Raw genomic sequence first — 56677 nt, 5'->3', positions numbered from 1 at the left:
GCCGTTGCGGCAGTTGAGGCACGTGCCGTCGCACACGTAGAAGGGCGCGATGACGAAGTCTCCGGGACGCACGAGCTCGACCTCGGCGCCGACCGCCTCGACCACTCCGACGAATTCGTGACCGATCCGCCGCGGCGCATCGACCGCCGTGACGCCGCGATAGGGCCACAGGTCCGAGCCGCACACGCATGAGGCGACGACCCGCACGATCGCGTCGCGTCCGGTCGAGAGCTCGGGGTCGGGTACCTCCTCGACGCGGACGTCTCGGGCCGCGTGGATGACAGTGGCGCGCATGGGCTCGATGCTACGCCCGGTTCCGCGCCGAGGTGCCGCGGCCTACGCTCGGGCCATGCGTATGACCGCAGCGTTCCGTGCCCCGCGACGCGCGCCTGCCCTGCAGGTGGCCAAGTCCGCTCTCGCGACGATCGCCGCGTGGCTCGTCGCGGGCTGGCTCGTCGATGGCCCGCCGCCCGTTTTCGCCGCGATCGCGGCGCTGCTCGTCGTGCAGCCGAGCGTCAACCAATCGCTCACCAAGGCGCTGGAGCGCTCGATCGGCGTGATCGCGGGCGTCACGGTCGCGTCGGCTCTGGGAATCCTGCTCGGCGGCTCGACGTGGGTGATCCTCCTGGCGACCGTCGTCGCGCTGCTTCTGGCGTGGGGACTGCGGATGACGGCGGGCACGGCCAACCAGGTGGCGATCAGCGCACTGCTCGTGCTGGCACTCGGTGGGACAAGTCCGGGGTATGCCGTCGAGCGGATCATCGAGACACTGCTCGGAGCGGTCATCGGGATCGTCGTGAACCTCGCGCTCGTGCCTCCGCTCGCCGTCACGCCCGCCCGCGACGCCGTCGAATCGCTCGCCGGCGAGCTCGCCGCATCGCTCGATCGCCTCGCGACGGCTCTCGAGCAGCCGCAGTCGCCGGAGCAGGTCGAAGAGGTGCTCCTGACCGCCCGCCTCCTGCGCCCCATGCGCGACAAGGCGGCCGCCGCGCTCGCCGACGCCTCCGAATCGCTCACGCTCAATCCGCGCCGCACGCGGCACCGCGACGAGCTCGCCGACGCACAGGGGCAACTGGACCGCTTCTCGCCGATCGTGACGCAGACGATCGGCATGACGCGCGCCTTCGCCGATCACCACGACGCATCCGTGCACGAGGAACCCGTCGTGCACGACATCGCGCAGCAGCTGCGGCGCGCCGCCCATGACGTGCAGCTCATCTCGGGAGACCCGGCGCACCTGCCCGCCGACGACCGTGAACCGGCGCTCACGGCACCGCTCACCGTGCGGATGCCGAGCTCCACCCATTGGATGCTGATCGGCTCACTGCTGGAGGATCTTCGGCGCATCCACGAGACGCTGAGTGAGCCCGCTGAACCTACTGCGTGACGTGCACCGTGAAGATGACGTCCTGGATGCCGCCGTCGGAGTTCGACAGCGTGACCTCGGTCTCGCCCTCGGCGAGCGCCGTGATCCCCGGATTGAACGTCGCCGTGGCATCTTCGTGCCCTTCGACGAACTCGGCGACGGCGGGGTCGCCGATCGTCGCGGTGTAGCTGTCGACGGCGAGATCGCCCGTGTCGATGTTGAGCACCTGCCCGACGACGAGGTCGACGGTCGTACCCTCGAGCTCGCCCGCACCCTTCGTGACGGGTGCGATGACGTCTCCTCCGATCGAGCCCGAACACGCGGTGAATGCGAGAGCCGAGACGGCGATCACGCAGGCGGCGGCGATGCGAGTGATTCTCATGCCGTCAGCCTGGCAGTGCGGATACCTCGGCGCCAGGGTGAACTCATGAATCACCCCTGTGGATAAGTACCCCCGGGCACTGCCGGTGCGAATTACGGTGGTCGCGTGTTCACCCGCCTTCGCCCCGTCATCGCTGTGTGCGCCCTCGCGCTCGCTCTCGGCGGCTGCGCCACGTCTCCCCATCCCGCAGAACCTCCGCCCGCCTTCTCGAGCGAAGCCGAAGCGTTCGCCGCCGCCGAAGAGACCTACCGCGCATACGTCGACGCGTTGAACCAGGTGGACCTGAGCGACCCCGCGACCTTCGAGGCGGTGTACGCGTGGACGACGGGGGAAGCGAATGCGAACGAACGCAGATCATTTTCTGAAATGCACGCTGCCGGCCTGACTGTTTCCGGAATCAGTCGCTATGACGCGTTCAATCCGGTCTCGTTCGCAGCCTCTGAAGGCGTCGTGATCGTAGAGCTCTGCATGGATGTTTCGGACGTCGATCTTCTGGACCAGTCGCAGACCTCGGTGGTGCCGGGGTCTCGCCCAGACCTTCAGCCTGCCGTCGTTACGTTTCATCAGAGTGACGCCACAGCGACGGGACTGTGGATCTCCTCAAGCGTCGCAAAGGAGGACGCGTCATGCGGATAGCCCTCGTCACAATCTCCGTCCTAAGCACACTCCTCACCGCCGCCATCCCCGACGGCTGTGGCATGGCGTCGGCTTGGGGCTCTTGCTCCGCCTCGAACTCCGGCACGTCCGTCGAGATCGGTGCATCCACCACTCGGCCGGGTAGCTCCCCCGGACCCTCGACACCCGGCGGCAGCCAGCCCGCGCCCGAACCCACGAGGCCTTCGGCCCCCGAAACCTGCGGTCCCCTCGGCTGCCGCCCGAACTACTCCGTCGTCATGATCCCCGACGTCACGATCGACGACCTCGCCTCGTTCCGTCCCGCGCCGCCCTCGCTGACGGGTGAACCGCTCGGGTTCGCCGTCGTCGGTCTGCCGGCGAACCTCGTGGCGGCGGCATCCGAGCAGCGCATCGCGGGTGAGCTGCTCGGCTGGGACGTCACGGTGCGCTTCGTGCCCGCCGGATTCGAGTTCGACCACGGAGACGGCTCATCGCGCACGTCCACCACCGGCGGTGTCGCGTGGGCCGCGAACGGTGCACCGCAGTTCGCGCCGACGGCGACGAGCCACGTGTACCGCGAGCGCGGCGCCCACACCGTGACGGCGACCGTCCGCTATGCGGCATCCGTCGACTTCGGCACGGGCTCGTGGCGTCCCGTGCCCGGGTACGTCACCGCGACGAGCGCGGGATACGGCGTGCGCGTCGTCGAGGCCACGACGGCCCTCGTCGACCGCACGTGCCGTGAGGGCGCGGCCGGCCCCGGCTGCTGACCGGCCGCGTCGGTGGTGCGTGGCAGGATGACGGCATGTCCGACCGACTCATGCTGCTCGACTCCGCATCGTTGTACTTCCGTGCGTTCTTCGGCGTGCCCGACACCGTCCGCGCGCCCGACGGACAGCCCGTCAACGCCGTGCGCGGGTTCCTGGACATCATCACGAAGCTCGTGACGGCATACGAGCCGACGCACGTCGTCGCGTGCTGGGACGACGACTGGCGGCCGCAGTGGCGGGTCGATCTCATCCCCTCGTACAAGACGCACCGTGTCGCCGAGGTGGTCGCGGGTGCACCCGACGTCGAAGTGGTGCCCGACCCGCTCGAAGCGCAGGTGCCGGTCATCCGCGAGGCGCTCGCGGCGGTCGGCATCGTCGTCGTCGGAGCCGCCGAGCACGAGGCCGACGACGTCATCGGCACCCTCGCGACGCGTGCCGCGATGCCCGTCGACGTCGTCACGGGCGACCGCGATCTGTTTCAGCTCGTCGACGATGCGCGCGGCGTCCGGGTCATCTACACGGCGCGCGGCATGAGCAATCTCGACGTCGTCACCGACGACGTCGTCCTGACGAAGTACGGCGTACGCCCCGACCAGTACGCCGATTTCGCGACGCTGCGCGGCGATGCCTCCGACGGCCTGCCGGGTGTCGCGGGTGTCGGCGACAAGACGGCCGCGAAGCTGCTGCAGGCCCACGGCGACATCGCCGGCGTCATCGCCGCGGCCGACGCGGGCGAGGGCATGTCCGCCGGTCTCCGCGGCAAGCTCGAGGCGGCCCTGCCCTACCTCGCCGTCGCTCCCGCTGTCGTCGGCGTCGTGCGCGACCTGCCCCTCCCCGATGTCGACGCGCGTCTGCGTCCGCTCGGCGAGCAGCAGAAGACGGATGCCGCGGCTCTGGCCGAACGCCGCGGGCTCGGCACGTCGATGCACCGCCTCGTGACGGCGCTCGACGGCGTCTGAACCGCGTCAGCGCAGCGGCGCCGACCGCGCCGTCGCCGCCAGGAGCAGCACGCAGTAGACGACAGACAGCGCCATGCAGACGACGAGGGGCGTGTTCCACCCGCCCGACACGTCGTGCATCCACCCCACGAACGGACCGCCGGCAGCGCCGAGCGCGTAGCCGCCGCCCTGCACGAGGGCGGACATGCCGGCCGCCTCGCGATCGGACCGCGAGACGCCGATGAGCGCCGTGAAGACGACGACGAAGCCGCCCGCGTGCCCCACCGCGCCGATCACGAGCCACAGCCACAGCATCTCGGGAGCGAAAACGAGGCCGATCGTGAGGACGAGCCACGAGGCGCAGATCGTCAGGGCGGGAACGTAGCGCGGCGCGTAGCGGGCCAGCAGCGGCACGATGAACGCACCGGCGATCCCGGCGCCCTGATACAGCGACGCGAGCGCCCCCGCCGCTGACGCACCGAGGCCGAGCTCGTCCGCCGTGAGGGCGGGGAGCCAGGTCGTCAATCCGTAGTAGATGAGGCACTGCGTGCCGAACGCGCCCACGAGCAGCCACGCGATGGGTCGCCGCAGGATGCCGCGTTCGTCGCGGCGACTGCCGACGACGGGCAGCGGTCCCGTGATGGTCTCGGCCAGTTCGGCGGTGCGCTGCTCTTCGGCCGAGCGGGGCGGTGTGCGGTGGGCGGCGGGTTCGCCCGAGAGCCGGTCCACTCCCCCGGTCAGCCGCTGCCGGCGGGCATGTACGGTCCACAGGGCCAACCCGGCGAGCGTGATGGCCGACCACATGAGCAGCGCCCACGACCACCCGACGACGTCGGCCAGCGGCGCGGTGAACAGCGCGGTCACGAGCGATCCGACGTTCGTCGCCGCCGCGTAGGCCGCCGTGACGGTGGCGACCCGCTCGGGCGGAACATCGCGGCGGATGATGACGGGGATCACGATGTTGCCGATCGTGATGGATGCCCCGATGACGACCATGCCCGCGAGCATCCACCCGAATCCGGGGATCGCGCGCACGAATGTGCCGACGAGCACACCCGCGAGCGACGTGAAGAGGGCGATCTCGGCGCCCGTGCGCCGGATGATGATCGCCGCGACCGGGGTGAGCACGGCGAACATGAGCACGGGCAGCGTCGTGAGCAGCCCCGCCGCGGCGGATCCGATGCCGTAGTCGTGCTCGATCTGGCGCAGCACGGGCGTCGGCGCGACGATGGGTCCGCGCAGACTCAGCGCGGCCACGAGCACACCGGCGACGATCAGCCAGGGGATGCCGCGCCTCGCTCGTCCTGCGGCGGGGAACGAGCTCATCCGGCGAGCCTATCCCCGGTCACCGTCGGCGCCGCGTCCATTCGCGCAGCCGATCGAGCGGCCAGGTCGTCACGATGCGGTCGGCGGGGACGCCGGCGCGCTCGGCCCGTTCGGCGCCGTGGTCCAGCAGCGAGAGCTGGCCGGGCGCGTGCGCATCCGAGTCGATCGAGAACAGGCACCCCTCGTCGAGCGCGATCGCGAGCAGGTCGTCGGGTGGGTCCTGCCGTTCGGGTCGCGAGTTGATCTCGACCGCGACACAGTGCTCGGCGCACGCGGCGAAGACGGCACGCGGGTCGAGATCCGACGGCGGCCGCGTGCCGCGCGCCCCCTCGACGAGCCGGCCCGTGACGTGGCCGAGCACGTCGACGTGCGGGTCCGAGACGGCCGCGACGATGCGCCGCGTCATCGGCGCGCGCTCCATCCGCAGCTTCGAATGCACGGATGCCACGACCACGTCGAGTTCGTCGAGCAGATCGGGTTCCTGGTCGAGCGCACCGTCGTCGAGGATGTCGACCTCGATGCCGGACAGCAGCGTGAACCCGCCCCCGCTCAGTCCCGCCACGACCTCGAGCTGGGCACGCAGGCGCTCGGGCGACAGCCCGTTCGCGACGCGCAGCCGCGGCGAGTGGTCGGTCAGCGCAAGGTACTCGTGGCCGAGGCGCCGTGCCGCATCGGCCACGAGGTCGATCGAGGTGAGTCCGTCCGACCAGTCGCTGTGCGCGTGCAGGTCGCCGCGCAGCAGCGGCCGCAGGGTCGACGCGCGCTCGACGCCGGCACGCTCCCGCAGTTCGGCCAGGTACGCCGGCACGTCGCCGGCGAGGGCCTGCTGGATGACCGCGAACGTGGATTCGCCGATGCCTTTGCGGCGCCGCAGGGATGCGGCATCCCGCAGCTCGTCGTCGGTGAGCGTCGCGATCGTGTCGGCCGCAGCACGGAACGCCCGGGACTTGTAGCGCGACGACCGCTCCCGCTCGAGGAGCGTCGCGATCTCGGCAAGGGCGTCGTACGGCCTCATGCGCTCACGCTCCGGCGGCGAACCTCGAGGTCTTGACGACGACGGGGGCGGAGGCCACGCGACGCAGCGCCCAGCCGAACAGGATCGACAGCACGCCCATCCCCATCGCGAACGCTGCGACGCCGAACGAGACGACCGAGGTGAACAGCGAGGCGCGCAGGAACGAGGCGTTCATCATCGTGGCGCGCACGGGGTCGTCCTGCGGCAGCTCGGCGTACGTCTTGCCGCCCGATGCCTCCATGGCGTGGTGCTGGATGATGTCGGCCTGCACGTAGGCCGTCAGCGGTCCCTGCACCGTCTGCCCCTGGAAGGCGGCCGCATCGTCGGGGATCGTGATGTTCTCGGCGCGCAGCTGCGAGGACACCATGATCCACACGACGAGGCCCACGACGATGAGGAGGATTCCGCCCAGGATGCCGAGCACTCCCACCGCCTTGACACCGCCGAGGCTGCGGGCGGGGGGTTCGACGGCTGCTGCCGAATCGCTCATGTGCGTTCTCCTCAGATCGGGGACTTCCGCTTCACGCTAGCGTCGGTCGGCCGATCGGGGGAAGAGGACTCGCGCCTCCCACGAGGGCGCGCGTAGCCTCGACCCACTGGTCGAGCTTCGACGCCGCAGCGCCGCTGTCGATCGCGGCGGCGGCCTCCTCCCGCGCCTCGGCGAGGCGCTCGAGCATCGAGCGCTGCACCTGGGTCGGATCGCGGAAGAGCCGGTACGAGACGATTCCCGCCGCGGCATTGAGCAGGACGATGTCGCGGACCGGACCCGCCTCGCCCCCGATCACGCGGCGCACGACCGCGGCGTTGTGCGCGGGGTCGCCGCCGAGCAGGTCGCCGATGTCGGCGAGCGGGATGCCGAGGTCACGGGGATCGACGTCGTGCTCGTGGATGTCACCGCGGCTGACCTCCCACAGGCGGCTGTGGCCGGTCGTCGTGAGTTCGTCGAGCCCGTCGTCGCCGCGGAAGACGAGCGCCGTCGCGCCGCGCGTGCGGAAGACGCCCGTGATGAGCGGCACCCGGTCGAGCTGCGCGACGCCGACCGCGTTGGCCTCGGCGCGAGCGGGGTTGCACAGGGGCCCCAGGAAGTTGAACACGGTCGGCACGCCGAGCTCGGCCCGCGTCGCGCCCGCGTGGGCGAAGCCGGGATGAAACGCCGAGGCGTACACGAACGCGATGCCGGCGCGCTCGAGGGTCTGCGCGACGGCGTCGGGGCTGAGGGTCAGCTCGATCCCGAGCGCGCCCAGCACATCCGATGACCCCGACGAGGAGCTCGCGGCGCGATTGCCGTGCTTGACGACGGGAATTCCGGATGCCGCGGCGACGACGGCTGCCATCGTCGAGACGTTCACGGTGCCGAAACGATCCCCGCCGGTGCCGACGATGTCGAGGACGCCCGGGTCGACGGGAAGCGGCAGCGCCGCCTCGAGGATCGCGTCGCGGAACCCGACGATCTCGTCGACGGTCTCGCCCTTCGCACGCAGCGCGAGCAGGAATCCGGCGATCTGCGACGGCGTCGCCTCGCCGTTCATGATGCGCCGCATCGCCCAGGTCGATTCCGACACGCTGAGATCACGTCGCTCGAGAAGCGAGGTCAGGATGCCGGGCCACGTGTACAGATCCACCATGGGAAAACAGCCTACCCACCGCGCCAGCCGCATGTCCGCGCGGTAACCGCGCGCATCCTCATGCACTTGACAGCCCGTTCCCGGCGTTCTCTTAGGTAGTCCTAAGTTCACACTCGGGTGACGAGAACCCCGCGGGTGGGAAAATCTCCGCGCGGTTTCGGCAATAATGGGGAGCGTGACGACCACCCCAGCTACGTACTCTCAGGCGATGAGGTCCGTTAAGCGACCCGATCCGGTCGCCGTCGGCACCATCGTGTGGCTCGGCAGCGAGGTGATGTTCTTCGCGGGTCTGTTCGCGATCTACTTCACCCTTCGCAGCACTTCGCCCGAATTGTGGGCCGAACGCTCCGATCTGCTGAACATCCCCTACGCGACCGTGAACACGATCATCCTCGTGCTCTCTTCGGTCACGTGTCAGATGGGGGTGTTCGCGGCCGAGCGCTTCCAGCCCTACTCCACCAAGAAGCGCGGCTGGCTCGGCTGGGGCATGGTGGAGTGGTTCTGGCTGACCTTCATCCTCGGCGCGATCTTCGTGTCCGGTCAGGTGTGGGAGTACGCGCAGCTCGTGTACGAAGGCATGCCGATCTACTCCGACGCGTACGCCTCGGCGTTCTACCTCACGACGGGCTTCCACGCCCTGCACGTGACCGGCGGACTCATCGCGTTCCTCCTCGTCATCGGACGCGCATACGCCGTCAAGACTTTCGGGCGCAAGGAGATGACCACCTCGATCGTCGTGTCGTACTACTGGCACTTCGTCGACGTCGTCTGGATCGCCCTGTTCCTCGTCATCTACTTCCTGAAATAGAGCGGAGCTGAATTTCCCCATGGCACGAGACAAGACGCGCCGCTCGAACGGTCGTCGCAGTCCCTTCGCTGCGGCCGCCGTCGTCGGAATCGGACTGTTGCTGACCGGTGGCCTGTATGCGGGCGCATCCGCTGCGATGGCCGCCACCGACGACACGCGGACCACGACCGTGCTCACGGTCGACGACGGCAAGAAGCTGTTCGACGCCAACTGCGCGACATGCCACGGCCTCGACGTGCAGGGCACGCCGGAAGGTCCGTCGCTCTACGGAGTCGGCGAGCTCGCCGTGCACTTCCAGATGAGCACCGGCCGCATGCCGCTGCAGATGCAGGGGCCGCAGGCGCCGCAGAAGCCCGTGCAGTTCACCGACGCGCAGATCGAGGCGATCGGCGCGTACATCCAGTCGATCGCGCCCGGGCCGAGCTTCCCCAGCGACGACGTGCTCGATGGCGGCGGCAACCTGTCCCAGGGCGGTGACCTGTTCCGCATCAACTGCGCGATGTGCCACAACGTCGCCGGCGCCGGCGGCGCCCTCACCGAGGGCAAGTACGCGCCCGCGCTGCACGAGACCTCGCCGCTCAACATGTACGCGGCCATGGTCACGGGCCCTCAGGCGATGCCGGTCTTCAACGACCTCACGCTCACGGCCGAAGAGAAGCGCGACATCATCTCGTACCTGCTGTATCTGCAGGAGAGCGAGTCGGTCGGCGGCTTCACCCTCGGTTCACTCGGTCCCGTCTCAGAGGGACTCTTCATCTGGATCTTCGGCATCGGCGGTCTGATCGCCATCACCGTGTGGATCACGGCGAAGTCCAACTGATCGACCAGACGACGACATTCAGGCACTAACGAGGAGCAGCATGGCACACGAGGACGATCCGCTCGAGCTGGAGAGGGGCTCTTGGAAGCCCTCCCCCGGGCTCGCTGTCGCGGTCCCCGATCCGGTGCGCAACCCGGAGCTCCCGCCGCACCGCGAGCGGGTGACCGACAAGGACCCGGCCGCGATGAAGCGCGCGGTAAGGACCGTCTACACCCTCTTCTACGTGTCCGTGGCCGCCAGCATCTGGGCAGTCGCGGCGTACATGATCTTCCCGATCGAGAGTGGCCGGTTCATCGACATCCGCCACAACAACCTCTTCATCGGCCTCGGCATCGCGCTCGCGCTGCTGGCGATCGGCGTCGCCGCGATCCACTGGTCGAAGGCGATCATGTCGGACAAGGAGTTCATCGAGCCCCGGCACGCGACACGCGGGCGCGACACGACACGCGAGGCGGCCATCCAGGCCTTCGCCGACGCGAACGAGGAGTCCGGCTTCGGACGCCGCACGATGATCCGCAACTCGCTCATCGCGGCGCTCGTCGCCTCGGTGGCTCCCGGCATCGTGCTGTTCCGCGGGCTGGCACCGCACAACACGCCCGACAACCCGTTCGCGGGCGACCCGGTGCACCTTCTCGAGCACACGATGTGGGCCGAGGGCATGCGCCTCGCCCACGACCCCTCGGGCGAACCGATCCGCGCCGCCGACCTGACGCTCGGCTCGGCCGTGCATGTCATCCCGGAGCCGCTCGCCGAGCTCTCCCACCACGACGGCTACCTCGAAGAGAAGGCGAAGGCCATCGTGCTGCTCATGCGCCTGCTCCCCGAGCAGCTCATCGAGTCCGAGGAGCGCAAGGACTGGTCGTACGACGGCATCGTCGCGTACTCCAAGGTCTGCACGCACGTCGGCTGCCCCGTCGCCCTGTACGAGCAGCAGACGCACCACCTGCTGTGCCCCTGCCACCAGTCGCAGTTCGACGTGACGGATGAGGCCAAGGTCATCTTCGGCCCCGCCGCGCGTGCTCTGCCCCAGCTGCCGATCACGGTCGACGACGAGGGCTACCTCGTCGCACGCAGCGACTTCACCGAACCCGTCGGCCCGAGCTTCTGGGAGCGTCATTGAGCACCGCAACCGTCACCGAGAAGACCCAAGAGCGCGATAAGCCGCTCGGGGGCCGCTTCGTCGGCGCCACGGCGAACTATCTCGACGAGCGCACGAGCCTGTCGGGCATCGTCAAGGAACTCGGCCGCAAGGTCTTCCCCGACCACTGGTCGTTCATGCTCGGCGAGATCGCGCTGTGGAGCTTCGTCGTCGTGCTCCTCTCGGGCACCTTCCTGACGTTCTTCTTCGATGCGTCGATGGCTCCCGTCCACTACCACGGCGCCTATCTGCCGATGCGCGGCCTCGAGATGTCGGCGGCGATGGCCTCGACCCTCGAGATCTCCTTCGACATCCGCGGTGGTCTGCTCGTCCGTCAGATGCACCACTGGGCGGCGCTGGTCTTCGTGGCCGGCATCGGCGTGCACATGCTGCGCGTCTTCTTCACGGGCGCGTTCCGCAAGCCCCGTGAGCTCAACTGGGTCATCGGCTTCGTGCTGTTCGTCCTGGCAATGGGTGAGGGCTTCACGGGCTACTCGCTCCCCGACGACGTGCTCTCCGGCAACGGTCTGCGCATCATCGACGGCATGATCAAGGGCATCCCGCTGATCGGCACGTGGACGTCGTTCCTGCTGTTCGGCGGCGAGTTCCCCGGAACCGAGATCGTCGGACGCCTCTACGCGCTGCACATCCTGCTGCTGCCGGCGATTCTGGTCGCGCTCCTCGCGTTGCACCTCATGCTCATGATCATCAACAAGCACACGCAGTTCGCCGGCCCCGGCCGCACGAACAGCAACGTCGTGGGCTACCCGATGATGCCCGTGTACATGTCCAAGATGGGCGGATTCTTCTTCGTCGTCTTCGGCTTCATCGTGCTGATCGCCTCGCTGTTCTCGATCAACGCGATCTGGGCCTACGGACCGTATGATCCGTCTCCCGTCTCCGCGGGAACGCAGCCCGACTGGTACATCGGCTTCGCCGACGGCGCGCTGCGCCTGGTTCCGCCGCATCTCGAGAGCGTCTTCCTCGACCGCACGTGGTCGTGGAACATCCTGATCCCGCTCGGCGTGCTCGTGGTCTTCATCCTGATCGTCGCGATCTACCCGTTCATCGAGTCGTGGATCACGGGCGACAAGCGCGAGCACCACATCGCCCAGCGCCCGCGCAACGCCGCGACGCGCACCGCGATCGGTGCGGCCGGCGTCACGTTCTACGCCGTGCTGTGGGCGGCTGCCTCGTCGGACATCATCGCGACGCACTTCTGGCTGACGATGGAGGGCGTGATCCACGCTCTGCAGGCGCTGCTGATCCTGGGTCCGATCATCGCCTACTTCGTCACGAAGCGGATCTGCATCGCGCTGCAGCGCAAGGATCGCGAGATCGTGCTGCACGGCTACGAGTCCGGACGCATCGTGCGTCTTCCCGGTGGCGAGTACATCGAGGTCCACCAGCCCGTCGATCAGTACGACCGCTTCAAGCTCGTCGACTACGAGACCTACGAGCCGCTCGTCGTGCGTCCGAATGCACAGGGACGGATCCCGTGGCACGAGAACCTGCGTGCCGGTTTCTCGCGCTGGTTCTTCGAGGACCGCCTCTCCCCCCTCACGCAGACCGAACTCGACGCGGCCGATGCTCACCAGCACCACGAGCTCGACCACATCGCGGACGAAGAGCACGCCGAGATCCAGGGCGCGCATGAGCGCGCGGGTGTCCCGGATGCACCGCACGTGCCGATCGACGACGGTCACAACACCGAGACGGCCAACCGCCCGTCGAACGTCATCATCCCCGAGGACGAGGGACGCGACAAGTAGCGCGGTCCAGTCGCGAAGAGCCCCGGTTGCATCACGCAGCCGGGGCTCTTGCTCTTCCGTGAGCGCCGGGATGCGGCATCCGAGGTCGTGTGCCCGTCCGAAGAGCGGCCCGGTCCACCGCCACACGTCAGGGCGGCATCCGGCGTGTCACGACCCGGCGTCGGGCAGCTCCACCCCCTTGCGCGCAGCCAGTTCGGCGATCTTCTCGGCCTCGTCGATCGAGACCGCGACATACATTCGCAGACCCTCCTCGTCACGACGCAGCAGATACTCGTAGTCGCCATCGGTGAGCAACTCGTCGCCGGCGCCGTAGAAGTGCCACCGGACCCTCAGTCTGGTGATCGCGGCGGTCAGGTCCACGCGTTCGAGCAGCGTGTGCTCCACGCGCTTCAGTCCGAGCTGTCGATACAGCGGATAGGACTGCTCCAGGCCCTGCGCCATCTCCTCACGCGAGGAGACCGTGCCCACGAACGGGTCGCTCAGGATCGTGCCCGGCACGCCCCACAGGGCCACACTCCGCGCCACGTCGTAGGTGCCGAGTCCGTCTTGGTAGTCGTTGAGGAACGACTCGATCTCCCGGTCGCTGACCGCCATGGGCGTCAGGGTAGCAAGACCCGTTCTTCCACGGTTGCGGCACTATCGCCGAGCCGTGGAGCGGCGTGCGTCCGCAGGCCGACCGGTGGGGCAGCGACGACGTGGATCCGGCGCCGACAGGGACGCAGCGCCGCCCGGGCGTCCCACCACAGCGAAGCGGCCGGCATCCGGATCGAGATCCAGGATGCCGGCCGCTATGAGCCGCGAGCGGGTCAGCGCGCGAAGTGACCGCGGTAGTACTCGTAGACCCAGCCGACGATCGCGACGACGAACAGTGCGATGCCGATGGGGAACATCCAGACGCCGACAGCGAGGCCGAGGATCGCGACGGCAGACGCCCCCGCGAGGACGATCGGCCACCACGACCACGGGCTGAACTCGCCGACCTCGGGGTCGCCGTCGTCGATGTCCGACGTCAGGATGTCCTCGGGCAGCTCGCCGCCCTGTGCCTTGTGCACACGGCTCGTGTAGAAGGCGATGAGGCCCGTCATGAACGCCGTGAAAAGCAGTGCGACGCTTCCGACCCACTCGATCGAGAGGGTGAAGGTGTCCCACCAGGACAGCCCGGGAGCGGCATACGTCCCCCAGTGGGCAATCAGGTTCCACACCGTGTACATCGTGAAGACGACGAGGAAGAAGACGGTGAGGATCCACCAGAGCGCGGTGTTGGTACGCATCTACTTGACCTCTCCTTCGGCCGCGTCGACGACCGGGGCTTCGGGTGCATCCTTCGCTGGACCGACGCCGACGGGGATTCCCGCCTCGGGGTGGTTCAGGTCGAATGCGGGACGCTCGCTGCGGATGCGCGGGATGGACGTGAAGTTGTGACGCGGCGGCGGGCACGACGTCGCCCACTCGAGCGAGGCGCCGTAGCCCCACGGGTCGTTGACCGTGACCTTGGGCGCCTTGCGGGCCGTGATCCACACGTTGAACAGGAACGGGATCATGGATGCGCCGAGGAGCATCGCACCGACCGTCGAGACCTGGTTCTGCCACGTCCAGCCGTCAGCGGCCGAGTAGTCCGCGTAGCGGCGCACCATGCCGTCGACGCCCAGCCAGTGCTGGATGAGGAACGTCATGTGGAAGCCGATGAACAGCATCCAGAAGTGCACCATGCCGAGCCGCTCGTTGAGCATGCGACCGGTCCACTTGGGCCACCAGAAGTAGAACCCGGCGAACATCGCGAACACGACCGTGCCGAAGACGACGTAGTGGAAGTGGGCGACGACGAAGTACGAGTCGGAGATGTGGAAGTCCAGCGGCGGCGAGGCGAGGATGACGCCCGTGAGGCCACCGAAGACGAACGAGACCAGGAAGCCCAGCGAGAACACCATGGGCGTCTCGAAGGTCACCGATCCTCGCCACATCGTTCCGATCCAGTTGAAGATCTTCACGCCCGTCGGTACCGCGATGAGCATCGTCATCAGCGCGAAGAACGGCAGTAGGACGGCGCCCGTGACGTACATGTGGTGGGCCCACACGGCGATCGACAGCGCGGCGATCGCGATCGTGGCGTAGACCAGGGTCTTGTACCCGAAGATCGGCTTGCGGCTGAAGACCGGCAGGACCTCGGAGATGATGCCGAAGAACGGCAGCGCGATGATGTACACCTCGGGGTGTCCGAAGAACCAGAACAGGTGCTGCCAGAGGAGCACTCCACCGTTCTGCGGATCGTAGATGTGGGCGCCCAGCACGCGGTCGGTCGCGGCGGCGAGGATCGCGGCGGCGAGGACAGGGAAGGCCATCAGGATCAGGATGCTCGTCACGAGCGTGTTCCACGAGAAGATCGGCATGCGCCACATCGTCATGCCCGGTGCGCGCATCGTGATGATCGTCGTGATGAAGTTCACGGCACCGAGAATGGTTCCGAAACCGCTCATGCCGAGTCCGAGCATCCACAGGTTTCCGCCGACACCTGGCGAGAACGTCGTGCTCGCGAGTGGCTGATAGGCGAACCAGCCGAAGGATGCCGCACCCTGGGGCGTGAGGAAGCCGGCGACCGCGATGAGCGAGCCGAACGTGAACAGCCAGAGAGCGAAGGCGTTGAGTCGCGGGAACGCGACATCGGGGGCACCGAGCTGCAGCGGCAGGATCGCGTTCGCGAAGCCTGCGAACAGCGGCGTCGCGAACATCAGCAGCATGATCGTGCCGTGCATCGTGAACAGCTGGTTGTACTGCTCCTTCGTCGGGACGATCTGCATGCCCGGTTCGAAGAGCTCGGCGCGGATGATCAGCGCCATCACACCGCCCAGCATGAAGAAGATCACCGAGGCGATCAGGTACATGTAGCCGATCGTCTTGTGGTCGGTGGAGGTGATCCACTTGACGATGATGTTGCCCTTCTGCTCGACGCGAGATGCGCTGAGCAGAGCGGCCTGGCGAGGCGGCAGGGTCGTCGGACGCCCCTGCGCGGGTTCATTGAGGGGAAGTGTCGTCGCCATGGTCAGTCTTGTCCCTCCGATGCGACCCCGCCCGTACCGGGAAGGTTCTGGAGCCGGTCGTATTCGTTGTTGATGTCACCGGTCTGCCCCGCGGCTTCGAGGGAGTCGAGGTAGTCCTCGTACTCGGCCTCGCTGACGACCTTGACGTTGAAGAGCATCATCGAGTGGTACTCGCCGCAGAGCTCGGCGCACTTGCCGGCGTACTCACCCTCGCGCGTCGGCGTGAACGACCACAGGTTGTCGCGGCCGATGTACATGTCCTTCTTGTAGAGGAAGTCGATGATCCAGAAGGAGTGGATGACATCGCGCGACTGCAGGTTGATCGTGACGGACTTGTCGACCGGCAGGTAGAGCGTCGGCAGCTCGTTGATGATGTTGCCGGACTCGTCGGTCTGCGCCTGGACGCCCATCGACCAGACCGTGTCGTCGTCGGTGGCGCCGTCGTACTGGAAGTCCCACGCCCACTGCTTGCCGATCGCCGTGATCGACACGTCGGGGTTCTCGTCGTAGTCCTCGAGGATGGCCTGGTCACGCGCGGTGAACGCGAAGAATCCGAGCACGAGGATGACCGGCACGACCGTGTAGAAGATCTCGATCGGCATGTTGTAGCGCAGCTGGACCGGCAGACCGGTCTGTCCGCGGCGACGTCGGTAGACGATCGCGGCCCACAGCGTGAGACCCCACGTGATGACGCCGACGGCGAGCAGCACGATCCAGGAGTTGACCCACAGGCCCGACACCATCTCGGTGTGGTTCGTCGTCGCGGGACCGTCCTCGACGAAGCCCGGTAGATACCCGTTGAGCTCCGTCGGGGTGCATCCGGCCAAGATGGCGGCCGTAGCGATCCCGACGGGGAGGAGGGCCCAGCGGAGGCGGCGTTTCGAGGGCACGGTGCACCTTTCCAAGTCGCGAATGTGACTCACGCCAGTCTAGGGCAACCGCTCAGGCACTTCAGGCCATCTGCCCAGCTTGTCGCGCCATCTCCCGCCGAGGACGACAGAACCCGGCGGCTGATGAGCGCGCCGGGTTCCGTCGGATTTCCGTTCCGATCAGTGGAAGCTGTCTCCGCACGCGCAGCTGCCGCCGGCGTTCGGGTTGTCGATCGTGAATCCCTGCTCGGAGATCGTGTCCTTGAAGTCGATCGAGGCGCCGTCGAGGTACGGGACGCTCATCTCGTCGACGATGACTTCGACGCCCTCGAACTCGACCGCCTGGTCACCTTCGAGGTAGCGCTCGTCGAAGTAGAGCTGGTAGATCAGTCCGCTGCAGCCGCCGGGCTGCACAGCGACCCGCAGGCGCAGGTCGTCGCGGCCCTCCTGCTCGAGCAGGTTCTTGACCTTGAGTGCCGCAGCGTCGGTCAGCGACACGTTGTGCGCGCGGGCTTCCTGGTCGGTAGACAGAGCGGTGTCGGTCATGTGATCCTCCGAGATCGGTGCTGCCGGATGCCACGATTCTACGCCGCGCAGCCCGGAAGGGGCTCCGCACTCGGCGTATTGGCTCAGTCGCCCCGCCGCGCGTCGAGCTTGGCCAGCAGCAGCGCCTCGGACACGAGGGCGTTGCGGAACGTCTCGAGGTGCAGCGACTCGTTCGGGCTGTGCGCCCGCGCGTGCGGGTCTTCGACACCGGTGACGAGGATCTGCGCCCCCGGGAACTCCCTCACCAGATCCGCGATGAACGGGATCGACCCGCCGATGCCGAGATCGACCGGAGTCACTCCGTATCCCTCGTCGAGGGCTTCGCGCGCCGTGGCGGCGGCCCAGCCGGACGTGTCCCCCAGGAACCCGTTGCCGAAATCGGCGTCGCGGAAGGACAGCTGAGCGCCGAACGGGGCATGCGACCGCAGATGCGCTTCGATCGCGGCGTACGCCTCTTCGGCGGACTGCCCCGGCGCGATGCGCGCACTGACGACGACGCTCACTTCGGGCGTCAGGGTGTTCGACGCGTTCACGACGCTCGGCGCGTCGATTCCCGTCACGGTGATCGACGGCTTGTTCCAGATGCGGCTCAGGATCGTGCCGTCGCCGATCGGGCGGACCCCCTCGGGCAGGCCCGCCTCGTCGCGCAGGGTCTCTTCGGTGTAGTCCGGGGTCGCGGCATCCCGCGTCTGCAGGCCCTCGACGGCGACCGAGCCGTTCTCGTCCCACAGCGTCGCCAGCAGCGTCACGGTGGCCATCATGGCGTCGGGCACGGCGCCGCCGAACATGCCGGAGTGCGACGCGTGCTCGAGCGTGCGGACGGACATGGTGAAACGCGCGTTGCCGCGCAGCGACACCGTGAGCGCGGGTGTCTTGGCATCCCAGTTGCCCGAGTCCGCGACGACGATGACGTCGGCGCGCAGCGCATCGGCGTTGTCGGCGAGGAACTGCGCGAACGACCGCGATCCCGCCTCTTCCTCCCCCTCGATGAAGAGGGCGACGCCGAGGTCGAAGTCGTCGCCGAGCACCTCTTTGAGCGCGCGCAGCGCACCGATGTGCACCATGACACCGGCCTTGTCGTCGGCCGCGCCGCGACCGTAGAGCCGTCCGTCGCGCACCGTCGGCTCGAAGGGCGCCGACTCCCACAGCGATTCGTCGCCGACAGGCTGAACGTCGTGGTGCGCGTAGAGCAGAATGGTCGGCCGGCCGTTGCGCGCGGCACGCGTGGCCAGCACGGCCGGCATCCCCCGCTCGCCGGTGCCGGGGATCGCCGCGTCGCGGATCTCGACGCGGTCGAAGATGCCGAGGCCTTCGGCGAGGGCCGCGACGGCTTCAGCGCTGCGGCGCACGTCACTCGGATCGAACCCCGGAAAGGCGATCGAGGGGATGCGCACGAGGGCGCCGAGATCGGCGAGCGCCGAGGGGATGCCGGCGCTCGCGGCATCCGCGACGGACTTCTGGCGGGAGAGCTCTGAGGTCATGCGGGTAATCTTAGAGGGCACCCTTCCCGCAGATCCGAGGATCCATCGTGGCCAAGACCCCCGCAACATCCGCGTCCGGCGACGCGCCGTCCGACGGCACCGTGCTCAACGGCACCTCCATCGGGAAGGGCCGGCCGACGCCATCGCGCGCCGAGCGTGAAGCAGCGCGCAAGCGCCCGCTCGTTCCGGACACGAAAGAGGGCAAGGCGCGCGCGAAGGCCGAGATCGCGGCACAGCGCGAGAAGGCGCGCGTCGGCATGGCAGCCGGCGACGACCGCTACCTGACGCCGCGCGACAAGGGCCCCCAGCGACGATGGGTGCGCGACTTCGTCGATGCCGGGTGGCACTTGGGCGAGGCGGTCATGCCGGCCATGGTGCTCGTCATCGTCGCGACCTTCATCCCGGTCGCCGGAATCCAGTACTACTCCTTCATCTCCCTGTGTATCTTCATCCTCTTCGTCGTCGGCGACATGATCATCACGTCGATCCGCGTCAAGAAGGCCGCACGGGCCAAGTGGGGCGACCAGACGGAGAAGGGCCTCGGCTGGTACGCCGCGATGCGCACGATCCAGATGCGCTTCCTGCGGCTGCCCAAGCCGCAGGTCAAGCGCGGCGGGCGCCCCGACTGAGGTCGTCGCAGGCGGTCTCGATACGCGCGCTTCGCGCGCTCCTCGACGGTGAATCCCGCCGCGTCAACGCCGCTTCGCGGCAGTGATCCGGCGCAACTCACGGTTGATCTGACGGGCCCACAGCGGGCCGCGGTAGAGGAACGCCGTGTAGCCCTGCACGAGGTTCGCGCCGGCGTCGAGGCGCTCCCGCACATCGGCGGCCGTCTCGACTCCGCCGACCGAGATGACGCAGAACTGCGCCGGCACGACGGCGCGCACCAGGAGAAGCACCTCCAGCGCGCGTGCTTTGAGCGGTGCGCCGGACAGCCCGCCCGCGCCGGCGGCCTCGACGACGTCAGACGACGTGCGCAGGCCCTCGCGCGAGATCGTCGTGTTGGTCGCGATGATCCCTGCCAGATCCGTGTCGACCGCGAGCCGCGCGATCGCCTCGACCTCGTCATCGGACAGGTCGGGCGCGATCTTGACCAGCAAGGGCGTGGAACCCGCGGCATCCCGAACCGCTTCGAGCAGCGGACGCAGCGTCTCGACGGCCTGCATGCTGCGCAGGCCGGGCGTATTCGGAGACGAGACGTTGACGACGAGGTAGTCGGCCAGCGGAGCCAGCAGCGTCGCGCTGCGCACGTAGTCGGCCGTCGCGTCGGCGACATCGACGACGCGGCTCTTGCCGATGTTGACCCCGACGACAGGTCGTCGTCGACGCCGCCGCAGCTTCTCGAGCCGCACCGACGCGGCAGCCGCCCCGCCGTTGTTGAAGCCCATCCGGTTGATCACGGCGCGGTCCGGGACCAGCCGGAACAGGCGCGGACGCGGGTTGCCGGGCTGGGGGATGGCCGTCACCGTGCCGACCTCGACATGGCCGAAGCCGAGCGCCCACAGTCCCGATGCGCCGATCACGTCTTTGTCGAAGCCGGCGGCGACCCCGAAGGGCGAGTCGAAACGCAGCCCGAGCGCTTCGGTGCGCAGGTCGGCATGGGGTCGGGTGAGCGCGCGCGAAGCCCACGCGAGACCCGGAAGCCCCAGCATCCGGATCACCTTCATCCCGAGGTGGTGCGCCGATTCGGGATCGATGCGCGACAGGACGGTGCGGAAGAGAAGGGGATACATCCCGTTCAGGGTATCGCCCCGGGGGCGCTCACTCGTCGACGGCAGCAGGAGCCGGTGCACGATCCGCACGCAGCTGGTCGATCGCCGACTCGAAGTCCTCGAGCGATTCGAACGCCCGATACACGCTCGCGAACCGCAGGTACGCGACCTCGTCGAGTTCGCGCAAGGGGCCGAGGATCGCCAGTCCGATCTCATTTGCATCGAGCTGCGATGAGCCCGTCTGGCGGATCGACTCCTCGACGCGCTGCGCGAGCATCGCGAGATCGGCATCGGTCACAGGCCGGCCCTGGCATGCCTTGCGCACTCCCGAGACGACCTTCTCGCGACTGAACGGCTCGACGACGCCGGAGCGCTTGATGACGCTGAGGCTCGCCGTCTCGACCGTCGTGAAGCGGCCGCCGCATTCGGGGCACTGGCGCCGGCGACGAATGCTCAGCCCGTCATCGCTCGTGCGCGAATCGATGACGCGCGAGTCGGAGTGGCGGCAGAACGGGCAGTGCATGTCAGCCCCAGCCTACGCGTCGAACCGCACGTCGACGGCTTCGCCGTGCGCGGGCAGGTGCTCGGCTTCGGCGAGGGTCACGATCGCCTCGCGCACGCCCGCCAGCGCGTCATGGTCATACTCGATGACCTGCTGCGGGCGCAGGAACGTCGCGGCGGAGAGACCCGCCGCGTACCGCGCCTGACCGCCCGTCGGCAGCACGTGATTGGAGCCGGCGAGGTAGTCTCCGAGGCTCACGGGCGAGTTCGCGCCGACGAATACGGCCCCGGCGTGCACGAAGTCCTCGGGATGCGGATCGGACAGGTGCAGCTCGAGGTGCTCGGGCGCATACGCATTGCTGAACGCCGTCGCCGCCGCGAGATCGTCGACGAGCACGATCGCGGACTGCGGTCCGCGCAGCGCCGTCGCCACCCGATCGGCGTGCCTCGTGCGCGGCGCGCGCTGCTCGAGGTCGGCGTGAACCTCGGCCGCGAGTGCCGCTGAAGTGGTCACGAGCACGGCCGAGGCCTGTTCGTCGTGTTCGGCCTGGCTGATCAGATCGGCCGAGACGAGCCGCGGATCGGCCGTCTCGTCGGCGACGATGAGGATCTCGGTCGCTCCCGCCTCGGAATCGGTGCCGACACGCCCCGCGACGGCGCGCTTGGCCGCCGCGACGAAGTTGTTGCCCGGTCCGGTCACGACGTCGACGGGGTCGAGCCCGAACGACGCCACACCGTGCGCGAATGCGGCGATCGCGCCGGCCCCGCCCATCGCGTAGACCTCGTCGACGCCGAGCAGGCGGGCCGCCGCGAGGATGACGGGATGCACGCGACCGTCCGCGTCGCGCTGCGGCGGCGACGCGAGGGCGATCCGCTGGACTCCGGCGACCTGCGCCGGCACGACGTTCATGACGACGCTCGACGGGTATACGGCCTTGCCGCCGGGCACATACAACCCGACGCGGCGCACGGGCTGCCAGCGCTGCGCGACGCGGGCACCCGGGGCGAGCTCCGTGACGACGGGGGGCGGAATCTGAGCGAGGGATGCCGCGCGCACGCGCTCGATCGCCGCTTCGAGGGCGTCGCGCACGGCGGGATCGAGGTTCGCGAGGGCTTCGTCGAGATGCGCCGCCGGCACGCGGATCGCGTGGCCGGTCACGCCGTCGAAGCGCTCGGCCTGCTCGCGGAGCGCATCCTCGCCGCGCGCGGCGACGTCGGACACGATCTGCGCCGCCGCCGCGAGGGCTTCGTCCCGCGCCGAGACGGCACGGGGCACAGCGGCGAGCAGTTCGGTGGGTGAGAGGGCGCGCCCGCGAAGGTCGATCGTGCGAAGCATCCGTCTACGCTAGCGCGGCAGCGGGCCTCAGCCGCGCGTCACGTCCTCGATGTCGAGCAGGTGCCCGACCCGGCCGTCTTCGTGGCGCACGACGAATCGGTCGCCGTGGTCCTCGATGACGAGTGCCCAGGCGGTCGGTCCGATGCGGAACAGCGGCGCGCCGTGCTCGTCGACGACGTCGCGCTCCTCGGGAACGAGCGCCCAGAAAGCCTGGTGCCGCACGGGTTCGTCCGCGACGGGCTCCTGCGCGACGGGCTCGTAGGTGTCGCGCACCTGATCGGGGTCCCAGTCCGCATCAGCTTCGGCGGGCTCGGCGCCGTAGGGCGGCTCGTCGGCCGTGCCGGCGTCGTAGGCGTCGGCCTCGGCGACGGGCGCGTACGTGCCGTCGGCCGGCGCACCCCGCTCGGCTTCCGGAGCGTGCGGCTCGGGCCGGGGTCGCACCGGACGCGGGGAGACGGCGCGGACCGGTCGCGCGTTGCGGTGCGCGGCGATCTCGCGACGCCCTTCGAAGTCCTCGGAGAACGGCGGGATGAGCGAGCCGAACACCGTCAGCAGCACACCGGCGAGCATGAGGAAGAACTCCACCCAGATGACCCATGAGCGGAACCATGCACCGCCCGCGAGCGAGAACGCGACGGTCTCCCAGACCAGCTGTAGCCACACGACCGTCGACACCGAGAAGGCCACCGAGGCGAACTGATCGATCCCGAGTGAGCCGAATCGCCGGATGCCCTGGGGGGACAGCCGCCGCAGCACGAGCAGGAAGACGGCGATCGTGGGCAGACCGATCGTGAGGACCCAGCCCAGACCCGAGGTCCAGACCGAACCGAAGCCGAACAGGAGGCTCTCGCGGGGGCCCCCGATGATGGCGGCGACGGGGAAGAACGAGACGACGAACGCCGCGAGCCAGATCCCCGCGAGCGAGACCTCGCGGATCGTGAACGGTCCGACCCCGTACTGGGGACGCTCCCCCGAGCTCGCGGGTTCGTCGACCGTCATGTCGGTTTCGTCGACCGTGATGTCGGTGTCGACGTCGATGTTCTCGTCCTGGTGGTCGGTCACGATGGTCCTTCCGGTTCCGAGCAAGGGGTCTTCTGAATCCTACCGGCGGCTCATCCGAGGCACTGCGGGCCGAGCAGCCCCTTGAGCTCACCGAACAGGTCAGCGGTCACGGTGACGGTGAGGGGCACCTCGAAGACCTTCGCCGTGCCGCCCTTGTGCAGCTTGAGGGTCACTTCGGTCTCGCCGCGGTGGCGCCCGAGGACGTCGGCGAGATCGCCGATCACCGTCTCGGTCGCACGGTGCTCGGGCATCGTCAGAGTGAGCGGCCCCGCGGCATCCATCGTTCCGAGATCGGGCGAGAACACCGCCTGCGCGTGCAGATTCATGCCGTCGTCGCGGCGGGACACGCGGCCGCGAACGACGAGGATCGAGTCGGCCTGCAGCATCGACGAGAACTCGGTGTAGGTCTTGCCCATGAACATGACGGTGATCTCGCCGTTGAAGTCTTCGACGGTGATCATGCCGTAGGGGTTGCCGCTCTGCTTCGCGACACGGTGCTGCACGCTCGTGACGAGCCCCGCGATCGTGACCTGGTCGCCGTCATCGAGGACCTCGCTCGCGAGCAGGTCGTGGATGCTGATGGACGCGTGCTTCGCGAGCGGGATCTCGAGCCCGGCGAGCGGGTGGTCGGACACGTACAGGCCGAGCATCTCGCGCTCGAACGCGAGCTTGTCCTTCTTGGTCCACTCCGGGCGATCGGGCACCTTCGCCGCCTGCTGCGGCTCGTCGTCGCCCCACAGCGAGTCGAAGTCGAATCCGACCTCGCCGTTGGCCTCGCGCCGTTTGTCGAGCACGGCGGCCTCGGTGGCATCCTCGTGGATCTCCATGAGGGCGCGCCGGGTGTCGCCGAGCGAGTCGAACGCACCCGCCTTGATGAGCGATTCGACCGTGCGCTTGTTGGCGACGTGCACGGGCACCTTCGTGAGGAAGCCGTGGAACGACGTGAACGGCTCGTCGGCACGCGACGCGACGATCGCATCGACGACGTTCGTGCCGACGTTGCGGACGGCACCCAGTCCGAAGCGGATGTCCTCGCCGACGGCGGCGAAGTAGCGGATCGACTGGCCGACGTCGGGCGGCAGCACCTTGATGCCCATGCGCCGGCACTCGTTGAGATAGATCGCGAGCTTGTCCTTCGCATCGCCCACGCTCGTGAGCAGGGCCGCCATGTACTCGGCGGGATAGTGCGCCTTGAGATAGGCCGTCCAGTACGAGACCAGCCCGTATGCGGCGGAGTGCGCCTTGTTGAAGGCGTAGTCCGAGAACGGCAGCAGGATCTCCCACAGCTTCTGCACGGCCTCGTCGGAGTAGCCGTTGGCGTGCATGCCCGCCTGGAAGCCCTCGAACTGCTTGTCGAGCTCGGACTTCTTCTTCTTTCCCATCGCGCGGCGCAGGATGTCGGCTTGACCCAGGCTGAATCCGGCGACACGCTGGGCGATCGCCATGACCTGCTCCTGGTAGATGATCAGGCCGTAGCTCGTGTCGAGGATGTCCGAGAGCGAGTCGGTGAACTCCTCGTGGATCGGCGTGATGTCCTGCTGCCCGTTCTTGCGCAGGGCGTAGTTGATGTGCGAGTTCGCACCCATGGGTCCTGGACGGTACAGGGCGATGACGGCCGAGATGTCCTCGAAGTTGTCGGGCTTGAGCAGCCGGAGGAGCGAGCGCATGGGCCCGCCGTCGAGCTGGAACACGCCCAGCGTGTCACCGCGCGAGAGCAGCTCGTAGGATGCCGCATCGTCGAGCGTGAGATCTTCGAGCACGAGGGGGTGGCCGCGGTTGGCCTCGATGTTGTCGAGCGCATCATTGATGATCGTGAGGTTGCGCAGCCCCAGGAAGTCCATCTTGATGAGGCCGAGCGATTCGCACGCGGGGTAGTCGAACTGCGTGACGATCTGGCCGTCCTGCTCGCGCTTCATGATCGGGATGATGTCGAGCAGCGGCTCGCTGGACATGATCACGCCGGCGGCGTGCACGCCCCACTGGCGCTTGAGGTTCTCGAGGCCCACCGCGGTGTCGAACACCGTCTTGGCCTCGGCGTCGGTCTCGATGAGAGCGCGGAACTCGGAGGCCTCTTTGAAGCGCGGGTGCTTCGTGTCGAACATGCCCTCGAGCGGCATGTCCTTGCCCATGACGGCGGGCGGCATGGCCTTGGTGAGCCGCTCCCCCATGCTGAACGGGAAGCCGAGCACGCGCCCGGCGTCTTTCAAGGCCTGCTTGGCCTTGATGGTGCCGTACGTGACGATCTGGGCCACGCGCTCGTCGCCGTACTTCTCGGTGACGTACTGGATGACCTCGCCGCGGCGACGGTCGTCGAAGTCGACGTCGAAGTCGGGCATCGAGACGCGGTCGGGGTTGAGGAAGCGCTCGAAGATGAGCCCGTGCTGCAGCGGGTCGAGATCGGTGATCCCCATCGCGTACGCCACCATCGATCCGGCGCCCGATCCGCGACCGGGACCGACGCGGATGCCGTTGCGCTTGGCCCAGTTGATGAAGTCGGCCACGACGAGGAAGTAGCCGGGGAAGCCCATCTGAACGATGACCCCGGTCTCGTACTCGGCCTGCCTGCGTACATCGTCGGGGATGCCGGTGGGATACCGGACGTGCAGCCCCTGCTCGATCTCTTTGACGAACCAGGACTCCTCGGTCTCGCCGTCCGGCACGGGGAAGCGGGGCATGTAGTTCGCCGACGTGTTGAACTCGACGTCGCACCGTTCGGCGATCAGCAGCGTCGTGTCGCACGCCTCAGGGTGCTCGCGGAAGACCTGTCGCATCTCGGCGGCGGTCTTGACGTAATACCCGTCGCCGTCGAACTTGAAGCGCTTCGGGTCATCGAGGGTCGAGCCGGACTGCACGCAGAGCAGCGCCGCGTGGCTCTTCGCATCGTGCTGATGCGTGTAGTGCAGGTCGTTCGTCGCGACGAGCGGGATGCCGAGGTCTTTCGAGATCTTCAGCAGGTCGCCGATGACGCGTCGCTCGATCGACAGACCGTGATCCATGATCTCGGTGAAGTAGTTGTCCTTGCCGAAGATGTCCTGGAATTCCGCCGCCGCGGCCCGCGCCGCGTCGTACTGTCCGAGCCGCAGTCGCGTCTGGATCTCGCCCGAGGGGCAGCCGGTCGTGGCGATGAGACCCTTCGCATAGGTCTGAAGCAGCTCGCGGTCCATGCGGGGCTTGAAATAGTAGCCCTCGAGGCTCGACCGCGACGAGAGCCGGAAGAGGTTGTGCATGCCTTCCGTCGTCTCGGACAGCAGGGTCATGTGCGTGTACGCGCCCGAGCCCGACACGTCGTCGTCGGACTGTCCGGGCGTGCCCCATCGCACGCGCGAGCGGTCGCCGCGGTGCGTTCCCGGGGTGACGTAGGCCTCGATCCCGATGATCGGCTTGATGCCGGCATCTTTCGCCGCCTTGTAGAACTCGAAGGCGGCGAACGTGTTGCCGTGGTCGGTGACGGCGATCGCCGGCATCTCGAGCCGCACCGCCTCTTGCACCATCGATCCGATGCGCGCGGCCCCGTCGAGCATCGAGTATTCGCTGTGCACGTGCAGGTGTACGAAAGAGTCGGATGCCACGCATCGAGTCTACGTAGCGGCTCGGACATCAGGGCCCGAGGTGGCCCTCGGCCGCGCATGCCGTGCACGGTGTCGTCCTGTGTCCCCCTCGCCCGCGCCGAACACGCAGGTGCACGGCGCACGACACGCAGGAACGCCGCCGTGCCACGGCAACCCGCCCGACGGGCACGGCACCGGCGGTGATCCCCGTCGACGCCGGACACGGCGTGCCTAACGTCGAAGTGCGACGCCGGCACGAGGAGGTCCGTGGGGGATGTCATCCCGGGCCGGCGTCGCGACCTCCTCCCCCGTCGGCTCAGTCGCCGCGCAGGACCTCGAGCGCGTGAGCGAGGTCGCCGGGGTACTCCGAGGTGAAGGTCGACCACTCCCGCGTCGCGGGGTGCGCGAAGGAGAGCTGGTGCGCGTGCAGCCACTGGCGCGTGAGCCCCAGCCGAGCGGAGAGGGTCGGATCGGCGCCGTACAGCGGATCGCCGACGCACGGATGCCGGTGGGCGGCCATGTGCACACGGATCTGGTGCGTCCGGCCCGTCTCGAGGTGGATCTCGAGCAGCGATGCTCCGGGGAACGCCTCGATCGTCTCGTAGTGCGTCACGGAGTCCTTGCCGTCGGGTGTGACCGCGAACTTCCACGAGTGGGTCGCGTGTCGGCCTATCGGTGCGTCGATCGTGCCGGTGAGGGGGTCGGGATGCCCCTGCACGATCGCGTGATAGATCTTCTCGACCTCGCGCTCCTTGAACGCCCGCTTGAGCGCCGTGTAGGCGTGCTCGGACTTGGCGACCACCATGAGCCCGCTCGTGCCCACGTCGAGCCGATGCACGATGCCCTGGCGCTCGGCCGCCCCCGTTGTCGCGACGCGCACGCCGCCCGCCGCCAGCGCCCCCAGCACGGTCGGACCCTCCCAGCCGACGGAGGGATGCGCCGCGACGCCGACCGGCTTGTCGATCACGACGATGTCGTCGTCTTCGTGCACGATGCCGAGGTCGGGAACCGCGAGCGGCACGACGACGGGCTCCTGCCGATCCGTCCACGTGATGTCGAGCACGCTTCCTGCCGAGACCCGGTCGGACTTGCCCACGACACCGCCGTCGAGCAGCACGCCGCCCGCTTCGGCGACCTCGGCCGCGAACGTGCGCGAGAAGCCGAGCATCTTCGCGAGCGCCTGGTCCACCCGAGTTCCGTCGAGCCCGTCGGGCACGGGGAGCATCCGGGTGGGCATGTCAGCGGTCGTCGCGGTGTTCGTCCGCCTCGCGGTCCGCTTCGCGCTCGACCTCACGCTGCTCGCGCTGCGTGAGCGGCGGCAGTCCGCGTTCATCGGCGGGGATGCCGACATCAGGGTCGGCGACGGGGAACTCGTCGCCGAAGCCCGAGACTGCGCCGCCGGGCGCCACTTCGTCGCCTTCGCCGAGAATCGTCTCGCGCTCGGAGTCGTGTCGCGATTCGCGTGTTCCGTCCATGTGCACTCCCAGGATGATCAGCAGTGCGACCAGGATCATGTCGCACACGATGAAGATGTCGGCGACGTTGTAGATCGCCGGCGACATGCCCGGGAAGAACCACATCCAGGGCGTGTTGATAAAGTCGATCACGTGCCCGACCGCGAAGCCGGGCTCGCGGAAGAGGCGATCGGTGAGATTGCCGAGCACACCCCCCAGCAGCAGGCCGAGCACGACCGCCCACAGGCGTGAGCGCACGCGCGTGACGGCGAGCCAGCCGATGACCACCGCGACCAGAGCCAGCGCGATCGTGAAGATCCAGGTGACCCCCTCGCCGAGCGAAAAGGCCGCGCCGGGGTTCTTCACGAGATAGAAGCTCAGGAAGTCCCCGAAAACGGGGACCGTCTGCTGCAGCGGCAGGTTCTCGAGGGCGAGCTGCTTCGAGAACTGGTCGGCGGCCAGCACCACTGCCGCGAGAATCGCGATCGTGATGCCGGCCGCCGCCGGACGAAGCTTCGACGCGCTCGTGTGCGGGCGTGTCAAAGGGACAGGTTCAGAGGCCGGCCGCAGAGATCGGGGTCGAACCCGATGCCGTGCCGGTCGTCTCGAGGTCGCGGAGGTGGCTCTCGATGTAGCCGCGCAGCTGCGTGCGGTAGTCGCGCTCGAACTGACGCAGATCGGAGATGCGGCCCTCGAGCGAGACGCGCTCGCGATCGAGGCGTGCGATCTCTTCGCGACCACGTGTCTCGGCGTCCGAGATGATGGCGGCCGCCTGCGACTTGGCGTCGGCGATGAGCTTGTCGCGCTGAGCCTCGCCCTCGGCGACGTGCTCGTCGTGCACCCGCTGAGCGAGCTCGATGAGGCCGGCCGATGCCGAGACGGGCGCGGGGGTGGCCTGCGGTGCCGCTTCGGCCGCGGGTGCGGGAACCGACACCTCTTCGATGACCTCGACGGACTCGACGGTCTCGGAGGCCGGCGCCTCGCCGGACTCGTACGCGGCGAGCTTCGCCTTCAGCTCTTCGTTCTCGGCGATCGTCTTGCGCCACTCGACGACGATCTCGTCGAGGAAGTCATCGACCTCGTCCGGGTCGAAGCCTTCCTTGAAACGGACGTGCTGGAACTGCTTGGTGACGACGTCATCCGGAGTCAAAGCCATGGTGATTCCTCTTTCGAGCGCTCAGGTCGGTGGCAACGGTCTGGGGCGGACCCGCCGACTGGCAAGCCGTACCTGCCAAGCATAGCCGCGGCATCCACCCCTGTGGTGTCGGTCCGTGCGGAGTCAGACGGACATGAAGGCTCTCGTGATCGAGAGCAGCACGAAGCACAGGAGCATCGTGAGGGCGAAACCGAAGTCGATCGCGATGGCCCCGACGCGCAACGGAGGGATGAGGCGTCGGAAGAGTCGGATCGGCGGGTCGGTCACGGTGTAGACGATCTCGGCGGCGACGAGGCCGAGCCCTTTGGGCCGCCATTCGCGGTTGAAGATCGGCACCCATTCGAGCACGAGACGCACGAGCAGCACGAGCACGTACAGGACGAGCGCGCCGTTCAGTATCGCCGCGGCGAGGCGGACGAGCTCCACGGCTTACTGCTGTGCGAAGGGCACGGACTCCGCGTCGGCGTGCGCGACGGCGCCGTCACCCGACACGGCGACGTTCTCGGGCGAGAGCAGGAAGACCTTGCTCGTGACCCGCTCGATGCGCCCGAACAGGCCCAGCGAGAGTCCGCTCGCGAAATCGATCAGACGGCGCGCGTCGGCGTCGCTCATCTGCGAGAGATTGATGATGACCGGCACGCCGTCGCGGAAGTTCTCGGCGATGACCTGCGCGTCGCGGTACTGCTTGGGATGCACCGTCAGGATCTCGCTGATGGCGGTCGGCGCCGGCTGGCGCACGACGGCGGGGCGATGGATCGGGGTCACGGGCGCTGCTTTCTCGACGACGGCTTCGGTCTTGCGACCGCGGGGCTGCGGCGCAGGCTCCTCGTACACCTCTTCCTCGTCGGCGAGGCCCAGGTACACCATGGTCTTCTTGAGCGGGTTCGACATCGCATCCTCCGTTGTGCTCGTCTGTTCCGAGGTTAACCGCGGTCGGGCCGCGGTCCCGTGATTGCCGAGCCGATCCGCAGGTGTGTCGCACCCGCGGCGATCGCCTCGGCGAAGTCTGCCGTCATGCCGGCTGAGATCCAATCCGCATCCGGCACCGTCGCTCGCACCACATCGCTGAAGGCTGCCAGGCGCGCGAACGCGGCGGCGGGCGGCTCCTCGAGGGGCGCGACGGCCATGATCCCGCGCACGCGCAGCGACCGTCGATCGGCGACGTGTTCGGCGAGCTCGGCGAGATCCTCCGGCGCGACGCCGCCTCGACCCGGGTCTGCCGTGAGGTTCACCTGCAGCAGCACATCCAGGACGGGATCGGAGGCCTCCGCCGCGGCGTCGAGCGCATCGGCGACCCGACCGCGGTCGACCGAGTGAACGATGGATGCCGCGGCGCGCACGGCGCGAGCCTTCTTGGTCTGCAGCTGGCCGATGAAGTGCCAATCGACGTCGAGGTCGGGCAGCTCGGCGCGCTTGGCGGTGAGCTCCTGCTGGCGGTTCTCGCCGACATCGCACACACCGAGGTCGGCGAGGGCTGTGACCAGCGCCGCGGGATGGAACTTCGTCACGACGATGCGCGTGAGGGAGCTCGGTGCGCGGCCGACGTCGCGCGCCGCCTGGGCGATGCGTTCGTCGATGTCGGCCAGTCGCGCCGACAGCGCCGCGACGTCGACAGACTCAGGGGACGGGGGCATGAAAATCCGTTCTCTGAGTCTGTCGATCGTCGTGCGGGACTTACTTGAGGAAGTCCGGGATGTCGAGGTCGTCGTCGCCGAACGCCGAGTCGTAGGCGTCGGGCACCGAGACGCCGACCGAGACCGGCTCGGCGGGAGCGGGTTCGGGCGTGTCGAGCTCGCGGGCGGCGTCCTGAGCGGGCGTCGCCGGCACGACCGGTGCCGAGAAGTCGCGCGACGCCGTGATCGGCTCGATACGCGCCTGCGGCTGTCCGCCGTCGAAGCCCGCCGCGATGACCGTGACCCGCACCTCGTCTCCGAGCGTGTCGTCGATGACCGTTCCGAAGATGATGTTGGCCTCGGGGTGCGCCGCCTCTTTGACCAGCTGCGCGGCGTCGTTGATCTCGAAGATCCCGAGATTCGACCCGCCCTGGATCGACAGCAGCACGCCGTGCGCGCCTTCGATGGATGCTTCGAGCAGGGGCGATTCGACCGCGAGCTCGGCGGCCTTGATGGCGCGGTCCGCTCCGCGGGCGGAGCCGATGCCCATGAGGGCGGAGCCCGCGCCCTGCATGACCGACTTGACGTCGGCGAAGTCGAGGTTGATCAGACCGGGCGTCGTGATGAGGTCGGTGATGCCCTGCACACCGGCCAGGAGCACCTGGTCGGCCGTCGCGAACGCCTCGATCATCGAGATGCCGCGGTCGCTGATCTCGAGGAGTCGGTCGTTCGGCACCACGATGAGGGTGTCGACTTCTTCCTTGAGCTTCGCGACGCCGGTCTCCGCCTGCTGCTGCCGGCGGCGACCCTCGAACGAGAACGGCTTCGTCACGACACCGATGGTGAGCGCTCCGATGGACTTCGCGATCTTCGCGACGACCGGCGCACCGCCGGTGCCCGTACCGCCGCCTTCGCCCGCCGTGACGAAGACCATGTCGGCACCGCGCAAGGCCTCCTCGATCTCCTCGGCGTGGTCTTCCGCCGCCCGGCGACCCACCTCGGGATCGGCGCCCGCGCCGAGTCCGCGCGTGAGTTCACGCCCGACGTCGAGCTTGACGTCCGCGTCGCTCATGAGCAGCGCCTGCGCGTCGGTGTTCACCGCGATGAACTCCACGCCGCGCAGTCCGAGCTCGATCATGCGGTTCACGGCGTTCACGCCGCCCCCGCCCACTCCGACCACCTTGATGACTGCGAGGTAGTTCTGGTTCTGGCTCATGCCGGCCTCCGTCTTTCGAACCAAACCTTCAACCTCATCTAGAGGTTTAAAGAATTGCTCGGTATGCAATTCCTGATTCCGAACGTAGGCGGATGCCGCGCCTCGGGCCGGAGGAGGACGGCGTGTCGCGACATCGCCCGTGAAGTTGCCGTCGGAAGTCGGGATCGTCAGCGGATGACGACGGCGGCCGGCGACGAAACGTCGTATTCGACGACCGTGTCCGGCGGGCGCGCCGCCATCGCCGTCTCGAGCACGACGGCCTTCATCGCCGAGTCATCGGCGCTCCCCCACACGACCATCGCGTTCGAGCCGCCCAGCGACAGGCGCACATCGTCCGGGGAGGTCGCCGTGACGGCCGTGACCTGCGCGCGGATGGATTCGGGGAGCGTACGCATGACCAGGCCCACGGCCCGGAACGCCGACGAGTCGGCACCGCCCCGCACGGTCAGGACGGGGGCTCCCTCGCCGGGCGAGGGCGCGGTCGACAGCGCCACCCCCGCGGCATCCACGAGGGTGAATCCGGCTGAGGTCTCGATGTAGCCGACCGGTGTGCGCTCGACGATCCGCACGACGAGCTCGTGCGGGGGGCGCGCCTCGAGCGTGTACGTCTCGACGAGCGGGAAGCCCACGAGCGCCGCCTTCACCCGGCTCTCGTCGACCGAGGCGAGAGGTGTGCCGATCTGGCCCGACAGCGCGTCTTCGACAGCGGCGGCATCGAGCTGCGACGCGCCGACGACGGTCACCTGCTCGACGGCGAAGAGGGGACTGTATGCCGCACCGACGGTCGCCGCCGCGAGCAGCACGACCGAGGCCACGGCGCTGATCCACACCGCGCGTCGCCTGCGCTGCCGCGCCGTGAAGCGGCGCACTTCGGCGCGCAGCGCCCGACGGCGCGCCCGTGTGGCGGCCCAGACGTCGCGCACGCCGATGCCGTCGGGCGCGTCGCCCGCCGACTCGCGATCCGACGGCGGCGGGGCGGCAGCATCCGGATCGGGACCCGCGAACGTGATCGGCACGATGGGTGCCGTCGCATCGGGCTCGGCGCCGGTCGCCGGGCGCTCGGGCCGGGGCGGGGCCGTGCTCGGCTGCGGCAGCGGCGGGGGCCGGCGCATGCCTACTCCGCCGCGGGCGTCGCGCGGCCGAGGGCCTCGAGCACCTGCGGCACGATCAGGTTGACGTTGCCGCACCCGAGCGTCACGATGAAGTCGCCCTCGCGTGCCACGGACGCGGTGTAGTCGGCGGCGTCCTGCCAATCGGCGACGAAGTGGACGTGCGCCGGGTCGGCGAAGGCCTCGCTGACGAGGGCGCCCGTGACGCCGGGAACGGGATCCTCCCGCGCGCCGTAGACGTCGAGGACGACGGTGTGGTCGGCGTGGGACTCGAGGACGTCGGCGAACTCCTGGAACATGTCCGCCGTGCGCGAGTAGGTGTGCGGCTGGTGCAGCGCGATGATCCGCCCCCCGCCCGCGACGGTGCGCGCGCCGGCGAGGGCCGCGGCGACCTCGGTGGGGTGGTGCGCGTAGTCGTCGAAGACGCTCACGCCGCGGATGACGCCGTGCAGTTCGAAGCGGCGGGCGGTGCCCGCGAAGCCCTCGACGGCACGCGCCGCGTCGAGCACGTCATGGCCGAGGGCGATGAGCACGGCGACCGCACCGGCGGCGTTGAGCGCGTTGTGAGCACCCGGCACGGTCAGCTGCACGGCCGCCGCCGCGACGCCGTGCCGGATCGTGAAGGCGACCGGACCATCGGTGACGATGTCGGTCACGCGCACGTCGGCGTCCGGTGCCGTGCCGAAGGTCAGCACGTTCGGGTGGGTGATGCGCTCGCGCACCGACACGGCGCCAGGGTCGTCGGACGAGAGCACGACGGCATCGCGCGCCTCGTCGGCGAAGCGGGCGAACGCCGCGTCGAAGGCGTCGCGCGAGCCCCAGTGGTCGAGGTGGTCGGGGTCGACGTTCGTGATGAGGGCGACCGCCGTGTCGTAGAGCAGGAACGTGCCGTCGGACTCGTCGGCCTCGATGACGACGAGATCGTCGGCTCCGCTGCCGCTCGAGACGCGGAGCTGCTCGATGACCCCGCCGTTGACGAACGTCGGGTCGGCGCCCAGCGCCTGCAGCGCCGTGACGATCATGCCGGTCGAGGTCGTCTTTCCGTGCGCTCCGGCGACCGAGACGAGCGGCCGGCCGCCGATGAGCCAGTGCAGGGCCTGCGAGCGGTGGATGACGTGCAGCCCGCGCTCCTTGGCGAGCACGAACTCGGGGTTCTCGGGCCAGATGGCCCCCGTGTGCACGACGGTGTCGACGTCGTCTGCGAGGTTCGCGGCGTCGTGACCCACGTGCACGATCGCTCCGAGCTCGGCGAGCTGGCGCAGCCCGGGGCTGTCGGCACGGTCGGAGCCCGACACGCGGATGCCCCGCTCGAGGAACATGCGGGCCAGCCCGGACATGCCCGAGCCGCCGATGCCGATGAAGTGCGCGGCGTCGATGGTCTCGGGGATCGGAAGGCTCAGGTCGGGTCGGATCATGGCCCGTCAATCCTAAGTCGGCCCCGCAGGCGCCGGCTCTCGCCGCGCGGGACGATCAGGTCAGCGCCTCGTCGACGAGGGCGACGACGTTCTCGGTGCCGCGGCGCGTGCCGATGCGGGATGCCGCCTCGCGCATCCGCTCTCGCGTCGCGCCGTCGGCGAGCAGCGGCACGATCTCCGACCGCACCCGGTCGGGTGTGAACTCGGCGTCCGCGATGAGGCGTGCCGCGCCGGCCCGCACGGCCGAGCCGGCGTTGAGTGCCTGCTCGCCGTTGCCGACGGCGTACGGCACGTACACCGCGGGGATGCCCAGTGCGCTGATCTCGCTCACGGTCGCCGCACCGGCGCGTGCGACAATGAGGTCGGCCATCGCGAAGGCGAGGTCCATGCGGTCGACGTAGCGGCGCAGGGCGTAGCCGGATGCACCGGGGTCGGCGAGGTCGGAGCGCTCGCCCGTGACGTGCACGAGCTGCCATCCGGCGTCGAGCACATCGCGCCAGGAACCCTCGAGGGCCGCGTTGAGCCGGGCCGCCCCGAGCGACCCGCCGAACACGAGGAGCGTCGGCCTGTCAGGCTCGAGCCCGAAGTGCGCGGCCGCTTCGACGCGCAGCGCGGAGCGGTCGAGCTCGACGACCTCGCGCCGCAGCGGCATGCCCACGACACGGGCGCGCTTGATGGGCGTGCCCTCGAAGGCGACCCCGACCGACGCCGCCGAGCGGGCGCCGAGGATGTTCGCGAGCCCGGGCCGGGCGTTCGCCTCGTGCACGACGACCGGCACGCGGGCGCGGCGCGCCGCGACGTAGGCCGGTGCCGACGCGTAGCCGCCGAAGCCGACGACGACGTCGACGCCGCGGGCGCGGACGATGTCGCGCACCTGCCCGACGGCACGGCGGAAGCGCAGCGGGAAGGCCGCGGCATCCCGATTCGGGCGGCGGGGGAAGGGGACCTTGTCGACGAAGACGAGCTCGTACCCGCGCGCCGGCACGAGCCGGGCCTCGAGCCCCTCGCGGGTGCCCAGGACGAGGATCTGCGCGTCGGGCTCGCGCTCGCGCAGGGCGTCGGCGACGGCCAGCAGCGGATTGACGTGACCGGCGGTGCCGCCGCCTGCGAGCAGGTAGGTGCGGGGCGGGGGCGAAGAACTCACCGAGAGATCTTCGCACGCCCCGCTGGGACGACCCGGGATGCCGGGGGCGGCAGCGAGCGGGCGAAGGACAGCAGCACGCCGCAGGCGATGAGCACGGACAGCAGCGAGGTTCCGCCCTGCGACATGAACGGCAGGGGCACGCCGAGCACGGGGAAGACCCGGAGCACGACGCCGATGTTGATGAGCGCCTGCCCGACGATCCACACGGTGATCCCGCCCGCGACGATGCGCACGAAGGGGTCGTCGGTCTTGCGGATGACGTGGAACGCGCCGACCGTGAACAGGGCGAACAGGGCGAGCACGACGATGCACCCGATGAGTCCGAGCTCCTCGCCGACGATCGCGAAGATGTAGTCGTTCGCCGCGGCGGGGAGCCAGTCGTACTTCTCCCGCGAGTTGCCCAGGCCCAGCCCGAAGATGCCGCCGCCCGCGAGGCCCCACATGCCGTGCAGCGGCTGATAGCAGTCGTTGAGATAGTCGTCGAGGCAGTTCGGGTTGAGGAAGCTCATGAACCGGCGCACGCGGTCGGGGCTCGTGACCGCGAGGAACGCCACGGCGGCCGCCGCACCGATCGCCGGCAGCAGGAAGATCCGCAGCTTGACGCCGGAGAAGAAGAGGGCTCCGAGCACGATCAGCACGAGGATCATGGCGGTGCCGAGGTCGTCTCCGGCCATGACGGTGCCGATGACGAGGATCGAGACGGGCACGAGCGGGATGAACACGTGACGCCAGAGTCCCAGGAGCGTGCGCTTGCGGTACAGCACGTAGCCGACCCACAGGGCCAGGGCCAGCTTGAGGAACTCGGAGGGCTGCGCCTGCACTCCCCCGATCGAGATCCAGTTGCGGTTTCCGTACGCTTCGACGCCCAGGCCCGGCACGAAGACGAGCAGCTGGAAGATCGTCGCCCCGATGAGTGCCGGCCACGCGACGCGCTTCCAGAAGGTGATCGGGAACCGGCTCGCGATGAACATGAGCGGCACGCCGAGCATCGCGAAGATGCCCTGCCGGATCATCGACTCGAAGGGCGATTCCCCGATCGCCGCCGAGTTCGCCGATGTCGCCGAGAGGATCATGACGAGCCCGAAGATCGTCAGCAGCAGGGCCGTCGACGAGATGAGCAGGAACTCGCTCGGAACGGGCGCGAAGACCCTGCCGAGCGACACGCGCGCGGAGAGCCCGCGCTTGGAGGGGCGCTCAGGCTCGCTCGGTCGCGGGCCCTTCCGGGTCGACGTCGTGTCCGCCATCGGTCCCCCTCCCGAGCCGTTCTCTCACCGCATCGGCGAAGCGCCGGCCGCGGTCGGCGTAGGACGAGAACTGGTCGAACGACGCGGCGGCGGGGGCGAGTAGGACGACGTCCCCGTCACGCGCGATCTCGGTCGCCAGCTCCACGACCCGCGCCATGATGTCTTCAGTCTGAGCGGCGTCGACCTCGAAGACGGGCACCCCGCTCGCGTGTCGTGAGAACGCCTCGACGACCGACGTGCGCTCCTCGCCGATCACGATCGCGGCCTTGACCGACACGCCGCGCTGCGCGACGAGATCCGAGATGTCCACGCCCTTGAGCACCCCGCCGACGACCCACACGGCGCCCGGATACGCCGCGAGAGAGGATGCCGCCGCATGCGGGTTCGTCGCCTTCGAATCGTCGACCCAGGTGATGCCCGCCACCGACGCGACGACCTCGATGCGGTGCGGGTCGAGACGGAAACGGACGAGAGCGTCGCGGATCGCCGCGGGCGGCACGTCGAGCGAGCGTGCCAGCGCCGCGGCGGCGAGGATGTTCGCCGCCATGTGCGGAGCGGCCAGGCCCATCGATGCGAGGTCGGCCACCGTCGTCAGCTCGAGCGCGCTCGTGCGGCGGTCCTCGAGGAAGGCACGGTCGACGAGGATGCCGTCGACGACGCCCAGATCGCTGGGGCCGGGGACGCCCAGGTCGAATCCGATGGCACGCGCCCCCTCGACGACGTCGGCGTCCTCGACCATCTCGCGCGTCGCGACGTCGCTCTTGTTGTAGACGCACGCGACCCGGGTCCGGTCGTAGACCCGCGCCTTCGCGGCGCGGTAGTCCGCCGCCGTGCCGTGCCACTCGAGGTGGTCGTCGGCGAGGTTGAGGCACACGGCGGCGTGCGGCGAAAGCGGCTCCGGACCCGTCTGCAGCCCGAGATACCACAGCTGGTGGCTGGAGAGTTCGACGACGAGCGCGTCGAAGCCTGCCGGGTCCCGGACGGCGTCGAGCACCGGCGTGCCGATGTTGCCGACGGGAGCGGCGCGCAGCCCACCCGCGACGAGCATCGTCGCGGCGAGCCGGGTCGTCGTGGTCTTGCCGTTCGTGCCCGTCACGAGGATCCAGTCTGAGGCCGAGCCGTCGGAGCGCACGACCTTGTCGCGGACCCGCCAGGCCAGCTCGATGTCGCCCCACAGCGCGATGCCCTGCGCGCGCGTCCACTCGACGAGCGGATGCCGCGGCGAGAAGCCCGGCGAGGCGATGACGAGCTCGGGGGCGAACTCGATGAGCGGCTGCGGGGCGCTGCGCAGCGACCCTTCCCACAACCGCGCCCCGATGACGGGCACGAGCCGCGCGTATTCCTCGTCGGCCTGCTCCGTGAGCACGAGCACGTCGGCACCGAGCTCGGCGAGGGTGTCGGCGACCGAGAAGCCCGTGACCGACAGGCCCAGCACCGCGACGCGCAGTCCCTTCCAGTCGGCGTGCCAGCTCGTGAGGGATGCGAGGCGATCCGCGGTCATGTGCGTGAGAGCCATTCGACGTAGAAGAAGCCGATGCCCGAGACCGCCAGCATCCCCGCGATGATCCACATGCGCACGACGATCGTGATCTCGGACCACCCGCGCATCTCGAGGTGATGGTGGAACGGGCTCATCAGGAAGAGGCGTTTGCCGCGCGTCACCTTGAAGTACAGCCGCTGCAGGATGACCGATCCCGGGCCGATGATGAACACGCCCGCGACGAGCACGGCGAGCAGTTCGGTGCGCGTGAGGATCGCCATCGCGGCGATCACGCCACCGATCGCCATCGATCCGACGTCACCCATGAAGACCTTGGCCTTGGGGGCGTTCCACCACAGGAAGCCGACGAGGGCGCCGACGAACGAGGCCGAGATGATGGCGAGGTCGAAGGGGTTGCGCACCTGGTAGCACGCGGCCCCGAGATCGGGCGAGAGCGCGCCGCCGCCGCAGGCCTGGTTGAACTGCCAGAAGGCGATGAGGCTGTAGGCGCCGACGACGAAGATGCCCGCGCCCGCGGCGAGGCCGTCGAGGCCGTCGGACACGTTGACGCTGTTCGAGAAGGCCACACCGATGAACGTGATCCACAGCAGGTAGACGATCCAGCCCACGATGAGCCCGAGCGTCATGAAGCCGAGCCAGGGCACGTCACGGAAGATCGAGACGTACGGGGAGGCGGGCGTCTGGCCCGTGGCATCCGGGAACATCAGCGACGCGACGCCGAACGGCACCGCGACGATGACCTGCCCGAGGATCTTGCGCCACCCGGTCAGCCCGAGACTGCGCTGACGCCGCACCTTCATGTAGTCGTCGATGAAGCCGACGGCGCCGAACCCGACCATCATCCACACGACGAGCCAGCCCGAGATCGTGGGCGGGTTGTTGCCCGTATAGGTTCCGACGAGATAGCCGACGATCGCGCCGACGATGAAGATCGTGCCGCCCATCGTCGCGGTGCCGCGCTTCTCGCCGTGGCTCGGGTTGTGCACGTTGTCGGGCGTGCGGATGACCTGTCCCCAGCCCCACTTGCGGAACAGCCGCAGGAAGACGGGTGTGAGGAACAGCGTGAAGGCCAGCGAGATCGCTGCGGCAGTCAGGAGTGATCTCACGCGAACGATTCTCCCAGACGATCCCCCAGGAACCGCAGACCCGCCGCGTTCGAGGATTTCACCAGCACCCGATCGCCGTCGCGCAGCTCGCCCAGGAGGTAGTCGTACGCCTCGTCGGCCGTCGCGAAGAAGACGGCCTCGTCGCTCCAGGAGCCCTCGCCGACGGCGGCGAGGAAGAGTCGCCGCGCCTCGGTGCCGACGACGACGATGCGCGGGATGCGCAGCCGCACGGCGAGCTCTCCGATGCGGTCGTGCTCGTCGCCGGCATGCTCGCCGAGCTCGCTCATGGCGCCGAGGACAGCGACCATGCGCTGGTCCGGTCCCGTGATCTGCGCGAGGGTGCGCAGGGCGGCCGACATCGAGTCAGGGCTGGCGTTGTAGGCGTCGTTGATGATGCGGACGCGATCCGAGCCGAGCGGCTGCATGCGCCAGCGCTCGGCGATCTCGACCGCTTCGAGCCGCTCGATGCAGTCCACGAGCGGCACGCCGAGGGCTGTCGCCGCAGCGATCGCCGCGAGGGCGTTCATGATGTGGTGCTCGCCGAGAACGCGCAGGCGCAGCGCCGCCGATTCGGCGCCGACGGTCACCGTGCAGGACGTGCCGGACGCCGTCACGTCGAGGTCTGCCGCGCGCACGTCCGCGACGGGTCCGCGCCCGAACCAGCGCACGGCGATGTCGTGCTCGTGGGCGAGGGGCGCCATCGCTGCGACCCGCGGGTCGTCGCCGTTGAGCACGGCCAGACCGCCCGGGCGCACGGCGCGCACGAGCTCGGACTTCGCGAGGAACGTCGCCTCGATGCCGCCGAAGCCGCCCGCGTGGGCCATCCCGACCATGAGCACGACACCGACGTCCGGTTCGACCAGGCCCGCGAGCCGCGCGATCTCGCCCGGTCCGCTCGCGCCGAACTCGCAGACGAGGTATCGCGTCGATTCGGTGACCCGCAGCATCGTCAGGGGCGCGCCGACCTCGTTGTTGAACGAGGCTTTGGGCGAGACCGTCTCGCCCGCCGGCTCGAGGATGCGCGCGAGCATGTTCTTCGTCGTGGTCTTGCCGTTCGAGCCCGTGATCCCGATGACCCGCAGGTCGCCGCGCGAGCGCACGTCGGCCACGACGACCCGCGCGAGGTCGGCGAGTGCGGCGACGGCGTCGGGCACGACGATCTGGGTCACGGCCGCCGCGACGGGACGCTCGACGATCGCGAGCACGGCGCCGCGCTCGACGGCGGCATCGACGAACCGGTGCCCGTCGGTGGATTCGCCGGGCTTGGCGACGAAGATGCCGCCGGGCGCGATGAGGCGCGAGTCGGTGTCCACGGCGCCCGACACGATCGTGTCGACGGTGTCGGATGCCGCGAGGCGGAGGTCGCCGCGGACGGCATCCACCACACGGGCGAGGGTCAGGGCGATCATCGAGTCTCCGGCCGGATCAGCACTGCTCAGCCGAACTTCGGCAGCAGCGTCGGCGTCGTCGTGGACGGCATGACGCGGTAGGTCTTGAGCACCTGCGTCATGGCCTTCTGGAACGCCGTCGCGTTGGCCGCAGACGACTTTACCTTCGTCGGCTCGTCCATCGTGACGACGACGACGTACTCGGGGTCCTCGATGGGCGCCATGCCGATGAGGGTCGTGTAGTAGGCCCCGGCCTTGTAGCCGCCCGTCTCGCTGTCGTGCTTCTCGCCGGTGCCGGTCTTGCCGCCGACGCGGTAGCCGGGCACGCTCAGCTGCCTGGACATGCTGCTCTGCGCGATGACGTTCTCGAGCATGTCGCGCGTCGCCGACGCCGCCTCGGCACTCACGACGCGCGTGGGCTCGGGCGCATCGGGCTCGATGACGGTGCCGTCCGTCGTCGTGCACGATTCGATGAGCGAGAGGGGCATGCGCAGACCGTCGTTCGCGATCGCGGCGTACGCGCCGGCGAGCTCGGGCATCGTCGTCGTGAGCCCCTGACCGAACGACGTGTTGTAGACCGTCTGGTTGTCCCACGATTCCGCGGGATGCAGCGTGCCGCGCTCTTCCTTCTGATAGCCGACGTCGGTGCCCTGGCCGATCCCGAACCTCTCGAAGTAGTCGTGCCGGGTCTGCGCGTCGACGGTCTCGCTGAAGCGGGCGATCCCGGCGTTCGACGAATCCATCAGGACGCCCGCGAGCGTGTAGGTGTAGGCGGGGTGGTTGAACGCATCGTTGACGCGCGCGCCGTTGGCGAAGGTCTCGCGCCCGGATGCGATGACCGTGGAGGTCGTGGTCTGACCGCCGGCATCCACCACCGTCGCCGCCGTGAGCGCCTTGAAGGTCGAGCCCGGCTCGAACGTGCCGCGGAAGATCCGGCTCGCACGGTCGTCTTCTTCGGCCGCCGTCGGCTCGTTGGGATCGACCGTGGGGTATTCGGCCGCCGCGCGGATCTTTCCCGTCTTCGTCTCGACGACGAGGATCGCGCCGCTCTGGGCCTCCATGTTCTGCACCTGCTCGGCGATGAGTTGCTGCAGATACCAGTTGAGGTCGCGGTTGATCGTGAGCTGCAGCGTGCCGCCGTCGACGGCGGCGACCTCGCGCGCCGTGCCGGGGATCGTCACGCCGTCCTTGCCCTGCTGATACGTCAGCGACCCGTCGGTCGCCGCGAGGCACTGGTTCTGCGAGAGCTCGAGCCCCTCGATCGGCTCTCCGTCGGACGTCATGAAGCCCACCAGGTTGCCGCCGACAGCGCCGTCGGGATACGCGCGGGCAGGATGCGGCCCGCACGCGAGATACGGCACGCCGGTGTCGGCCAGTGCCCGGTACTGCTGAGTCGACAGCCCCTTGGCCAGCTGCGCGTAGCGCGAGTTCTCGTCGATGGCGAGTGCGTCGCCGACGATGCTCTGCACCTCGTCGAGGTCCTTGTCGATGATGCGCGCGATCTCGTGCGACACCTTCGACCAGGGCTTCGCGGTCGATTCGCCCTCGGCGACCTTCGCGTCGATCTGCGTGATGAGCAGCGGATCGAGCTGACAGTCGTATTCGACGATGCTGCCGGCGAGCGGCTGCCCGGTCTCGTCGACGATCGCGCCCCGGGTGCCGTACAGCGCCTGCGATGCGCGGAACGCCTTGTCCATCGAGTCCGCGATGTGCTCGTCGGCGCTGACCACCTGGATGTCGACGAGCCGCACGAGGAAGCCGCCGAGGACGGCGAGGACGACCGCGAGGGCCACGACGGTGCGGCGGCGCGTGCCGCGCGTGCTCTTCGTGGTCATGTGCTCAGTGTGTGCTCGGGGTGGGCAGTCCGTCGGTGATCGGCGGCGGTGTGTTGGAGACTCCGCCCGTGAGATCCGCGGGGGTCTCGACCGGGACCTGGGCGATCGTGGCATCGGGCGCCGTGATGAGCGGCGTCGAGGTGATGAGCGAGTTCGCGACGGAGCCGCGGTTGAACGCATCGACCGACGAGATCCAGGACGCCGCCTGGCCCGTGCCGAGAACGGCGCCGTCGCTCAGTCGCAGATAGCTGGGCGACTCGTCGATGACCATGCCGAGAGCAGCGGCGTTCGCGGCGAGGTACTGCGGCGAGCTGAGTCCGGCGAGATCGTCGGCGAGGATCTGGCGTTCCCAGGTCAGGTCGCGCTGCTCGCGCGTGAGCGTCGAGATCTCGTACGAGGTCTGCGTCGTGAGGATCGACAGGCCCATCTGCGCCGCGCCGATCAGGAAGGCGCCCAGCACCGCCACGACGCCGTAGACCAGACGGGGCCGGCGCCGGGGCGCCGCCTGTTCGACGACGCGAAGGCCGCGCCGCGGATCCCGGATCGGCGCGACGGTCGGAAGGGACCACGCCGTGGAGTCGAGACTCATGCGGCCTCCCTCACTCGCTCGGCCGCGCGCAGACGCACGGGGGTCGCGCGCGGGTTGCGCGCACGTTCTTCGTCGGAGGCCAGTTCGGCTCCCTTCACGAGCAGCCGGAAGCGCGCCGCGTGCTCGGGCAGCTCGACCGGAAGCCCCGGGGGCGTCTTCGACGTCGACGCGTCGGCGAACTCGCGCTTGACGAGGCGGTCCTCGAGGGACTGGTAGGCCATCACGACGATGCGCCCGCCGACGGGCAGCGTGTCCAGCGCCGCCGGGATGGCGCGCTCGAGCACGGACAGTTCGCGATTGACCTCGATGCGCAGCGCCTGGAAGACGCGCTTGGCGGGGTGGCCGCCCTGTTTGAGTGCCGCGGGGGTGGCGTCCTGCAGGATCTGGACGAGACGCCCCGACCGGTCGAGCGGCGCCTCGGCGCGCGCCGCGATGATGGCGCGCGCGTACCGACCCGCGAGCTTCTCCTCGCCGTAGCGCTCGAAGATGCGTCGCAGGTCTCCCTCGCCGTAGGTCGCGAGGACGTCGGCCGCCGTCGTGCCGCCGGTCTGGTCCATCCGCATGTCCAGGGGCGCGTCCTGCGCGTACGCGAAGCCGCGGTCGGCGACGTCGAGCTGGAGCGACGAGACGCCGAGGTCGAACAGGATGCCGTCGGCCGCGGCGTATCCGGCCGAGGCGACAGCATCCGCTATCCCGTCGTAGACGGTGTGCACGAGCGTCACCCGATCGCCGAAGCGGGCGAGCCGCTCCCCCGCGATGCGCAGCGCGTCGGTGTCGCGGTCGAGGCCGACGAGCCGCAGCCCCGGAAAGCGCTCGAGGAACGCCTCCGAGTGACCGCCCATGCCCAGCGTCGCGTCGACGAAGACGGCGCCGTCACGGTCGAGGGCGGGGGCGAGCAGCTCGACGCAGCGCTCGAGGAGGACCGGGGTGTGGATGTCGCGGAGGCTCATGCTGTCGGGGCCCTGCGGTTCCTGTGTCCTGATCCCCATCCGCTCCGACCTGGCACCGGGGAAGTGCGCCAGGGTGTGAGCGGCTGGGAGTCAGGACACAGGGGCCGGCTAGAACAGGCCCGGAATCACCTCCTGCTCGAGTTCGGCGTAGTTCTCTTCGTTGGCTTCGGCGTAGGTGTTCCAGGCGTCGGCGTTCCAGATCTCGGCGTGCGCGCCGACGCCGGTGACGACGAGTTCCTTCTCGAGGCCCGCGTAGGCGCGCAGCGGCGGCGGGATCGTGATGCGGTTCTGGCTGTCGGGCTTCTCGGCGCTCGCGCCGGAGAGGAACATGCGCAGGAAGTCACGGGCCTGCTTGTTGGCCAGCGGCGCTTCGCGGATGCGCTCGTGGACGCGTTCGAACTCCTGCGTGCTGAAGACGTAGAGGCAGCGGTCTTGCCCGCGGGTCACGACGACGCCCGAGCCGAGGTCGTCGCGAAACTTCGCCGGAAGGATGACGCGGCCTTTGTCGTCGAGCTTGGGAGTGTGCGTGCCGAGAAGCATCGGTCCACTCCTCCCCTGTCTGTCCGGCCCCCGCTGGAGTATCCACCACTTTACTCCACTTCACTCCACTTCACCATCGTTTTCACGTCGAGGACTCCCCCGAACCCCATTCCGCGCACGAAAGCGCACGAAAAAAGCACCGACCCGAAGGTCGGTGCTTTCGTCGGTGGCGCGGAAGCCCGCGCTCAGGTGGAGCGGATCAGCGCTCGCCCTGCCTCTTGTCCCAGCGGTCGCTCATGCGGTCCATGAACGACCCGCCGGCTGCCTGCGGCGACGGACGGGACGCCCGCTCGGGCGTCGGCTTGCCGAGTCCGCGAGTCGGCGTCACGGCGAGGATCACGCCGCCGAGCATCACGACGAACCCGATGATGCCGACGACGAGGAGCGAGGGGACGGCGACGCCGACGAGCAGGCCGCCGAGCCCCAGCAGGACGAGGATCGTCCCGTAGACGATGTTGCGGTAACTGAGCGTGCGTCCATCGCTCGATGCGCTCACGACGTCGGCGTCGTTGTGCATGAGATGGCGTTCCATCTCGTCGAGCAGGCGCTGCTCCTGTTCGGAGAGTGGCATGCATCCCCCTTGGCTGCTGGTCTTCGATGATTCTACGCGTCGCGTCAATCACTAGGCTAGGCCCGTGCAACACACCTCCGAGCCGATCGAGGCGGTTTCCCAGCGACTCGACACGTTCTTGGCGGCACAACGCGCCGCTTCCGCCCCTCTCGGCGATGAGGCGGGCCTCTTCGTCGAGGCGGCCCGCGCGGCTGCGAGCGGTGGAAAGCGCCTGCGCGGCCGGTTCTGCATCGCGGGGTGGAGGGCTGTGGAGGATGCCCGCAGGCCGGGGACTCCGATCCCGGATGCCGTCGCTTCGGCAGCCGCATCGCTCGAGCTGTTCCACGCTGCGGCACTCGTGCACGACGACATCATCGACAACTCGGACACTCGGCGTGGGCGCCCCGCGGCGCACCGCGCGCTCGAGGAGCTGCACCGCGCGGCGGCATGGGCGGGAGATGCCGCGAGCTTCGGGCGGTCGGGGGCGATCCTGCTCGGCGACCTGCTCGTGGCGTGGAGCGACGACCTGTTCGAAGAAGGACTCGATGAGCTCTCGGCCCCGGAGCGCGCACGCGCCGCCCGCCGCGAGTACGCCACGATGCGCCGCGAAGTGACGATCGGCCAGTTCCTCGACATCGCCGAAGAGTCCGCCTTCGTCGTCGAGCCCGACGATCAGCACGCCGAGCGAGCTCTGCGCGTGGCATCCTTCAAATCGGCCCGCTACTCGATCCAGCAGCCGCTCGCGATCGGCGCGGCACTCGCGGGCGCAGACGCCGATCAGCTCGCGGCGCTCGTCGCCTTCGGTCATCCCGCCGGCATGGCGTTCCAGCTGCGCGACGACGTGCTCGGCGTGTTCGGAGACGAAGCCGAGACCGGCAAGCCCTCGGGCGACGATCTGCGCGAGGGCAAGCGGACCGTCCTGATCGCCTTCGCCCGCGAAGCCCTTTCGCCGACGGCTCGGCGCATCATGGACGAACTGCTCGGCGACCCGACGCTCGACGCGGATCAGATCGCATCGCTGCAGCGCACGATCCGCGAGACGGGAGCACTCGACCGCCTCGAGGCGCTCATCGCGGACTACGTCGGCCAGGCGCGACGGGCCCTCTCCGGCGCGCGCCTCGACAACGCCGCGGTCTCGTCGCTGCGCGACCTCGCCCACGCGGCGGCCGTGCGCACGACCTGATCCGCGCTACGCCAGCGTAAGGGCCACACGCCGGACGTCGCCCTTGCGGCCGGCGCGCAGCGCTTCGATGGGCGCGAGCCCGATGGAATCCTCGTAGGTCAGGAGCCAGTCGATCATCTCGTCGTCGTCGAAGCCGGCGTCGTGCAGCACGAAGACCGTGCCGCGCAGCGACGGCACCGGCTGGCCGTCGATGAGGAACACCGACGGAACCTTGAGGCCGCCCTCGCGACGCGACCCGATCAGGTGGAAGTCTTCGAGGAGGCGCCGCACACGTCCGAGCGGTTCGCCGATCACCTCGACGAGGTCGGGCAGTGAGAGCCAGTCGGTCGGGATGCGCGGCGCGGTGTCAGCGTTCACGCCCCCATGATCGCACCTCTGCACGATCACGGTCGACACCACTTGAATCACAGCAGGCACATCAGCCCCTCGAGATGACACCAGTTGACAGCCGATTACATCCGTGACAGCGTTTTGGCGTCGATGAAGGGACCCGAAACCTGTGGACACCGCCGTCAAACCCCTCCGTGATCCGCGACCGCTCGTCGTGCCCGTCGCCGTGGCGGGATCCCTCGCCGTGATCCTGTCCTCGACCCCGGCGGCCGCCGTCGAACGCTCGTCCGAGCACTCTTCTTCTCCGTCGACGCGCACGCTCCCGGCGTCCGCGCTGCCGGCCGCGCGCTCCGCTGCCGTCGCACCGCCGACCCACACCGTGACGGCGGGCGACACCGTGAGCGGCATCGCCTCGCGCCACGGCCTGCGCACCGACGACGTGCTGGCGTTGAACGGACTGACCTGGAACTCGGTCATCCAGCCCGGTCAGGTGCTGCGCCTCAGCGGCGGGGCCGCCCCCGCGCCCACCACTCCCCACGGCACGTACGTCGTGCAGGCGGGCGACACGATCGTCGGCATCGCCGCCCGGCACGCGGTCACGACGCAGGCCATGCTCACCGCCAACAGACTCGACTGGTCGTCGATCATCTACCCCGGCCAGAAGCTCAGTCTCCCGGGCGCAGCGCCGGCCCCGGCCGCGCCGGCCCCGACCCCGGCACCGGCTCCCGCTCCCGCTCCCGCGGGAAGCCACACGGTGATCGGCGGCGACACCATCACGAGCATCGCCGCGCACCATGGCGTCTCGGTGCAGGGCATGCTCGATGCCAACGGGCTCGACCGGTCCGCGATCATCTATCCGGGTCAGCAGCTCGCACTTCCCGGCGCGCCCGTGCTGGCGGCATCCGTCTCGGCGGTCGTGGCGGGACTCGACGCCGAGCAGACGGCGAACGCCCGCATCATCGTCCAGGTCGGGCGTGAGCTGGGCGTACCCGATCGCGGCATCGCGATCGCGCTCGGCACGGCGATGGTCGAGTCATGGATCCGCAACCTCGACTGGGGCGACCGGGATTCGCTCGGTCTGTTCCAGCAGCGACCGAGCATGGGATGGGGCACGGCCGAGCAGATCCGCGACCCGCATCGTGCGGCGCGGGTGTTCTACGGTGGGGCGCACGACCCGAACGGATCCGCGACGCGGGGGCTCCTCGACATCCCCGGATGGCAGGACATGACGTTCGCCGATGCCGCCCAGGCGGTGCAGATCTCGGCGTTCCCGGATCGTTACGCGCTCTGGGAGCAGCCCGCGTACGCGTGGCTGGCAGCCCTCGGGTGACCTGCGACACCGGGTCAGAGGTGCGCCGCTGCCCGGGGACGCGCTCCGCGCTCCGTAGACTTTGCGCGTGAGCACGAGCCAGCAGACGGACCCGTTGATCGGGCGTCTCGTCGACGGCCGGTACCGGGTGCGTGCCCGCATCGCTCGCGGCGGTATGGCGACCGTGTACGTCGCGACCGATCTGCGGCTCGAGCGGCGCATCGCCCTCAAGATCATGCACGGGCACCTCAGCGACGACACCGTGTTCCAGAGCCGGTTCATCCAAGAGGCTCGCGCCGCCGCGCGGCTCGCCGACCCGCACGTCGTGAACGTCTTCGATCAGGGCCAGGACGGCGACATGGCGTATCTCGTCATGGAATACCTGCCCGGCATCACGCTGCGCGAGCTCATCCGCGAGCAGCGGCGGCTCACGGTGCCCCAGGCGATCACGATCATGGATGCCGTGCTGTCGGGCCTGGCTGCCGCCCACCGCGCCGGCATCGTGCACCGCGACGTCAAGCCCGAGAACGTCCTGCTCGCCGAGGACGGGCGGGTCAAGATCGGCGACTTCGGCCTGGCCCGCGCGACGACGGCGAACACCGCGAGTGGCGCGCAGCTGCTCGGCACGATCGCGTACCTGGCACCGGAGCTCGTCACGCGCGGCACGGCCGACGCCCGCAGCGACATCTACGCCCTCGGCATCGTGCTCTACGAACTGCTCACGGGCGAGCAGCCGTACAAGGGCGAGCAGCCGATGCAGATCGCGTACCAGCACGCGACGGACTCCGTCCCCCGGCCGAGCGTGAAGAACCCCGGCGTCCCCGAACCGCTCGACGAGCTCGTGCTGTGGGCGACGGCGCGCGAGCCCGACGATCGTCCCGTCGACGCGAGCGAGATGCTCGATCGGCTGCGCGAGATCGAGCGCGAGCTCGGCATCTCGCCGCAGGTCGCGCGGGCCACCGCCGCCGTCGGCATCGTGCGCGACGAGGGCCTCGCGTCGGGCGAGCTGACCCAGGTGCTGCCGACGACGGGTGCTCTGCAGACGGCGTCGGTGGAAGACACCGACCACGGCAGCCGGTTGCGCCGCGCCGCGCGGCGTCGTACGACGCGCGGCGTATGGATCGCGGTTCTCGTCGTGCTGCTGGCCGCCCTCACCGGCGGCACGGGCTGGTGGTTCGGCTCGGGTCCGGGCTCGCTGGTCGCGGTGCCGGCCGTGTCAGGGACCTTCGCCGATGCGCAGGCACAGCTCGCCGAGCATCGACTGATCGCGGTCGAACGCGGCGAGGCGAGCCGCGACGTGCCCGCAGGTCAGGTCATCCGCACCGACCCCGAGGCCGGGCAGCGCGTCGACCGTGATGCCGAGGTCGCCGTGTACATCTCGCTCGGTCCCGCTCAGGCGACGGTCCCCGCTCTCATCGGCTCGACCGAGGTCGATGCCCGCGAGACGCTGTCGAGTCTGTATATCGAGCCCGGCGAAGAGAACACCGAGTTCTTCACCGACGCCGCGGCCGGCACCGTCGTGGGCGTCATGGTCCAGCCCGCCGGCGGCGGAGACGGCATCCCGTGCGGCGACGGATGCACCGTGCACGAGGGCGATGCCGCGACGCTGTGGGTCTCGCTCGGACCCCTGCCGAACGTCGTCGGCGAGTCGGCGGACCGAGCACGCAGCATCCTCACCGATGCCGGTCTCGCGGTCGACGAAGCCGTCGCCGAAGAGTCCAGCGAAGAGATTCCGCGCGGCGATGTCATCCGCACGAGCGAACGCGAGGGCGAGGGATGGTGGCAGCCGGGCGACCGCATCTCGCTGGTCGTCTCGACGGGACCGCCGCTGTTCGAAGTGCCCGGCGTCATCGGCGCAACGCGTGACGCGGCGGCGCAGACCCTGCGCGATGCGGGCTTCGAGGTGAACTACTCGGCTCTGTGGAACGTCTGGCCCGATGCCCTGACCGAAGTGACGTCCCAGGATCCCGCCGGGGGTGAGCTGCGCGAGCGCGGCACCGCCGTCACCATCCAGATCACCGTCACCGGCTGACTTTTCCGCGAGACTGCAACGGGCGGCCGAGACTGCGGGGTTACCCCGCTGTCTCGGCGTGCCGTTGCAGTCTCGCGGTCAGGGGGTCAGCGCTTCTCGAGCTCTTCGGCGACGAGGAAGGCCAGCTCGAGGGACTGCATGTGGTTGAGGCGCGGATCGCAGAGCGACTCGTAGCGCGTCGCCAGCGTCGCCTCGTCGATCATCTCGGAGCCGCCGAGGCACTCCGTGACGTCGTCGCCGGTCAGCTCGACGTGGATGCCGCCGGGGAAGGTTCCCACGGCACGGTGGGCCTCGAAGAACCCGCGCACCTCGTCGACGACATCGTCGAAGCGGCGGGTCTTGTAGCCGGTCGGCGTCGTGATGCCATTGCCGTGCATCGGGTCGGTCACCCACAGCGGCGTCGCTCCCGAGTCCTTCACGGCCTCGAGCAGCGGCGGCAGCGCGTCGCGGATCTTTCCTGCGCCCATCCTCGTGATGAAGGTCAGACGACCCGGCTCGCGCTCGGGGTCGAGCTTGTCGATGAGGGCGAGCGCCGTCTCGGGCGTCGTGGTCGGCCCGAGCTTGACGCCGATGGGATTGCGGATGCGCGAGAAGTAGTCGACGTGCGCACCGTCGAGGTCGCGCGTGCGCTCGCCGATCCACAGGAAGTGCGCCGACGTGTTGTAGGGCGTGTCCGTGCGCGAGTCGATGCGCGTGAGGGGTCGTTCGTAATCCATCAGCAGACCCTCGTGGCCCGTGAAGAACTCGACGCGACGCAGCTCGTCGAAGTCGGCTCCCGCGGCCTCCATGAAGTTGATGGCGCGGTCGATCTCGTTCGCGAGGCGCTCGTAGCGCTGGTTTGCGGGGTTCTTCGCGAACCCCTTGTTCCACGAGTGCACTTCACGCAGATCGGCGAAGCCACCCTGCGTGAACGCGCGGATGAGGTTCAGCGTCGAAGCGGCCGTGTGGTAGCCCTTCATCAGACGCTCCGGGTCGGCCCGGCGCGACCCTTCGGTGAAGTCGAAGCCGTTGACGATGTCGCCGCGGTACGCCGGAAGCGTCACGTCGCCGCGCGTCTCGGTGTCGCTCGAGCGGGGCTTGGCGAACTGGCCCGCCATGCGTCCCATCTTCACGACCGGCATCGACGCGCCGTACGTGAGCACGACGGCCATCTGCAGCACCGTCTTGATGCGGTTGCGGATCTGGTCGGCGGTCGCTCCTGCGAACGTCTCGGCGCAGTCCCCGCCCTGCAGCAGGAACGCCTTTCCGGATGCTGCGCGGGCGAGCCGGTCGCGCAGATTGTCGACCTCGCCGGCGAACACGAGCGGCGGCAAGGTCGAGAGCTCGGCGGACACGGCCGCGACAGCGTCGGCGTCATACCAGGTGGGCTGCTGCTTGATGGGCAGAGTCCGCCAGTGATCGAGCGCGTCGAGGTGCTGAAGCATCCCCCGAGTCTATCCGCGCACGACCGACGCGAGAGCCAGGTGACGAGCCGTCAGGAACGGCTCTTGAGCCGGTCCTTGACGGTCGAGGCGTACACGTCATCGTACTCCTGCTCCCCCAGGCGCTGCAGCGCCACCATGATCTCGTCGGTGATCGAACGCAGGATGTAGCGGTCGCTCTCCATGCCGGCGAAACGCGAGAAGTCCAGCGGCTCGCCGATGACGATGCCCACGCGCGCGACGCGCGGTACGCGGGTGCCGATCGGCATCATCGTGTCGGTGTCGACCATGACGACGGGCACGACGGGCACGTGCGCCTCGAGCGCCATCCGGGCGATGCCCGTGCGGCCGCGGTAGAGCTTGCCGTCGGGGCTGCGCGTGCCCTCGGGGTAGATGCCGAGCAGGTCGCCGCGGCCGAGCACCTGAAGACCGGTGTTGAGGGACGCCTCCGAGGCCTTGCCGCCCGACCTGTCGATCGGCAGCTGGCCGGTCGCCTTGAAGAACATGCGCGTGGCCCACCCCTTCAGGCCCTTGCCGGTGAAGTAGTCGCTCTTCGCGAGGAACGACACGGGCCGGTCGATCATGAGGGGAAGGAAGACGGAGTCGACGAACGACAGGTGGTTGCTGGCGAGGATCGCAGCGCCCTGCGACGGGACGTTGCGTCGCCCGACGATCCAGGGGCGGAAGATCGCCTTGACGATCGGCCCGATCGCGACGTACTTCATGAGCCAGTAGAACACCCGGCTACCCCTCCTTCCGGGCACGCGCGGCGAGGTCGGCGACACCGATGACTCCCGCATCGTTTCCCAGCCGCGCGATCGCGAAATCCGCGACGGGGCGCTCGCCGACCGCGGGCACGGAACTCTCGTAGGCGGGGCGGACGAGTTCGAGAAGGTGCTCGCCGAGCTCGGCGACTCCCCCGCCGATGACGAAGAGCTCGGGATCGAGTACGGCCTGGAATCCGCCGCACGCTTCACCGAGTGCCGTCGCGACACGTCGCAGCGCCTCGAGTGCACCCGGGTCGCCCGCGAGTACGAGACGCGAGACGGCCGGTCCGGGGATCTCGCCGCGCTCGTCGCGGACCGCCGCGAGGGCGGCGCCGATGCCACCGGCATCCGCGATCTCATTCGCCTCACGCTGCAGCGCGCGGCCCGACGCGTACTGCTCGAGGCACCCCCGCTGACCGCAGCCGCACAGGCGGCCGTCACGCATGAAGCGGATGTGGCCGAGCTCTCCGCCGATGCCGTGGCCCCCGCGGAAGAGCTCGTCGCCGAGCACGACGGCTCCACCGACGCCGGTTCCCATCGTCAGCATCACCATGTGGTCGACGCCGCGGCCCGCGCCGAAGCGGAACTCCGCCCACCCCGCCGCGTTCGCATCGTTCTCGATCGTGACGGGACGAGGGATGCCGCTCTCCAAGGTCGCCTTGAGCGGTTCGTCGCGCCACGCGATGTTCGGCGCGTGGATGACGGTCGCCCGCTCGCGGTCGATGAATCCCGCTGCCGCCACGCCGACGGCCGCCACATCGTGGGACGCGATGAAGTGATTCGCCATGTCGATGACGGCTCGGGCGAGTGCATCGGTGTCGACGGGTGTGTCCACGCGGACGGAATCGATGATGCGCCCCTCGTCGTCGACGACGCCACCGGCGATCTTCGTCCCGCCGATGTCGATCCCGACTGTGAGCACGTGGTGTCCCTCATCCCGCCGTGCGTGTGCGACGGCGACAAGAAGTCTAGACTCGATCCCACCCGAAGCCGATGTCGTTCCGCACCGGTACCGAAGGAGTTGCCGTGGTCCAATTCGAAGTTCCCGCAATCGTCCCCGCAGACCCGCAGGCAAACGTCAGCGACCTGCTCGTCGAACGCGTCAAGCTCACCCCGAACCGGCCGCTGTTCGCCGTTCCCGACGGTGAGGGCTGGCGTGACATCACGGCAGCCGAGTTCCATGCCCAGGTCATCGCACTCGCGAAGGGCTTCGTCGCGGGGGGCATCGAGCCCGGCGACAAGATCGGATTCGTCGCTCGCACGACGTACGAGTGGACCCTCGTCGACATGGCCCTCTTCTTCGCGGGTGCCGTCATGGTGCCGATCTACGAGACGAGTTCGCCCGCGCAGATCGCGTGGAACCTCTCGGACTCGGGCGCCGTCGCCTGCATCGTGGAGTCCCCGGACCACAGCGCACGACTCGACGAGGTGCGCGCCGACGTCCCGCTCGTGCGATCGGTCTGGGCCATGCACAAGGGCGACCTCGACAAGCTCGTCGCCGATGGTGCATCCGTCACCGATGACGAGATCGAACGCCGTCGCAACCTCGCGAACGGGTCGGACATCGCGACGCTCATCTACACGTCCGGCTCGACCGGACGTCCCAAGGGGTGCGTGCTGACGCACAGCAACTTCGTCGAGCTCTCGCGCAACTCCGCCAAGGCGCTGCACGAGGTCGTCGAGACGCCGGGCGCCTCGACGCTGCTGTTCATCACGACGGCGCACGTGTTCGCACGCTTCATCTCGATCCTGGACATCCACGCCGGTGTGAAGACCGGCCACCAGCCCGACACGAAGCAGCTCCTGCCGGCGCTCGGCTCCTTCCAGCCGACCTTCCTCCTCGCCGTCCCGCGCGTGTTCGAGAAGGTGTACAACTCCGCCGAGCAGAAGGCCGAAGCGGGAGGCAAGGGCAAGATCTTCCGCGCCGCCGCCCACGCCGCCGTCGAGCACTCCACGCTCCTGCAGGACGGCAAGAAGGTGCCGCTCGGCCTCAAGATCAAGTTCGCACTGTTCGACAAGCTCGTCTACAGCAAGCTGCGCACCGCGATGGGTGGGCGCGTCGAGTACGCCGTCTCGGGATCGGCTCCGCTCGGGCCGCGCCTGGGTCACTTCTTCCACAGCCTCGGCGTCACGATCCTCGAGGGCTACGGCCTGACCGAGACGACGGCGCCCGCGACGGTCAACCTCGCGAACAAGTCGAAGATCGGCACCGTCGGCCCCGTGCTTCCCGGGATCGGCGTCCGGCTCGGGGAAGACGGTGAAGTCGAGGTGCGTGGCATCAACGTCTTCAAGGAGTACTGGCGCAACCCCGAGGCGACGGCCGAGTCGTTCGACGGCGACTGGTTCAAGACCGGCGACATCGGTTCGTTCGACGACGAGGGCTTCCTCACGATCACGGGCCGCAAGAAGGAGATCCTCGTCACGGCCGGTGGCAAGAACGTCGCCCCCGCTGCGCTGGAAGACCCGATCCGGGCGAACCCGATCGTCGGGCAGGTCGTCGCTCTCGGCGACCAGAAGCCCTTCATCGCGGCGCTCATCACGCTCGACTCCGAGATGCTGCCGACCTGGCTTGCGAACAACAACCTGCCGGGTGACATGTCCCTCGCGGATGCCGCCGCGCATCCCGCCGTCCGCGCCGAAGTGCAGCGTGCGATCGACGAGGCCAACGCGTCGGTGTCGCGTGCCGAATCGATCCGCAAGTTCACGATCCTCGCGACGGAGTGGACCGAGGCGAGCGGTCACCTCACTCCCAAGATGAGCATCAAGCGCAACGTCATCCTCGATGACTTCGCCGCCGAGATCGACAAGATCTACGACGTTCCCGTCAACACGACGAACGTTTCGCTGGGCTGACGCGCAGGACCGGGTGCGCCGCGGCTCACCCGGTCCTCAGCGCGCGCTCCCCGGTCATCGAGTAGCGCCGCACCGCCCACCCGGTGGTCCAGTAGCGCCCCCACCCGTCGCCCCCCGGTCATCGAGTAGCGCCGCAGGCGCGTATCGAGATGCGGACCGGAGCAGTCGCAGCTCGATACCCCGGGATCTCGATACGCGCGCTTCGCGCGCTACTCGACATTGATCCGAGCCGCATCAACGCGCGCTACGCGCGCATCGATCCTGCTCGCATCAAAACCAGTCCGACTCCCGGATCTGGCGCATCGCGACACGGCGGGTCTCGGCCGGAAGACGATCGAGGAAGAGCATGCCGTCGAGGTGGTCGGTCTCGTGCTGAAGGGCCTGGGCGAGCAGCCCCTCCCCCTCGATCACGACGTCGTTGCCCTCGAGGTCGGTGCCGACGACCTTGGCCCGCGGGTGGCGCAGGGCCTCGTGCCACAGACCCGGCACGGACAGGCAGCCCTCGGCGACCAGCTCGGGTTCACCGTCGACCTCGACGAGCACGGGGTTGAGCACGTAGCCGATGTCGCCGTCGATGTTGTAGCTGAACGCGCGGACTCCCACGCCGATCTGGCAGGCGGCGACCCCGGCGCGACCGGGCAGTGCGACGGTGTCGAGCAGGTCCTGCACGAGCGAGCGGATGCCGTCATCGACGACGTCGACGGGCGCACCCGGCGCCCGCAGAACGGGGTCGCCGAAGACGCGGATCGGACGGACCGCCATGTCAGGCGGCCGCCGCGAGCGAGCGGAGTCCCTCGACCACCTTCGCGGCGAGCTCACGGGCGGCGAGACGGGTCGCAGGCTGCAGATCTCGGAACGCGATGGCGCTGCCGGCGGCGACGTGCGCGTCGTACGGCATCCGCACGACGGCGCGCACGCGCGAGCGGAAGTGCGCCTCGAGCTCGTCGGGCCGCACGAGTGGAGCACCGGGGCGGGCGTTGTTGAGCACGACGACCGCGCCGCGCACCTGCTCGGCGTAGCCGTTCGTCTCGAGCCAGGTGAGCGTCTCGGACGCCAGTCGCGCCTCGTCGACGCTCAGCCCGGTGACGATGACGAGCTGATCGGCGAGCCCGAGTGTCGCCTCCATGACCGAGTGGACGACGCCGGTTCCGGTGTCGGTGAGCACGATCGAGTAGTAGTGCGCGGCGATCGAGGCGACGTCGTTGTAGTCGTCATCGCTGAACGCTACGGACACGCGCGGGTCGCTGTCCGACGCGAGGACGTCCAGGCGAGTCTCATCGCGCGCGACGATGCCGGAGAGGTCGTTG

At 69.1% G+C, this 56677-nt stretch carries 55 protein-coding genes (2 of these 55 running past the window's edge); 13 read left to right on the top strand and 42 right to left on the bottom strand.

Annotated features, from left to right (window positions below):
- A protein-coding gene (locus tag ACWIBS_RS05010) for a zinc-dependent alcohol dehydrogenase family protein (protein ID WP_376126297.1) crosses the window boundary here: on the bottom strand, window positions 1-294 show its beginning. 756 nt of this gene lie to the left of the window's left edge; 294 of the gene's 1050 nt are visible here — the first part of the coding sequence; it begins with the start codon at window positions 292-294; its stop codon lies off the left edge, out of view.
- 55 nt (window positions 295-349) lie between these two features.
- Here ACWIBS_RS05010 and ACWIBS_RS05005 point away from each other — a divergent pair, with 55 nt between their 5' ends.
- Complete coding sequence (locus ACWIBS_RS05005; RefSeq protein ID WP_376126295.1) at window positions 350-1387, top strand: FUSC family protein; 1038 nt, start codon at window positions 350-352, stop codon at window positions 1385-1387.
- Here ACWIBS_RS05005 and ACWIBS_RS05000 read toward each other — a convergent pair.
- Window positions 1377-1748: a hypothetical protein gene (locus ACWIBS_RS05000; RefSeq protein ID WP_376126293.1), complete on the bottom strand. Its 372-nt coding sequence runs from the start codon at window positions 1746-1748 to the stop codon at window positions 1377-1379. The two genes, ACWIBS_RS05005 and ACWIBS_RS05000, sit on opposite strands and share 11 nt — an antisense overlap.
- A gap of 105 nt (window positions 1749-1853) precedes the next feature.
- Here ACWIBS_RS05000 and ACWIBS_RS04995 point away from each other — a divergent pair, with 105 nt between their 5' ends.
- The 3 genes from ACWIBS_RS04995 to ACWIBS_RS04985 all read left to right on the top strand — a co-directional run bounded on the left by ACWIBS_RS04995 (window position 1854) and on the right by ACWIBS_RS04985 (window position 4092).
- Window positions 1854-2384, top strand: a complete 531-nt coding sequence (locus ACWIBS_RS04995; protein WP_376126290.1) for a hypothetical protein — start codon at window positions 1854-1856, stop codon at window positions 2382-2384.
- A gap of 257 nt (window positions 2385-2641) precedes the next feature.
- On the top strand, window positions 2642-3133 hold the full coding sequence (locus ACWIBS_RS04990) for a hypothetical protein (RefSeq protein WP_376126288.1): 492 nt from the start codon (window positions 2642-2644) through the stop codon (window positions 3131-3133).
- Window positions 3134-3168: 35 nt separating this feature from the next.
- On the top strand, window positions 3169-4092 hold the full coding sequence (locus ACWIBS_RS04985; RefSeq protein WP_376126285.1) for a 5'-3' exonuclease: 924 nt from the start codon (window positions 3169-3171) through the stop codon (window positions 4090-4092).
- 6 nt (window positions 4093-4098) lie between these two features.
- Here the strand turns inward: ACWIBS_RS04985 and ACWIBS_RS04980 are convergent, their stop codons facing one another.
- From ACWIBS_RS04980 to trpD, 4 genes are read right to left on the bottom strand one after another with little or no spacing between them, the layout of a single operon-like run.
- Entirely contained in the window at window positions 4099-5397 is a 1299-nt protein-coding gene (locus ACWIBS_RS04980) for an MFS transporter (RefSeq protein WP_376126282.1), read from the bottom strand.
- 19 nt (window positions 5398-5416) lie between these two features.
- Window positions 5417-6412 (bottom strand): PHP domain-containing protein, encoded by a 996-nt coding sequence (locus ACWIBS_RS04975; protein WP_376126279.1) that lies wholly within the window; start codon window positions 6410-6412, stop codon window positions 5417-5419.
- Between the two features lie 4 nt (window positions 6413-6416).
- A complete protein-coding gene (locus ACWIBS_RS04970; RefSeq protein WP_376126277.1) occupies window positions 6417-6902 on the bottom strand; it encodes an aromatic ring-opening dioxygenase LigA in 486 nt (161 codons plus the stop codon).
- A 31-nt stretch (window positions 6903-6933) separates the two neighbouring features.
- The gene (gene trpD, locus ACWIBS_RS04965; RefSeq protein ID WP_376126274.1) at window positions 6934-8037 is read right to left on the bottom strand and encodes an anthranilate phosphoribosyltransferase; all 1104 of its coding nucleotides are present in this window, start codon (window positions 8035-8037) and stop codon (window positions 6934-6936) included.
- 166 nt (window positions 8038-8203) lie between these two features.
- Here trpD and ctaE point away from each other — a divergent pair, with 166 nt between their 5' ends.
- Genes ctaE through qcrB form a run of 4 tightly spaced genes read left to right on the top strand, consistent with a single transcriptional unit; the run spans window position 8204 to window position 12575 of the window.
- Window positions 8204-8845: an aa3-type cytochrome oxidase subunit III gene (ctaE, locus tag ACWIBS_RS04960; RefSeq protein ID WP_376126272.1), complete on the top strand. Its 642-nt coding sequence runs from the start codon at window positions 8204-8206 to the stop codon at window positions 8843-8845.
- A 19-nt stretch (window positions 8846-8864) separates the two neighbouring features.
- Window positions 8865-9665, top strand: coding sequence for a cytochrome bc1 complex diheme cytochrome c subunit (qcrC, locus tag ACWIBS_RS04955; protein WP_376126270.1), 801 nt, complete (start codon window positions 8865-8867; stop codon window positions 9663-9665).
- Window positions 9666-9705: 40 nt separating this feature from the next.
- Complete coding sequence (gene qcrA / locus ACWIBS_RS04950) at window positions 9706-10785, top strand: cytochrome bc1 complex Rieske iron-sulfur subunit (RefSeq protein WP_376126267.1); 1080 nt, start codon at window positions 9706-9708, stop codon at window positions 10783-10785.
- Window positions 10782-12575 (top strand): cytochrome bc1 complex cytochrome b subunit, encoded by a 1794-nt coding sequence (qcrB, locus tag ACWIBS_RS04945; protein WP_376126264.1) that lies wholly within the window; start codon window positions 10782-10784, stop codon window positions 12573-12575. The genes qcrA and qcrB overlap by 4 nt, the downstream gene beginning before the upstream one ends.
- Window positions 12576-12722: 147 nt before the next feature.
- On the opposite strand, the gene ACWIBS_RS04940 is transcribed toward qcrB, so the two are convergent.
- The 6 genes from ACWIBS_RS04940 to ACWIBS_RS04915 form a co-directional block, all read right to left on the bottom strand.
- On the bottom strand, window positions 12723-13169 hold the full coding sequence (locus ACWIBS_RS04940; RefSeq protein ID WP_376126262.1) for a hypothetical protein: 447 nt from the start codon (window positions 13167-13169) through the stop codon (window positions 12723-12725).
- A 212-nt stretch (window positions 13170-13381) separates the two neighbouring features.
- On the bottom strand, window positions 13382-13846 hold the full coding sequence (locus tag ACWIBS_RS04935; RefSeq protein WP_376126260.1) for a cytochrome c oxidase subunit 4: 465 nt from the start codon (window positions 13844-13846) through the stop codon (window positions 13382-13384).
- The gene (gene ctaD, locus ACWIBS_RS04930) at window positions 13847-15610 is read right to left on the bottom strand and encodes an aa3-type cytochrome oxidase subunit I (protein WP_376126258.1); all 1764 of its coding nucleotides are present in this window, start codon (window positions 15608-15610) and stop codon (window positions 13847-13849) included.
- Between the two features lie 2 nt (window positions 15611-15612).
- A complete protein-coding gene (gene ctaC, locus ACWIBS_RS04925; protein ID WP_376126255.1) occupies window positions 15613-16500 on the bottom strand; it encodes an aa3-type cytochrome oxidase subunit II in 888 nt (295 codons plus the stop codon).
- A 159-nt stretch (window positions 16501-16659) separates the two neighbouring features.
- Window positions 16660-17025, bottom strand: a complete 366-nt coding sequence (erpA, locus tag ACWIBS_RS04920) for an iron-sulfur cluster insertion protein ErpA (RefSeq protein ID WP_376126253.1) — start codon at window positions 17023-17025, stop codon at window positions 16660-16662.
- A gap of 83 nt (window positions 17026-17108) precedes the next feature.
- On the bottom strand, window positions 17109-18506 hold the full coding sequence (locus ACWIBS_RS04915) for a dipeptidase (RefSeq protein ID WP_376126251.1): 1398 nt from the start codon (window positions 18504-18506) through the stop codon (window positions 17109-17111).
- A 47-nt stretch (window positions 18507-18553) separates the two neighbouring features.
- Here ACWIBS_RS04915 and ACWIBS_RS04910 point away from each other — a divergent pair, with 47 nt between their 5' ends.
- Complete coding sequence (locus ACWIBS_RS04910) at window positions 18554-19135, top strand: DUF3043 domain-containing protein (RefSeq protein WP_376126248.1); 582 nt, start codon at window positions 18554-18556, stop codon at window positions 19133-19135.
- A 63-nt stretch (window positions 19136-19198) separates the two neighbouring features.
- Here ACWIBS_RS04910 and ACWIBS_RS04905 read toward each other — a convergent pair whose 3' ends face one another.
- The 24 genes from ACWIBS_RS04905 to ACWIBS_RS04790 all read right to left on the bottom strand — a co-directional run bounded on the left by ACWIBS_RS04905 (window position 19199) and on the right by ACWIBS_RS04790 (window position 45496).
- Window positions 19199-20239: a quinone-dependent dihydroorotate dehydrogenase gene (locus ACWIBS_RS04905; RefSeq protein WP_376126246.1), complete on the bottom strand. Its 1041-nt coding sequence runs from the start codon at window positions 20237-20239 to the stop codon at window positions 19199-19201.
- Between the two features lie 28 nt (window positions 20240-20267).
- Complete coding sequence (gene nrdR, locus ACWIBS_RS04900; protein ID WP_376126243.1) at window positions 20268-20741, bottom strand: transcriptional regulator NrdR; 474 nt, start codon at window positions 20739-20741, stop codon at window positions 20268-20270.
- Window positions 20742-20753: 12 nt separating this feature from the next.
- The gene (hisD, locus tag ACWIBS_RS04895; protein WP_376126240.1) at window positions 20754-22055 is read right to left on the bottom strand and encodes a histidinol dehydrogenase; all 1302 of its coding nucleotides are present in this window, start codon (window positions 22053-22055) and stop codon (window positions 20754-20756) included.
- A gap of 27 nt (window positions 22056-22082) precedes the next feature.
- Window positions 22083-23117, bottom strand: coding sequence for a hypothetical protein (locus ACWIBS_RS04890; protein ID WP_376126238.1), 1035 nt, complete (start codon window positions 23115-23117; stop codon window positions 22083-22085).
- A 50-nt stretch (window positions 23118-23167) separates the two neighbouring features.
- Complete coding sequence (gene dnaE, locus ACWIBS_RS04885; protein ID WP_376126235.1) at window positions 23168-26686, bottom strand: DNA polymerase III subunit alpha; 3519 nt, start codon at window positions 26684-26686, stop codon at window positions 23168-23170.
- A 295-nt stretch (window positions 26687-26981) separates the two neighbouring features.
- Window positions 26982-27902 carry an RluA family pseudouridine synthase gene (locus tag ACWIBS_RS04880; protein ID WP_376126232.1) on the bottom strand — a complete coding sequence of 307 codons (921 nt, stop codon included), beginning with the start codon at window positions 27900-27902 and terminating at the stop codon, window positions 26982-26984.
- A gap of 1 nt (window position 27903) precedes the next feature.
- On the bottom strand, window positions 27904-28611 hold the full coding sequence (locus ACWIBS_RS04875) for a signal peptidase II (RefSeq protein WP_376126521.1): 708 nt from the start codon (window positions 28609-28611) through the stop codon (window positions 27904-27906).
- Window positions 28612-28672: 61 nt separating this feature from the next.
- On the bottom strand, window positions 28673-29275 hold the full coding sequence (locus tag ACWIBS_RS04870; protein WP_376126230.1) for a DivIVA domain-containing protein: 603 nt from the start codon (window positions 29273-29275) through the stop codon (window positions 28673-28675).
- Window positions 29276-29398: 123 nt separating this feature from the next.
- A complete protein-coding gene (locus ACWIBS_RS04865) occupies window positions 29399-29701 on the bottom strand; it encodes a YggT family protein (RefSeq protein ID WP_376126227.1) in 303 nt (100 codons plus the stop codon).
- A 3-nt stretch (window positions 29702-29704) separates the two neighbouring features.
- Window positions 29705-30166, bottom strand: coding sequence for a cell division protein SepF (locus tag ACWIBS_RS04860; RefSeq protein ID WP_376126225.1), 462 nt, complete (start codon window positions 30164-30166; stop codon window positions 29705-29707).
- 32 nt (window positions 30167-30198) lie between these two features.
- Window positions 30199-30909, bottom strand: coding sequence for a YggS family pyridoxal phosphate-dependent enzyme (locus ACWIBS_RS04855; RefSeq protein ID WP_376126222.1), 711 nt, complete (start codon window positions 30907-30909; stop codon window positions 30199-30201).
- Between the two features lie 40 nt (window positions 30910-30949).
- Window positions 30950-32104, bottom strand: a complete 1155-nt coding sequence (ftsZ, locus tag ACWIBS_RS04850; RefSeq protein ID WP_376126219.1) for a cell division protein FtsZ — start codon at window positions 32102-32104, stop codon at window positions 30950-30952.
- Between the two features lie 167 nt (window positions 32105-32271).
- Complete coding sequence (locus ACWIBS_RS04845) at window positions 32272-33216, bottom strand: FtsQ-type POTRA domain-containing protein (protein WP_376126216.1); 945 nt, start codon at window positions 33214-33216, stop codon at window positions 32272-32274.
- 2 nt (window positions 33217-33218) lie between these two features.
- A complete protein-coding gene (gene murC, locus ACWIBS_RS04840; RefSeq protein ID WP_376126214.1) occupies window positions 33219-34628 on the bottom strand; it encodes a UDP-N-acetylmuramate--L-alanine ligase in 1410 nt (469 codons plus the stop codon).
- A gap of 55 nt (window positions 34629-34683) precedes the next feature.
- Window positions 34684-35772: an undecaprenyldiphospho-muramoylpentapeptide beta-N-acetylglucosaminyltransferase gene (gene murG, locus ACWIBS_RS04835; protein WP_376126211.1), complete on the bottom strand. Its 1089-nt coding sequence runs from the start codon at window positions 35770-35772 to the stop codon at window positions 34684-34686.
- The gene (gene ftsW, locus ACWIBS_RS04830) at window positions 35769-37016 is read right to left on the bottom strand and encodes a putative lipid II flippase FtsW (protein WP_376126209.1); all 1248 of its coding nucleotides are present in this window, start codon (window positions 37014-37016) and stop codon (window positions 35769-35771) included. Before ftsW ends, murG begins: the two co-directional genes overlap by 4 nt.
- Window positions 36967-38517: a UDP-N-acetylmuramoyl-L-alanine--D-glutamate ligase gene (gene murD / locus ACWIBS_RS04825; RefSeq protein WP_376126206.1), complete on the bottom strand. Its 1551-nt coding sequence runs from the start codon at window positions 38515-38517 to the stop codon at window positions 36967-36969. The genes ftsW and murD overlap by 50 nt, the downstream gene beginning before the upstream one ends.
- Complete coding sequence (mraY, locus tag ACWIBS_RS04820) at window positions 38514-39623, bottom strand: phospho-N-acetylmuramoyl-pentapeptide-transferase (RefSeq protein ID WP_376126204.1); 1110 nt, start codon at window positions 39621-39623, stop codon at window positions 38514-38516. The genes murD and mraY overlap by 4 nt, the downstream gene beginning before the upstream one ends.
- Window positions 39620-41032: a UDP-N-acetylmuramoyl-tripeptide--D-alanyl-D-alanine ligase gene (locus ACWIBS_RS04815; protein ID WP_376126201.1), complete on the bottom strand. Its 1413-nt coding sequence runs from the start codon at window positions 41030-41032 to the stop codon at window positions 39620-39622. Before ACWIBS_RS04815 ends, mraY begins: the two co-directional genes overlap by 4 nt.
- Window positions 41033-41058: 26 nt before the next feature.
- Window positions 41059-42846: a peptidoglycan D,D-transpeptidase FtsI family protein gene (locus ACWIBS_RS04810; RefSeq protein ID WP_376126198.1), complete on the bottom strand. Its 1788-nt coding sequence runs from the start codon at window positions 42844-42846 to the stop codon at window positions 41059-41061.
- A gap of 4 nt (window positions 42847-42850) precedes the next feature.
- Window positions 42851-43435 (bottom strand): hypothetical protein, encoded by a 585-nt coding sequence (locus tag ACWIBS_RS04805; RefSeq protein WP_376126195.1) that lies wholly within the window; start codon window positions 43433-43435, stop codon window positions 42851-42853.
- Window positions 43432-44385 carry a 16S rRNA (cytosine(1402)-N(4))-methyltransferase RsmH gene (gene rsmH, locus ACWIBS_RS04800; RefSeq protein WP_376126193.1) on the bottom strand — a complete coding sequence of 318 codons (954 nt, stop codon included), beginning with the start codon at window positions 44383-44385 and terminating at the stop codon, window positions 43432-43434. Before rsmH ends, ACWIBS_RS04805 begins: the two co-directional genes overlap by 4 nt.
- A gap of 108 nt (window positions 44386-44493) precedes the next feature.
- Entirely contained in the window at window positions 44494-44925 is a 432-nt protein-coding gene (gene mraZ, locus ACWIBS_RS04795; RefSeq protein ID WP_376126190.1) for a division/cell wall cluster transcriptional repressor MraZ, read from the bottom strand.
- A 199-nt stretch (window positions 44926-45124) separates the two neighbouring features.
- On the bottom strand, window positions 45125-45496 hold the full coding sequence (locus tag ACWIBS_RS04790; RefSeq protein ID WP_376126187.1) for a DUF3040 domain-containing protein: 372 nt from the start codon (window positions 45494-45496) through the stop codon (window positions 45125-45127).
- A 64-nt stretch (window positions 45497-45560) separates the two neighbouring features.
- On the opposite strand from ACWIBS_RS04790, the gene ACWIBS_RS04785 reads away from it, so the two are divergent.
- The gene (locus ACWIBS_RS04785) at window positions 45561-46658 is read left to right on the top strand and encodes a polyprenyl synthetase family protein (protein ID WP_376126184.1); all 1098 of its coding nucleotides are present in this window, start codon (window positions 45561-45563) and stop codon (window positions 46656-46658) included.
- A gap of 6 nt (window positions 46659-46664) precedes the next feature.
- Here the strand turns inward: ACWIBS_RS04785 and ACWIBS_RS04780 are convergent, their stop codons facing one another.
- Window positions 46665-47015, bottom strand: a complete 351-nt coding sequence (locus tag ACWIBS_RS04780) for an Rv2175c family DNA-binding protein (protein ID WP_376126182.1) — start codon at window positions 47013-47015, stop codon at window positions 46665-46667.
- A gap of 142 nt (window positions 47016-47157) precedes the next feature.
- Here ACWIBS_RS04780 and ACWIBS_RS04775 point away from each other — a divergent pair, with 142 nt between their 5' ends.
- Window positions 47158-48318: a muramidase family protein gene (locus ACWIBS_RS04775; protein ID WP_376126179.1), complete on the top strand. Its 1161-nt coding sequence runs from the start codon at window positions 47158-47160 to the stop codon at window positions 48316-48318.
- A gap of 67 nt (window positions 48319-48385) precedes the next feature.
- On the top strand, window positions 48386-50329 hold the full coding sequence (gene pknB / locus ACWIBS_RS04770) for a Stk1 family PASTA domain-containing Ser/Thr kinase (protein WP_376126176.1): 1944 nt from the start codon (window positions 48386-48388) through the stop codon (window positions 50327-50329).
- Window positions 50330-50415: 86 nt separating this feature from the next.
- Here pknB and ACWIBS_RS04765 read toward each other — a convergent pair whose 3' ends face one another.
- The 3 genes from ACWIBS_RS04765 to ACWIBS_RS04755 are packed head-to-tail and all read right to left on the bottom strand — an operon-like array spanning window position 50416 to window position 53439.
- Window positions 50416-51753 carry a class II 3-deoxy-7-phosphoheptulonate synthase gene (locus tag ACWIBS_RS04765; RefSeq protein ID WP_376126173.1) on the bottom strand — a complete coding sequence of 446 codons (1338 nt, stop codon included), beginning with the start codon at window positions 51751-51753 and terminating at the stop codon, window positions 50416-50418.
- A 50-nt stretch (window positions 51754-51803) separates the two neighbouring features.
- Entirely contained in the window at window positions 51804-52490 is a 687-nt protein-coding gene (locus tag ACWIBS_RS04760; protein ID WP_376126171.1) for a lysophospholipid acyltransferase family protein, read from the bottom strand.
- Between the two features lie 4 nt (window positions 52491-52494).
- Window positions 52495-53439 carry an ROK family glucokinase gene (locus ACWIBS_RS04755; RefSeq protein WP_376126169.1) on the bottom strand — a complete coding sequence of 315 codons (945 nt, stop codon included), beginning with the start codon at window positions 53437-53439 and terminating at the stop codon, window positions 52495-52497.
- 104 nt (window positions 53440-53543) lie between these two features.
- Here ACWIBS_RS04755 and ACWIBS_RS04750 point away from each other — a divergent pair, with 104 nt between their 5' ends.
- Complete coding sequence (locus tag ACWIBS_RS04750) at window positions 53544-55370, top strand: AMP-dependent synthetase/ligase (protein WP_376126166.1); 1827 nt, start codon at window positions 53544-53546, stop codon at window positions 55368-55370.
- A 270-nt stretch (window positions 55371-55640) separates the two neighbouring features.
- Here ACWIBS_RS04750 and ACWIBS_RS04745 read toward each other — a convergent pair whose 3' ends face one another.
- Both ACWIBS_RS04745 and ACWIBS_RS04740 read right to left on the bottom strand, forming a co-directional pair.
- Complete coding sequence (locus tag ACWIBS_RS04745; protein ID WP_376126162.1) at window positions 55641-56132, bottom strand: peptide deformylase; 492 nt, start codon at window positions 56130-56132, stop codon at window positions 55641-55643.
- A 1-nt stretch (window position 56133) separates the two neighbouring features.
- On the bottom strand, window positions 56134-56677 hold the 3' portion of the coding sequence (locus tag ACWIBS_RS04740; protein ID WP_376126159.1) for a MinD/ParA family ATP-binding protein. It continues 929 nt past the right edge of the window; the window shows 544 of its 1473 coding nt (coding positions 930-1473); its start codon lies beyond the right edge, outside the window; the stop codon is at window positions 56134-56136.

It is taken from the genome of Microbacterium sp. NPDC055442, assembly GCF_053644215.1.
Note: the sequence above shows the minus strand (reverse complement) of the source record. Positions and strands in the feature narration are given on the sequence as shown.

What these genes read in the sequence shown, in the direction of transcription:
- ACWIBS_RS05005 (WP_376126295.1), top strand. Translation starts at nt 350, where the DNA reads ATGCGTATGACCGCAGCGTTCCGTGCCCCGCGACGCGCGCCTGCCCTG.
- ACWIBS_RS05000 (WP_376126293.1), bottom strand. Translation starts at nt 1,748, where the DNA reads ATGAGAATCACTCGCATCGCCGCCGCCTGCGTGATCGCCGTCTCGGCT.
- ACWIBS_RS04990 (WP_376126288.1), top strand. Translation starts at nt 2,642, where the DNA reads ATGATCCCCGACGTCACGATCGACGACCTCGCCTCGTTCCGTCCCGCG.
- ACWIBS_RS04985 (WP_376126285.1), top strand. Translation starts at nt 3,169, where the DNA reads ATGTCCGACCGACTCATGCTGCTCGACTCCGCATCGTTGTACTTCCGT.
- ACWIBS_RS04980 (WP_376126282.1), bottom strand. Translation starts at nt 5,397, where the DNA reads ATGAGCTCGTTCCCCGCCGCAGGACGAGCGAGGCGCGGCATCCCCTGG.
- ACWIBS_RS04975 (WP_376126279.1), bottom strand. Translation starts at nt 6,412, where the DNA reads ATGAGGCCGTACGACGCCCTTGCCGAGATCGCGACGCTCCTCGAGCGG.
- ACWIBS_RS04970 (WP_376126277.1), bottom strand. Translation starts at nt 6,902, where the DNA reads ATGAGCGATTCGGCAGCAGCCGTCGAACCCCCCGCCCGCAGCCTCGGC.
- trpD (WP_376126274.1), bottom strand. Translation starts at nt 8,037, where the DNA reads ATGGTGGATCTGTACACGTGGCCCGGCATCCTGACCTCGCTTCTCGAG.
- ctaE (WP_376126272.1), top strand. Translation starts at nt 8,204, where the DNA reads ATGGGGAGCGTGACGACCACCCCAGCTACGTACTCTCAGGCGATGAGG.
- qcrC (WP_376126270.1), top strand. Translation starts at nt 8,865, where the DNA reads ATGGCACGAGACAAGACGCGCCGCTCGAACGGTCGTCGCAGTCCCTTC.
- qcrA (WP_376126267.1), top strand. Translation starts at nt 9,706, where the DNA reads ATGGCACACGAGGACGATCCGCTCGAGCTGGAGAGGGGCTCTTGGAAG.
- ACWIBS_RS04940 (WP_376126262.1), bottom strand. Translation starts at nt 13,169, where the DNA reads ATGGCGGTCAGCGACCGGGAGATCGAGTCGTTCCTCAACGACTACCAA.
- ACWIBS_RS04935 (WP_376126260.1), bottom strand. Translation starts at nt 13,846, where the DNA reads ATGCGTACCAACACCGCGCTCTGGTGGATCCTCACCGTCTTCTTCCTC.
- ctaD (WP_376126258.1), bottom strand. Translation starts at nt 15,610, where the DNA reads ATGGCGACGACACTTCCCCTCAATGAACCCGCGCAGGGGCGTCCGACG.
- erpA (WP_376126253.1), bottom strand. Translation starts at nt 17,025, where the DNA reads ATGACCGACACCGCTCTGTCTACCGACCAGGAAGCCCGCGCGCACAAC.
- ACWIBS_RS04915 (WP_376126251.1), bottom strand. Translation starts at nt 18,506, where the DNA reads ATGACCTCAGAGCTCTCCCGCCAGAAGTCCGTCGCGGATGCCGCGAGC.
- ACWIBS_RS04905 (WP_376126246.1), bottom strand. Translation starts at nt 20,239, where the DNA reads ATGTATCCCCTTCTCTTCCGCACCGTCCTGTCGCGCATCGATCCCGAA.
- nrdR (WP_376126243.1), bottom strand. Translation starts at nt 20,741, where the DNA reads ATGCACTGCCCGTTCTGCCGCCACTCCGACTCGCGCGTCATCGATTCG.
- hisD (WP_376126240.1), bottom strand. Translation starts at nt 22,055, where the DNA reads ATGCTTCGCACGATCGACCTTCGCGGGCGCGCCCTCTCACCCACCGAA.
- ACWIBS_RS04880 (WP_376126232.1), bottom strand. Translation starts at nt 27,902, where the DNA reads ATGCCCACCCGGATGCTCCCCGTGCCCGACGGGCTCGACGGAACTCGG.
- ACWIBS_RS04870 (WP_376126230.1), bottom strand. Translation starts at nt 29,275, where the DNA reads ATGGCTTTGACTCCGGATGACGTCGTCACCAAGCAGTTCCAGCACGTC.
- ACWIBS_RS04860 (WP_376126225.1), bottom strand. Translation starts at nt 30,166, where the DNA reads ATGTCGAACCCGCTCAAGAAGACCATGGTGTACCTGGGCCTCGCCGAC.
- ACWIBS_RS04855 (WP_376126222.1), bottom strand. Translation starts at nt 30,909, where the DNA reads ATGCCCCCGTCCCCTGAGTCTGTCGACGTCGCGGCGCTGTCGGCGCGA.
- ftsZ (WP_376126219.1), bottom strand. Translation starts at nt 32,104, where the DNA reads ATGAGCCAGAACCAGAACTACCTCGCAGTCATCAAGGTGGTCGGAGTG.
- ACWIBS_RS04845 (WP_376126216.1), bottom strand. Translation starts at nt 33,216, where the DNA reads ATGCGCCGGCCCCCGCCGCTGCCGCAGCCGAGCACGGCCCCGCCCCGG.
- murC (WP_376126214.1), bottom strand. Translation starts at nt 34,628, where the DNA reads ATGATCCGACCCGACCTGAGCCTTCCGATCCCCGAGACCATCGACGCC.
- ftsW (WP_376126209.1), bottom strand. Translation starts at nt 37,016, where the DNA reads ATGGCGGACACGACGTCGACCCGGAAGGGCCCGCGACCGAGCGAGCCT.
- murD (WP_376126206.1), bottom strand. Translation starts at nt 38,517, where the DNA reads ATGACCGCGGATCGCCTCGCATCCCTCACGAGCTGGCACGCCGACTGG.
- ACWIBS_RS04815 (WP_376126201.1), bottom strand. Translation starts at nt 41,032, where the DNA reads ATGATCGCCCTGACCCTCGCCCGTGTGGTGGATGCCGTCCGCGGCGAC.
- ACWIBS_RS04810 (WP_376126198.1), bottom strand. Translation starts at nt 42,846, where the DNA reads ATGACCACGAAGAGCACGCGCGGCACGCGCCGCCGCACCGTCGTGGCC.
- ACWIBS_RS04805 (WP_376126195.1), bottom strand. Translation starts at nt 43,435, where the DNA reads ATGAGTCTCGACTCCACGGCGTGGTCCCTTCCGACCGTCGCGCCGATC.
- rsmH (WP_376126193.1), bottom strand. Translation starts at nt 44,385, where the DNA reads ATGAGCCTCCGCGACATCCACACCCCGGTCCTCCTCGAGCGCTGCGTC.
- mraZ (WP_376126190.1), bottom strand. Translation starts at nt 44,925, where the DNA reads ATGCTTCTCGGCACGCACACTCCCAAGCTCGACGACAAAGGCCGCGTC.
- ACWIBS_RS04790 (WP_376126187.1), bottom strand. Translation starts at nt 45,496, where the DNA reads ATGCCACTCTCCGAACAGGAGCAGCGCCTGCTCGACGAGATGGAACGC.
- ACWIBS_RS04765 (WP_376126173.1), bottom strand. Translation starts at nt 51,753, where the DNA reads ATGCTTCAGCACCTCGACGCGCTCGATCACTGGCGGACTCTGCCCATC.
- ACWIBS_RS04745 (WP_376126162.1), bottom strand. Translation starts at nt 56,132, where the DNA reads ATGGCGGTCCGTCCGATCCGCGTCTTCGGCGACCCCGTTCTGCGGGCG.